The 40985-nt window shown below is 59.6% G+C and carries 37 protein-coding genes; 23 read left to right on the plus strand and 14 right to left on the minus strand.

What is annotated here, in order from left to right; all coding sequences use genetic code 11:
* Nucleotides 1-14 precede the first annotated feature (14 nt).
* Nucleotides 15-2045 carry a choline transporter gene (locus QMM04_RS03860; RefSeq protein ID WP_021509525.1) on the plus strand — a complete coding sequence of 677 codons (2031 nt, stop codon included), beginning with the start codon at nucleotides 15-17 and terminating at the stop codon, nucleotides 2043-2045.
* A gap of 105 nt (nucleotides 2046-2150) precedes the next feature.
* Nucleotides 2151-3107: a UV damage endonuclease UvsE gene (locus tag QMM04_RS03865; protein ID WP_282995670.1), complete on the plus strand. Its 957-nt coding sequence runs from the start codon at nucleotides 2151-2153 to the stop codon at nucleotides 3105-3107.
* Between the two features lie 8 nt (nucleotides 3108-3115).
* On the opposite strand, the gene QMM04_RS03870 is transcribed toward QMM04_RS03865, so the two are convergent.
* From QMM04_RS03870 to ascF, 5 genes are all read right to left on the minus strand, one after another.
* Nucleotides 3116-3589, minus strand: a complete 474-nt coding sequence (locus QMM04_RS03870; RefSeq protein ID WP_282995671.1) for an OmpA family protein — start codon at nucleotides 3587-3589, stop codon at nucleotides 3116-3118.
* Nucleotides 3586-4800 carry a diguanylate cyclase gene (locus QMM04_RS03875; RefSeq protein ID WP_282995672.1) on the minus strand — a complete coding sequence of 405 codons (1215 nt, stop codon included), beginning with the start codon at nucleotides 4798-4800 and terminating at the stop codon, nucleotides 3586-3588. Before QMM04_RS03875 ends, QMM04_RS03870 begins: the two co-directional genes overlap by 4 nt.
* Before the next feature lies 1 nt (nucleotide 4801).
* Nucleotides 4802-5365 carry a YfiR family protein gene (locus QMM04_RS03880; protein WP_282995673.1) on the minus strand — a complete coding sequence of 188 codons (564 nt, stop codon included), beginning with the start codon at nucleotides 5363-5365 and terminating at the stop codon, nucleotides 4802-4804.
* 326 nt (nucleotides 5366-5691) lie between these two features.
* Nucleotides 5692-7125 carry a 6-phospho-beta-glucosidase gene (locus QMM04_RS03885; protein ID WP_282995674.1) on the minus strand — a complete coding sequence of 478 codons (1434 nt, stop codon included), beginning with the start codon at nucleotides 7123-7125 and terminating at the stop codon, nucleotides 5692-5694.
* 25 nt (nucleotides 7126-7150) lie between these two features.
* Nucleotides 7151-8590, minus strand: a complete 1440-nt coding sequence (ascF, locus tag QMM04_RS03890; protein ID WP_282995675.1) for a PTS cellobiose/arbutin/salicin transporter subunit IIBC — start codon at nucleotides 8588-8590, stop codon at nucleotides 7151-7153.
* Nucleotides 8591-8853: 263 nt separating this feature from the next.
* Between ascF and QMM04_RS03895 the strand changes: the two genes are divergently transcribed.
* Nucleotides 8854-9873: a LacI family DNA-binding transcriptional regulator gene (locus tag QMM04_RS03895; protein WP_282995676.1), complete on the plus strand. Its 1020-nt coding sequence runs from the start codon at nucleotides 8854-8856 to the stop codon at nucleotides 9871-9873.
* Nucleotides 9874-9875: 2 nt separating this feature from the next.
* Here QMM04_RS03895 and QMM04_RS03900 read toward each other — a convergent pair whose 3' ends face one another.
* Nucleotides 9876-10550, minus strand: coding sequence for a GntR family transcriptional regulator (locus QMM04_RS03900; protein ID WP_282995677.1), 675 nt, complete (start codon nucleotides 10548-10550; stop codon nucleotides 9876-9878).
* Nucleotides 10551-10664: 114 nt separating this feature from the next.
* Between QMM04_RS03900 and QMM04_RS03905 the strand changes: the two genes are divergently transcribed.
* From QMM04_RS03905 to QMM04_RS03920, 4 genes are read left to right on the plus strand one after another with little or no spacing between them, the layout of a single operon-like run.
* Complete coding sequence (locus tag QMM04_RS03905; RefSeq protein WP_282995678.1) at nucleotides 10665-11345, plus strand: DUF2848 domain-containing protein; 681 nt, start codon at nucleotides 10665-10667, stop codon at nucleotides 11343-11345.
* A 10-nt stretch (nucleotides 11346-11355) separates the two neighbouring features.
* On the plus strand, nucleotides 11356-12711 hold the full coding sequence (locus QMM04_RS03910; RefSeq protein WP_282995679.1) for an amidase: 1356 nt from the start codon (nucleotides 11356-11358) through the stop codon (nucleotides 12709-12711).
* A gap of 2 nt (nucleotides 12712-12713) precedes the next feature.
* Nucleotides 12714-13355: a DUF4286 family protein gene (locus QMM04_RS03915; protein WP_282995680.1), complete on the plus strand. Its 642-nt coding sequence runs from the start codon at nucleotides 12714-12716 to the stop codon at nucleotides 13353-13355.
* A complete protein-coding gene (locus tag QMM04_RS03920; protein WP_238562286.1) occupies nucleotides 13342-14655 on the plus strand; it encodes an MFS transporter in 1314 nt (437 codons plus the stop codon). Before QMM04_RS03915 ends, QMM04_RS03920 begins: the two co-directional genes overlap by 14 nt.
* Nucleotides 14656-14685: 30 nt before the next feature.
* Here the strand turns inward: QMM04_RS03920 and QMM04_RS03925 are convergent, their stop codons facing one another.
* Nucleotides 14686-17280, minus strand: coding sequence for an EAL domain-containing protein (locus tag QMM04_RS03925; RefSeq protein ID WP_282995681.1), 2595 nt, complete (start codon nucleotides 17278-17280; stop codon nucleotides 14686-14688).
* Nucleotides 17281-17730: 450 nt separating this feature from the next.
* Here QMM04_RS03925 and QMM04_RS03930 point away from each other — a divergent pair, with 450 nt between their 5' ends.
* Nucleotides 17731-18798, plus strand: coding sequence for an acyltransferase (locus QMM04_RS03930; protein ID WP_282995682.1), 1068 nt, complete (start codon nucleotides 17731-17733; stop codon nucleotides 18796-18798).
* A gap of 32 nt (nucleotides 18799-18830) precedes the next feature.
* On the opposite strand, the gene QMM04_RS03935 is transcribed toward QMM04_RS03930, so the two are convergent.
* The gene (locus QMM04_RS03935) at nucleotides 18831-20117 is read right to left on the minus strand and encodes a PAS domain-containing methyl-accepting chemotaxis protein (protein WP_058770549.1); all 1287 of its coding nucleotides are present in this window, start codon (nucleotides 20115-20117) and stop codon (nucleotides 18831-18833) included.
* Nucleotides 20118-20526: 409 nt separating this feature from the next.
* On the opposite strand from QMM04_RS03935, the gene QMM04_RS03940 reads away from it, so the two are divergent.
* Nucleotides 20527-21585 (plus strand): nitronate monooxygenase, encoded by a 1059-nt coding sequence (locus tag QMM04_RS03940; RefSeq protein ID WP_282995690.1) that lies wholly within the window; start codon nucleotides 20527-20529, stop codon nucleotides 21583-21585.
* 29 nt (nucleotides 21586-21614) lie between these two features.
* On the opposite strand, the gene QMM04_RS03945 is transcribed toward QMM04_RS03940, so the two are convergent.
* Nucleotides 21615-22001 carry a thioesterase family protein gene (locus QMM04_RS03945; RefSeq protein ID WP_021509508.1) on the minus strand — a complete coding sequence of 129 codons (387 nt, stop codon included), beginning with the start codon at nucleotides 21999-22001 and terminating at the stop codon, nucleotides 21615-21617.
* A 335-nt stretch (nucleotides 22002-22336) separates the two neighbouring features.
* Between QMM04_RS03945 and QMM04_RS03950 the strand changes: the two genes are divergently transcribed.
* Complete coding sequence (locus QMM04_RS03950; RefSeq protein ID WP_021509507.1) at nucleotides 22337-23677, plus strand: MFS transporter; 1341 nt, start codon at nucleotides 22337-22339, stop codon at nucleotides 23675-23677.
* Between the two features lie 123 nt (nucleotides 23678-23800).
* Here the strand turns inward: QMM04_RS03950 and QMM04_RS03955 are convergent, their stop codons facing one another.
* Genes QMM04_RS03955 through QMM04_RS03970 form a run of 4 tightly spaced genes read right to left on the minus strand, consistent with a single transcriptional unit; the run spans nucleotide 23801 to nucleotide 27766 of the window.
* Nucleotides 23801-25168, minus strand: a complete 1368-nt coding sequence (locus QMM04_RS03955) for an MFS transporter (RefSeq protein ID WP_058775064.1) — start codon at nucleotides 25166-25168, stop codon at nucleotides 23801-23803.
* 38 nt (nucleotides 25169-25206) lie between these two features.
* Nucleotides 25207-26139: an SMP-30/gluconolactonase/LRE family protein gene (locus QMM04_RS03960; protein WP_021509505.1), complete on the minus strand. Its 933-nt coding sequence runs from the start codon at nucleotides 26137-26139 to the stop codon at nucleotides 25207-25209.
* Nucleotides 26136-27074, minus strand: coding sequence for a hydroxyacid dehydrogenase (locus QMM04_RS03965; RefSeq protein ID WP_104187238.1), 939 nt, complete (start codon nucleotides 27072-27074; stop codon nucleotides 26136-26138). The genes QMM04_RS03960 and QMM04_RS03965 overlap by 4 nt, the downstream gene beginning before the upstream one ends.
* Nucleotides 27074-27766, minus strand: coding sequence for a diguanylate cyclase (locus QMM04_RS03970; protein WP_021509503.1), 693 nt, complete (start codon nucleotides 27764-27766; stop codon nucleotides 27074-27076). Before QMM04_RS03970 ends, QMM04_RS03965 begins: the two co-directional genes overlap by 1 nt.
* Before the next feature lie 170 nt (nucleotides 27767-27936).
* On the opposite strand from QMM04_RS03970, the gene QMM04_RS03975 reads away from it, so the two are divergent.
* The 9 genes from QMM04_RS03975 to QMM04_RS04015 all read left to right on the plus strand — a co-directional run bounded on the left by QMM04_RS03975 (nucleotide 27937) and on the right by QMM04_RS04015 (nucleotide 35264).
* Complete coding sequence (locus QMM04_RS03975; RefSeq protein ID WP_021509502.1) at nucleotides 27937-28650, plus strand: IclR family transcriptional regulator; 714 nt, start codon at nucleotides 27937-27939, stop codon at nucleotides 28648-28650.
* Between the two features lie 147 nt (nucleotides 28651-28797).
* A complete protein-coding gene (locus QMM04_RS03980; RefSeq protein WP_021509501.1) occupies nucleotides 28798-29223 on the plus strand; it encodes a RidA family protein in 426 nt (141 codons plus the stop codon).
* A gap of 13 nt (nucleotides 29224-29236) precedes the next feature.
* Nucleotides 29237-29911 carry a DUF1028 domain-containing protein gene (locus QMM04_RS03985; RefSeq protein WP_282995683.1) on the plus strand — a complete coding sequence of 225 codons (675 nt, stop codon included), beginning with the start codon at nucleotides 29237-29239 and terminating at the stop codon, nucleotides 29909-29911.
* Nucleotides 29912-29926: 15 nt separating this feature from the next.
* Nucleotides 29927-31078 carry an acetylornithine deacetylase gene (gene argE / locus QMM04_RS03990; protein WP_282995684.1) on the plus strand — a complete coding sequence of 384 codons (1152 nt, stop codon included), beginning with the start codon at nucleotides 29927-29929 and terminating at the stop codon, nucleotides 31076-31078.
* Nucleotides 31079-31116: 38 nt separating this feature from the next.
* Nucleotides 31117-32259: an ABC transporter ATP-binding protein gene (locus QMM04_RS03995; protein WP_058758803.1), complete on the plus strand. Its 1143-nt coding sequence runs from the start codon at nucleotides 31117-31119 to the stop codon at nucleotides 32257-32259.
* Nucleotides 32260-32262: 3 nt separating this feature from the next.
* A complete protein-coding gene (locus QMM04_RS04000; protein WP_282995685.1) occupies nucleotides 32263-33270 on the plus strand; it encodes an NAD(P)H-quinone oxidoreductase in 1008 nt (335 codons plus the stop codon).
* A complete protein-coding gene (locus tag QMM04_RS04005; RefSeq protein ID WP_282995686.1) occupies nucleotides 33267-33881 on the plus strand; it encodes a glutathione S-transferase N-terminal domain-containing protein in 615 nt (204 codons plus the stop codon). Before QMM04_RS04000 ends, QMM04_RS04005 begins: the two co-directional genes overlap by 4 nt.
* A gap of 10 nt (nucleotides 33882-33891) precedes the next feature.
* Complete coding sequence (locus QMM04_RS04010) at nucleotides 33892-34338, plus strand: type II 3-dehydroquinate dehydratase (protein ID WP_088517647.1); 447 nt, start codon at nucleotides 33892-33894, stop codon at nucleotides 34336-34338.
* Nucleotides 34335-35264 (plus strand): glyoxylate/hydroxypyruvate reductase A, encoded by a 930-nt coding sequence (locus tag QMM04_RS04015; RefSeq protein ID WP_282995687.1) that lies wholly within the window; start codon nucleotides 34335-34337, stop codon nucleotides 35262-35264. The genes QMM04_RS04010 and QMM04_RS04015 overlap by 4 nt, the downstream gene beginning before the upstream one ends.
* Before the next feature lie 5 nt (nucleotides 35265-35269).
* Here QMM04_RS04015 and QMM04_RS04020 read toward each other — a convergent pair whose 3' ends face one another.
* Nucleotides 35270-36232, minus strand: a complete 963-nt coding sequence (locus QMM04_RS04020; RefSeq protein WP_021509493.1) for a LysR family transcriptional regulator — start codon at nucleotides 36230-36232, stop codon at nucleotides 35270-35272.
* A 364-nt stretch (nucleotides 36233-36596) separates the two neighbouring features.
* Between QMM04_RS04020 and QMM04_RS04025 the strand changes: the two genes are divergently transcribed.
* The 4 genes from QMM04_RS04025 to QMM04_RS04040 all read left to right on the plus strand — a co-directional run bounded on the left by QMM04_RS04025 (nucleotide 36597) and on the right by QMM04_RS04040 (nucleotide 40731).
* Complete coding sequence (locus QMM04_RS04025; protein WP_031280105.1) at nucleotides 36597-37628, plus strand: ABC transporter substrate-binding protein; 1032 nt, start codon at nucleotides 36597-36599, stop codon at nucleotides 37626-37628.
* A gap of 69 nt (nucleotides 37629-37697) precedes the next feature.
* The gene (locus QMM04_RS04030) at nucleotides 37698-38552 is read left to right on the plus strand and encodes an ABC transporter permease (protein ID WP_021509491.1); all 855 of its coding nucleotides are present in this window, start codon (nucleotides 37698-37700) and stop codon (nucleotides 38550-38552) included.
* A gap of 1 nt (nucleotide 38553) precedes the next feature.
* Nucleotides 38554-39372 carry an ABC transporter permease gene (locus QMM04_RS04035; RefSeq protein ID WP_059012396.1) on the plus strand — a complete coding sequence of 273 codons (819 nt, stop codon included), beginning with the start codon at nucleotides 38554-38556 and terminating at the stop codon, nucleotides 39370-39372.
* Nucleotides 39373-39480: 108 nt separating this feature from the next.
* Entirely contained in the window at nucleotides 39481-40731 is a 1251-nt protein-coding gene (locus QMM04_RS04040) for an NAD(P)/FAD-dependent oxidoreductase (RefSeq protein ID WP_282995689.1), read from the plus strand.
* Nucleotides 40732-40985: the final 254 nt, after the last annotated feature.

Consider the following 40985-nt stretch of genomic DNA (forward strand, 5'->3'; position numbering starts at 1 on the left):
ACCAGAGGTAACCGATGATTAATCCACCTGCCAGTGAAAAAGACAGAATCAATCCCGTGGTGTTTTACACCTCTGCCGGACTGATTCTGACATTTTCACTTGTCACCATTTTGTACAGCGATCTCGCTGCCGGCTGGATCCAGAGCGCCGTCAACTGGGTATCGTCCACTTTTGGCTGGTACTACATGCTGGCCGCCACGCTGTATATCGTCTTCGTCATCTATATGGCCTGTTCACGCTACGGCGCCATCAAGCTGGGCCCGGAGCAGTCCAAACCCGAATTCAGTCTGCTGAGCTGGTCGGCGATGCTGTTTGCCGCCGGCATCGGCATCGATTTGATGTTCTTCTCGGTGGCGGAACCGGTCACGCAGTATATGCAGCCGCCGGAAGGGGCCGGGCAAACTCTGGAAGCGGCGCGACAGGCGATGGTGTGGACGCTGTTTCACTACGGTCTGACCGGCTGGTCGATGTATGCGCTGATGGGCATCGCGCTCGGCTACTTCAGCTACCGCTATAATCTGCCGCTCACCATTCGCTCGGCGCTCTATCCGATCTTCGGCAAGCGCATTAACGGCCCGATTGGCCACACGGTGGATATCGCGGCGGTGATCGGTACCATTTTTGGTATCGCCACCACGCTGGGTATCGGCGTGGTACAGCTCAACTACGGGCTGAAAGTGTTATTTGATGTGCCGGAAGGGCTGACGGCGCAGATGGCGCTGATTGTACTGTCGGTGGTGATTGCCACCATTTCGGTGACCTCGGGCGTGGATAAAGGCATCCGCATTCTGTCGGAGCTGAATGTCGCGCTGGCGCTTGGTCTGATTCTGTTTGTGCTGTTTATGGGCAAGACGGATTTCCTGCTCAACGCGCTGGTGCTGAACGTCGGTGATTACATCAACCGCTTTATGGGCATGACGCTCAACACCTTTGCGTTTGATCGTCCGACGCAGTGGATGAACAGCTGGACGCTGTTTTTCTGGGCGTGGTGGGTGGCGTGGTCGCCGTTTGTCGGCCTGTTCCTCGCCCGTATTTCCCGTGGCCGCACCATCCGTGAGTTTGTGCTCGGCACGCTGATTATCCCGTTCACCTTCACGCTGCTGTGGCTGTCGGTGTTCGGTAACGCGGCGCTGTACGAGATCATCCACGGCGATGCCGGTTTTGCCCAGGAAGTGATGGCGCATGCCGAGCGCGGGTTCTACAGCCTGCTGGCGCAGTATCCGGCGTTTAAGTTCAGCGCCTCGGTCGCCACCATTACCGGCATGCTGTTTTATGTTACCTCGGCGGATTCCGGCTCGCTGGTGCTGGGGAACTTCACCTCGAAGCTGAAAGATATCAATAGCGATGCGCCAAACTGGCTGCGCATTTTCTGGTCGGTGGCGATTGGCGTGCTGACCATGGGCATGCTGATGACCAACGGCATCTCTGCGCTGCAAAACACCACGGTGATCATGGGTCTGCCGTTCAGCTTCGTGATCTTCTTTGTGATGGCCGGGCTGTATAAATCACTCAAAGTGGAAGATCACCGCCGCGCCAGCGCCAGCCGTGATACCGCGCCCTATATTCCGGCGAGCAATGATCGTCTGAGCTGGAAAAAGCGGCTGTCGCGCCTGATGAACTACCCGGGCACGCGCTATACCCAGCAGATGATGGAAACGGTGATCTATCCGGCGATGCAGGATGTCGCCAAAGAGCTGGAGCTGCGCGGCGGTCGCGTATCGCTGGAGAGCGTTGCGCCGGAAGAGGGCCAGCCGCTGGGCTACCTTGATCTGCGCGTGCACCTCGGCGAGGAGCAGGATTTCGTCTATCAGGTGTGGCCGCAGCAGTACTCGGTGCCGGGCTTTACCTATCGCGCCCGCAGCGGTAAGTCGCACTATTACCGGCTGGAAACCTTCCTGCTGGAGGGCAGCCAGGGCAACGATCTGATGGACTACAACAAGGAGCAGGTGATCATCGACATTCTCGATCAGTACGAGCGTCACCTGAACTTTATCCATCTGCATCGTGAAGCGCCGGGCAGCAATATCACTTACCCGAGCGTGTAACAGTGCGGGCAGCCGTGCAAGGCGGCTGCCCGTTTAATCACGCGGCGTTCCTCGCATAATTGCCAGCGGCAGCTAGACTCACTAGCTGACCTGAAGGGGAACATAATGAAATTGGGTTTTGCGTGTAAGTACTTTGATTCTGAGGCTAAACAGCCATTTCCATTTAAAACCACCACCCGCACACGCTTTCTCGCTATGGAGCGTAACGCGGCGGCCACGCTGCTGCTGGCACTGGCACAAAATAACCTGCAGAACCTCTCTCTGACGCTGGAACAGCTGGCGCAGCAGCCGGATGCGTTGCGCATGATGCGCATCGGCAGCGATCTGCTGCCGCTGTACACCGTGCCGCTGGCCACTGAACTGTATGGCGATATTCTGCCCGAATTGCAGCCACTGTTTAGCCGCTGCGGCGAATTTGCCCGCGCGCATAACATTCGCCTGTCATTCCATCCCGGTCAGTATACGGTGCTGGCTTCGGATAATGATGACGTGGTGGATCGGGCGCTGGAAGATGTCGAGTATCACACGCTGTGCGCGGTGTTGATGGGCTACGGCAGGCAGTTCCAGGATTTTAAAATCAACATCCACATGAACGGCAAGCGCGGTATTGAAGGCTTTCGCGCGGCATTTATGCGCCTCAGCCCGGAAGCCCGCAACATGCTGACGGTGGAAAATGACGAAATTTCCTGCTCGCTGGATGACGTATTGCAGGCGCGCGCGCTCTGCCCGGTGGTGCTGGATATTCACCATCACTGGGTGAAAGAGAACCAGTTTATTCAGGCCAGCGATGAACGCGTGGCGCTGATTCTGGAATCGTGGCGCGGCGTGCGACCGGTGCTGCACTATTCGATCGCCCAGGAAGGGCTGATCCCGGACAGCGGCTTCCCCGATCAGGATCAACTCGCCGCCTCAAAGCCGAAGCTGCGCGCCCATTCTGACTACTATTTCAATCAGACGCTGAATGACTGGGCGCTGTCGTTTGATCGCTTCGACATCATGTGCGAAGTGAAAATGAAGAACCTCGCGCGCGACCGCCTGTATCACTATGCGCAGACGCGCTGATTAACCGCTTACGGCGCGGTAATCACAATCGCGACGCGGCGATTTTGCGCCCGGCCCTGTGCACTGTTATTGCTGGCGACCGGCGCACTCATGCCCAGCCCGCGCGTCACAATATTGCCCCGTGGAATCGCCGCGCCCGCAGCCCACTGATCGGCCACCGCGTTGGCGCGCTTCAGCGACAGCTGCTGGTTGTAATCCGCTTTGCCGTAGTTGTCAGTGTGGCCGTCGACGCGCAGATGTTCGATGCCGGTGGCGGCCAGGCTTTTCGCCATTTGCGCAATGCTGGTTTTGCTGGCCGGCGTCAGGTCAGATTCATTGATGCCAAACAGAATCTTATCGGACAGGCCCAGCCCCCAACCTTCGGCATTTTCGCTAAAGCCGGCGTTGCGCATCGCCTGAATCTGCGCCTCACTGAAGCGCCCGGTAGACTGACAGCCGACACACGCCAGCACCATGACCAGCAAACATGATTTCAGTTTCATACGCGTACCTTACTCATTCCTTTGTTTTTATACATGTGCATATCGGCGCGCTCCAGAATCGACGCCACCGAATCCCCGTGCTGTGACCAGGCGTAGCCGATGGTCACCGATGTGGTGATCTGTGTGCCTTCCGAAATGACGATCGATTGCGCGATTGCGGTGCGAATATCTTCCGTCAGCTGCTGCAGATCGGCTTCGGAAGTGCGGCTGGTGATCAGCATGGCAAACTCGTCACCGCCGAGCCGCGCCACCAGATCATCCTGATACGCCAGCGCGCTCAGGCGCGCCGCGATGGCCTTCAATACTTCATCACCGGCGGCATGGCCCCAGTTGTCGTTAATGCTTTTGAAGCGGTCGCCGTCGAGAAACAGCAGCACAAAATTTTCATGCGCCAGCTGCTGATCCAGCAGCTGCGACAGGCGACCAACAAACGCCGAGCGATTGGCCAGTCCGGTTAAGGGATCCTCCAGTGCTTTCGCCGCCAGCGAACGGTTATCGCGCAGCAGCGAGGCTTTCAGCGTCTGCATTTCGCTCAGTAGCGAGTTCAGATCTTCCGAAAACAGCTGGAACTCTTTGGTCGGATTTTGCGGCACGCGCGTTGAGAAATCGCCGGAGCGAATCACGTAATGGATGGCGCTGGTGATGTTGCGCAGCGAGCGCAGAATGCCGCGATGCAGAAATTCACTCAGCAGGCAGGAAATCACCAGCACGCACAGCATGCCAATCGATAAAATCATCACCGAATAACGAATGAAATCGGCGGCGCCGCTGACGGTACCGGCCAGCATTAAGTGGCCGACTTTGGCTTCGGCGTGATTAATATCGATCGCCAGCGGCTGCTGATAGATCCAGCGTCGCAGCAGCGTTTCATACCAGCCGCTCTCTTGCTGGCGATCGTGCCAGTCCACCAGTACGGTGTTGCCCGCCGTGACCAGTTTGGCGGAGGCAAACATCCCTTCATTACCGAGCAGAGCAATTTTGTTACGCGCATCGTAACTGTCTTCAAATACCGTTGCGGCGGTCAGGCTGGTGCTGAGTGTGGCGGCAATAAGCTCGAGGTTTCTTTTCTCATAGCGTTTAATAAACAGCAAAGACGTCGACGTCAGCAGCAGCCAGCACAGCAGTAATATCACGGCGGCATTGACGGTGCTGATTCGACGCAACTTATTGCGAATCGATGATTTATCTTTTTTTATGCTATCAAACTTCATCTTATTTGCTTCCTTTGCGGGACAGCAACAACACGTCCGGGCTCACTCTGACACCGCTGCGCGCCAGTGAGTCAAGGTTGACCGAAAACGCGGTGTGATCGCGATTAAAGATCAGACAGAACGCCGCGCCCACCGTGCAGTCCGGGTTATTTTCCGCGATCGACAAAATGGCTTTACCCTGCAGCGTCGCCAGTAGCGCAGTTTGCTGCTGCGGCGTCTGATCGCCGAAATAGACGGCATCGCAGCGCTGGCGGCTGAGGTCGCTGGCTTGATCGATCCACACCACGCTGAACGGCGTCGGGCCCTGCGGTAGCGCAAGGTGTTGAGCTGAAGTGAATACGCACAGCTGTGGTGGCTGAGTTAACTGCGGCCAGTGGCTAAAACTGATAATGCCGCTGACGATACGGTTAGCCTGATCGTCACGCTGAACCGCACTGCCGGCCGCCTGGGCAGCAGGGAGACAGAGGAGATAAATAAGAGAACTAAGGGAAAGTAAGACGCGAGCACGCTGCAATAAACACAGCAACAGGCTGGCTCCCTTCATTTTTAATTGTAGTTGTAACATAGCGCTATCTCTGAACAGCAACCGGGAAATAGTACCATCGCCCTGTACAAAAGAGTATCGCCGTACGGACGCTGGCACCGCGAGCGGGCAGGGAAGAATAAATTCGTCAGGACCGGATTTAAATAGAGTATTAAAAGAAGAATGAATAAAAACTCAGCAGGATTGGCGTAATAACAACGGCCAGCACCGAATATTCGGTTAGCGTAATTTGTGCCGCAGCGGTTTTTTTCGCGAAATATAATGGCCGGTGCTGGCGAATTTCCGCTTGATGGCTGAATGGCCCTGAACTGAACGAACTTTCAGCGCCACTCGCCGCATTTTTTTAATTAAAAATCTAAATCCTGACCGTTGCTGGCAATCACTCGCTGATACCACCAGAAGGATTTTTTGCGCAGCCGGTTGAGCGTGCCATGGCCGTGGTCGTCGCGATCGACATAGACAAACCCGTAGCGTTTACTCATTTCCCCGGTCGACGCTGCGACCAGATCGATGCAGCCCCAGGTGGTATAGCCCATCACCGGCACGCCGTCTGCAATCGCTTCACCCATGGCGCGAATGTGCTGCTGCAGATAGCTGATGCGGTAATCGTCTTCGATTTCCCCGCTGGCGGTGATTTCATCGTGCGCACCGAGACCGTTTTCCACCAGAAACAGCGGCTTCTGATAGCGGTCGTACATCATGTTCATGGTGATGCGCAGGCCGAGGGGATCAATGCCCCAGCCCCAGGCGTTGCGCGTCAGATGCGGATTGGTCAACGACTTCACCACGTTGGCGGCGCTGCTGTTCTGTTCATTCATCTCTGCCGAGGCGCAACGTGAGGCGTAATAGCTGAAGGAGATGAAATCGACGGTGTGGTGCAGGAGTTCGTCATCGCCTTCCGCCATGACAATCTCTACGCCTTTCTCGCGAAATACCCGTGCGGCATACGCGGGGTAAGCGCCGCGCGCCTGGACATCGATGAAGAATAAATTCTCGCGATCTTTCTGTAACGCGGCCCACACATCTTCCGGCTTGCAGGACCACGGATAAAAGTTGCCGCCGGCCAGCATGCAGCCAATCTGGTTCTGCGGATTGATCTCATGGGCGATTTTGGTCACCAGCGCACTGGCAACCAGTTCATGATGCGCTGCCTGATACTTCACTTGCTCGTGATGCTCATCTGGTGCAAACACCAGACCGGCACCGGAGAACGGGCTGTGCAGCAGAATGTTGATCTCGTTAAAGGTCAGCCAGTACTTCACCAGACCATCAAACGCTTCGAAGCAGGTGCGGGCGTAGCGGGCGAAGAAATCGATCATTTTACGGTTGCGCCACGAGCCGTATTCGGTGACCAGATGCATTGGCACATCGAAGTGACACAGCGTCACCAGCGGTTCTATGCCGTATTTACGGCACTCCTCAAATACGCTGCGATAGAAGGCGATACCTTCCGCGTTCGGCGTCAGCTCATCGCCGTTGGGATAAATACGGCTCCAGGCGATGGAAGTGCGAAATACCGTGAAGCCCATCTCGGCCATCAGGGCGATATCTTCTTTATAGCGGTGATAAAAATCGATGGCGTCGTGGCTCGGGTAGAACTCATCGTCGCGCAGCGTCAGGCGCGGTTCCAGCCCCAGCTTAACCGCCATGCGGTGCTCGCCGTGTGGAATCATGTCCACCGTGGTTAAGCCTTTACCGCCAGCGCGATAACTCCCCTCTGACTGGTTGGCGGCTAACGCGCCGCCCCATAAAAATCCCGCAGGAAATGTCACTTCAGACATCACTCACCTCAATCACAGTCCATTATTAATTTGCGCTAACCGGCTTTGCCGCTTCTGACTTACTGCTGCGCGGCGCGCTGTCCGTCACCGGAATATCTTCAAAGCCAAGCATCAGCGTCAGAACAAACGACAGCACCACTGACAGCACCATCACGCCAGCCACCCAGACGATACTCATCGGGTTAGTGGGATCGAAAAACTGTACGCTGGTAAACAGGCCCGGTGAGGCCATTGAGTGGCTGGCGAGGCCGCCAATGCCGGCCACCGCGCCACAGATAAAGCCGCTGATCAGGCTGGCAATCAGCGGACGCTTCAGCCGCACCGCCACGCCGTACAGCGCCGGTTCGGAAATGCCCGCGACAATAGCGGAAGCCGCCGCTGCGAAGGCCGTCTGCCGCAGTTCCGGATTTTTGGTTTTGAACGCCACCGCCAGCGATGAGCCGCCCAGCGACAGGTTGGCACCAATTTCTGACGGCATCACCATGCCTTCTTTGCCGGTTTCAGCGATGGTCTGAATGATGGTCGGGGTAAACACGCGATGCATGCCGGTCATCACCAGCAGCGGCCACAGCCCGCCCATGATCGCCACCGACAGCCAGCCGAGATACCCATGTATGGTGTACACCAGCGCGGAGATACCGCTGCCGATCCAGATACCGAGCGGGCCAATCAGGACGATGGCGATAGGCGCGGCAATCAGCACAATCAGCATCGGTTTAAGGAAGTTTTTGGTCACCGCCGGGGTAAAGCGATCAACCCAGTATTCGATGTGCGACAGAATCCACGTCATCACCAGCGCAGGGATCACCGTGTAGGTGTATTTCACCGCGGTGACCGGCACCGAAGCAAACTCCACCACCTGGCCCTGCGCCGCTTTGGCCATCAGATCGATAAAATTGGGATGCACCAGCACGCCGGCGATGGCAATCGCCAGCGACATGTTGGTTTTGAATTTCAGCGCCGCCGAGGCCGCCACCATCACCGGCAGGAAGAAGAAGGCGCCGTCACCGATCACATTCAGGATGATTAGCGTCGACGAGCCTTTGGTCAGCACGCCGCCCATTTCCAGCATCATCGCCAGCAGTTTGACCATCGATCCGCCAATGATCGCCGGGATCAGCGGTGACATGGTGCCGACCAGCGCATCAAGAATGCCCGCGCCGATGCTGCGCAGCGTGATTTTCCGTTTCACCGGCGCGCTGCCGCTGTTGTCTGGCGTGCCAAGTTTCATCACTTCCTGAAAGGCGAGATTGACGTTGTTGCCAATGATCACCTGACACTGGCTGTCGGTGTGCACCACGCCCATTACGCCGGGAATGGCTTTCAGCGTGGCGTTGTCGACGCGCGCGCTGTCTTTCACCACGAAGCGCAGGCGCGTCATGCAGTGGGTAACGGCTTCAATATTCTCTAATCCGCCGAGCGAAGCCACAATGGCTCGCGCGGCGTCAGCGTAGTTGGTCGCCATGAATGTTTGTCTCTGATTGTAGGGTAGAGGAAACGTCGGTTTCGTCTGGCTGTTATGTGTTCATGAGAAACCGGTTTCACAAAATCATGAACAGGCGCATTCATTCAGACAAGAAAAATCGCCATTCTCGTTTTAATTTTGTGATGTTGATCGGCTGGCGTGCGGCGGGATCTTCACCCGCATGCGCAGGGCGGCAAGAAAATTCCCCGTCTTATTCATCGCTTAGGTACACTGAGGCGATGAGCAGCGAAGCAGAGTGAAGCATGGCAACCATACTTGAGGTGGCAAAACAGGCCGGCGTGTCAAAAGCGACGGTGTCGCGCGTGTTGTCCGGCAACGGCTACGTCAGCCAGGAGAAGCGCGATCGGGTGTACCAGGCGATTGCCGAGACCGGCTTCCGGCCGAATTTGCTGGCGCGCAATCTGGCGACTAAATCCAGCCAGACCATCGGCCTGGTGATCACCAACACGCTGTATACCGGCAGCTATTTCAGCGAAATGATGCAGCATTCGGCGCGTATTCTTGAGCAGCAGGGCCGTCAGCTACTGCTGGTGGATGGCAAACACAGCGCCGAAGAGGAGCGTGCGGCGATTCAGTTTCTGCTCGATCTGCGCTGCGATGGCGTGATCATCTATCCGCGTTTTCTTACCATCGATGAGATGGACAGTATTATTGCCCAGCACCGCCACCCGATTCTGGTGATCAACCGCCGGCTGCGTCAGCACGACAGTTACTGTATCTACTCCGATCAGCAGCGCACCAGCGCCGAGGCGGTGGCGCAACTGATTGCGCTCGGCCATCGCGATATTGCTTTTATCACCGGATCGCTTGACTCGCCGACCGGGCGCGAGCGGCTGGCCGGTTATCACGCGGCACTGGCGCAGCATCAGCTGGTGGCGGATGACGCGCTGGTAGTGGAGGGCAAATGGCAGGCGCAGCACGGGGCGGCGGCGGTGGAAACGTTGCTGGCGCGCGGTAAACCGTTTAGCGCGCTGGTCGCCAGTAATGATGAGATGGCGGTGGGCGCGCTGAAAGCGCTGGCGGCGCATAACATTCGCGTGCCGCAGCAGGTGGCGGTGCTGGGTTTCGATGATATTCCGCTGGCGCCCTATACCATCCCGGCGCTGACCAGCGTGCGTATGCCGGTGACCGGCATGATCGAGGAAACCATTGAACGGCTGGTGTCGATGCTGGACGGCGGCGAAATGCGCAATCGCAAAACCTTTGCCGGCGAACTGATTCTGCGCGAATCCGTCGGTCCCGGCCCGTTTTATTCTGGCTGAAATCAGGCGTTGAGCAGCGCCTGCTTGAACGAATAGATGTGCACGCGCGCGGCCTCTTCTGCCCGTGCCACGTCACCCTGCGCCAGCGCCGCAATGATCGCGTCGTGCTCGGCAATCACCTCCTGCATGTGCTGCGCGCTCGACAGGGTGGTTGCCCAGAAGCGCTGCGCCTGGGCGTGGATGATGCTGAGAATATCTGACAGACGACCGTTGCCGGCGATGTCAGCCAGCACCTGATGAAATTCGCGGTCCAGCAGCATCATCTGCTCGCGGTCACGCGCCACGCTGGCGGCGGCGATGCGCTGATTCAGTGCCTGTAGCTGGGCAATCTGCGCCGGATTGACGCGCTGCGTCGCCAGTCGCAGGCACAGCGCTTCATTCACCAGCCGCACTTCAATCAGCTCCAGCGCATCGTCAATTGACAGCGGTGCCACCATCACGCCCTTGCGCGGAATAATCTGCAGTAACCCTTCGGTCGCCAGCCGGTGTACCGCCTGATTAACCGGCGTGCGGCCCATTGCCAGATCCTCCATCACCTGCGCGGTATTGAGATATTCACCCGGCTTATAGCGCAGCGTAATCAGGCGATGCCTGAACGCCAGATAGGCCTGTTCATTCAATGAAACGCTTTTATGTCCGGCCTGTGACTTCACATTTTCAGCAACTGAATCACTCATCACGCAGATCCTTATTGGGGTACTGAGACATCTTACACAAAAACCTGGCATGAAAATGGCTATCTTGAAATTGCAGTGAAATTTCACACGCATTTTTCATCAGGAGATCATCGCATGCATTTACGCTTTACAACCGACGCAACAGGCGCCTCCGTACTGGATGTCGACATCAACCAGCTGGTGATTGCCGGTTGGGTAGGACGCGACCAGGCGGCGGTGCTGCACCATATCAGGGAGCTGGAGGCGCTGGGCGTGCCCGCACCTGGTGCAGTCCCGCTGTTTTATCGCGTAGCCACCCAGCAGCTGGCGCAGCACAGCCCGCTGGAAGTGGTGGGCGAGCAAACCTCCGGCGAAGCCGAGCCGTTTGTGTTTTTCCATCGCGGCGAATACTGGGTGTCGCTGATTTCCGATCACACTGACCGTCACCTGGAAACCTTCAGCGTGGCACTGTCGAAGCAGGCCTGCGTTAAGCCGGTCGCCGGTCATGCGTGGCGTATGGCAGAGGTTGAGCCGCACTGGGATCGGCTGGAGCTGCGCGCGTGGATCAAAGTCAACGGCGACTGGGTGACTTATCAGCAGGGCACGCTCGACTCTCTGCTCACGCCGAGGGATCTGCTGGCGCGCTACTTTGGCGATCGCCCGGTCAGCGAAGGCTTTGCGATGTCATGCGGCACGTTGAGCGCGATTGGTGGCATCCGTCCGGCCAGCGAGTTCCGCATGGCGCTGCACGATCCGCTGCTGAATCGCACGCTGGAACACCACTATGTCACCGGCACGCTGCCGGTGATTGCCTGAGGAGACGCGTATGACCACCTTATGGCAGGCGAGCCAGCAACTGCGCGCCGGAGACCTCACCGCAAGCGCCGCGACGCAACAGGCACTACGCGCCGCTGAGCACCCGTCGGGCGAAGGCGCACGCGTGTTTACGCGGACCTACGCCAACAGCGCCGTTCAGCAGGCGCAGCAGGCTGATACGCGCTGGCAACAGCAACAGCCGCGCAGCCCGATTGATGGACTGCCAATCAGCATCAAAGACCTGTTTGATGTGGCGGACGAACCCACCTGCGCCGGCTCGCGCGTGCTGGCGGATGCACCGCCCGCTGCGCGCGACGCGCATATCGTGCAGCAGCTGAAACAGGCCGGTGCCGCTATCGTCGGCAAAACCAACATGACCGAGTTCGCTTTTTCCGGGCTCGGTATCAATCCGCACTACGGCACGCCAGCTAACCCATGGCAGCGCGGCGAAAAACGCATTCCCGGCGGTTCTTCATCCGGCGCGGCGGTGGCGGTGGCCGACGGCATGTGCCTCGCGGCGGTCGGCACGGACACCGGCGGCTCGGTGCGGATACCGGCGGCGCTGTGCGGGCTGACCGGCTTCAAACCCAGTGCCAGCCGCATCAATCAGGCCGGCACGCTACCGCTATCGGTGGCACTTGACAGTATTGGCGTAATCGCCCATGACGTGCGCAGTTGCTGGCTGCTCGACAGCGTCATCGCCGATCGGCCTTTGCAGCTGGCAGAGCGTGATATCACGCGGGCGCACTTTGCGATTCCACAGACCCGGGTGCTGGACGGGCTGGATCTCGCGGTCAGCCAGGCGTGGCACCACGCGCTGGCACAGCTGCGCGCGCAGGGTGCCACGCTCACCGAGCTGCCGCTGTCTGAACTGGCGGAACTGGAAACCATGAACGCCCGTGGTGGCATCACCGCCTGGGAAGCCTGGCAGTGGCATCAGTCGCTGCTGCAGTCGCTGCTGCAGTCGCACGCGACGGGTTATGACCCGCAGGTACGGATGCGCATTGAGCGCGGCGCGTTGCTGAACGAGGCCGACGCACAACTGTTGTATCAGCAGCGCGCCGACTGGCGGCAGCGGGTGGAGCAGGCGGTGGCACCGTACGATGGTCTGCTGCTGCCCACCGTGCCGCTGATTGCGCCGACCATCGCCGAACTCGACGACCCGGAGCGCTATCGTCAGGTCAACCTGCTGATGCTGCGCAACACCAGCGTGATCAACATGCTGGACGGCTGCGCCATCTCCCTGCCTTGTCATCAGCCCGGCAGTGCGCCGGTGGGTCTGATGCTGGCCGCCACCCATGGCCACGATGCCGCGCTGCTCAGCTGGGCGCTGGCGCTTGAATCCATCCTGCAACGGAGTCTCTGAAAATGACACATCCTCACGGCATGCTGTTTGTCGCCACCAACGTCGCCGCTGAAAACGAAGCTGATTTCAATCAATGGTATGACCATGAACATGTCGCCGAGCGCGTCGCCATTGACGGCTTTCTCAGCGGCACGCGCTATCAGGCGCTGGATGCTGAACGCAAGTACCTCGGACTGTATGAAACCCGCTCGCTGGAAACCTTTACCAGTGCCGATTACTACGCCGCCTTTACGCGCCAGACGCCGTGGTCGGTTAAAAACCTGGAGCGGATGATCGAACCGATGCGCCGCGTGTGCGCCATCACTCAGCAGCACGGTCAGGGCAGCGGCAGCCACCTTGCGGTGCTGACGCTACAGGCTGGCATTGAAAATGCAACGCTCAACGCCTGGCAGCAGCAGGTTGCCACGGTGCCGGGCTATATCGCCTCGCGCTTACTCACGCCGGACACCACGCTGAGCACGCCGCTGCCGCAGGAAGATCGGGTGCAGCGCGCCATGCAGCCGATGCTGCTGCTCAGCTGTTCGTGCGCCGATGCCTGCCAGACACTGGCGGCCGCCGCGGCACAGGCGCTCAATGCCCGCGCTGAATTTTATGCGCTCAGCTGGCAGCTCACTAAACAGGAGATGGCTCATGGCGAATACTGATTCAACTCTGCCGCACGCCGCGCGTGCCGCAGCAGGGAAAACCCACACCGGACGTCTTGCCGCGGCCAGCTCCATCGGCACCGCGCTGGAGTGGTACGACTTTACCGTTTACAACATCATGGCGGCGCTGGTGTTTAACCATGTGTTTTTCCCCAGCTTCGACCCGCTGGTCGGGACCATTCTGGCGTTTTCAACTTACGCCGTGGGTTATGTGTCGCGTCCGGTGGGCGGTTTTATCTTTGGCCATCTCGGGGATGTCGCCGGACGCAAGGCGGTCTTGATCACCACGCTGGTGATCATGGGCGTGACCACGGCGCTGATGGGCATGCTGCCCGGTTATGCGCTATGGGGCATCTGGAGCCCGATTCTGCTGGTGACGCTGCGCTTTGTGCAGGGCATCGCGCTGGGCGGCGAATGGGCCGGCGCGGTGTTGCTCTCCATGGAGCACGGCGAAGCCAGTAAGCGCGGGCGTAACGCCTCGTTCGCCCAGGTCGGGCCTTCCTGCGGCACGCTGATTGGCACCGGTTTTATTACTTTAGTGACGGTGTCACTTAGCGGCGAGCAGTTTCAGGAGTGGGGCTGGCGTATCCCGTTCCTGCTCAGTCTGTTGCTGGTGATGTTTGGCCTGTGGCTGCGGCGTGGCGTGGAAGAAACCCCGACTTTCGTGGCGATGCAGCAGGCGGAGAAAACCAGCCACACGCCGCTGAAAGAGGTGTTCCTGCGCTATCCACGTGAACTGCTGATCGCCGGCGGCTCGCGCATCGGCTCTGACGTGCTGTACGCGCTGGTGGTGGTGTTCACCCTGACATACGTCACCACCGTGTTACAGCTGCCGCGTCCGCTGGCGCTGATGGCGACGATGGTCGGCGCGATTGGCAACGCGTTGACGGTGCCGCTGTTTGGCGCCCTGTCCGACCGCCTTGGCCGCCGTCCGGTGTACATTGCCGGCGCGCTGCTGGCTATTGTCTGGTCGTTTGTGTTTTTTGTCCTGCTCGACAGCACTCAGCCGTGGCTGATTGTGCTGGCGGTGGTGATTGGCCTGCTGATTCACGCCATGATGTACGGTCCGCAGGCGGCGTTTGTCACCGAGCAGTTCCCGAGTCACGTGCGCTATGCCGGTTCGTCACTGGCCTATACGCTGGCCGGCATCATCGGCGGCGGTTTTGCCCCGCTGATCATTACCTCGCTGTATAAAGAGCTGGGCAGCACGCTGTGGGTGTCGCTATATGTGACGCTGGCGCTGGCGATCACCCTGTTTGCCTTATGGAAAGCCAAAGAAACCGCGCACCAGTCGCTGTAATCACCTCTGGCGAAGGATCGCCACCTTTTATCAAATATTCATGTGCAGCGCCGGTTCACTCTGCGGCGGCTCGGTCGAGATTTGCGGCAGCGGCAGCGGTCGTCCGATGTAGTAACCCTGAATGGCATCGCACGCCAGCTCCTGCAGCTGCGACATTTGCACCGGCGTTTCCACGCCTTCCGCAGTTACCGACAGGGAATAGGCTTTGCCGAGTCCAATCATGTTTTCCACCACCTGGCGCGCCTGGGGCGAATCGGCCAGCGGAAAAATAAAGGATTTATCGATTTTGATGCCGTCGAACGGGAAGGCGCGCAGGTAGCACAGCGACGCATAGCCGGTGCCAAAATCATCAATCAGAAATCTCACCCCCAGCGCTTTCACCGCCTGCATCACCGCCAGGGTTTTGTCCGGATCGCTCAGCAGCGCGTTTTCCGTAACTTCAATTTCCAGCCGCTGGCTCGGCAGACCGCTGAGCTGCAGCACCCGGGTGATGCGTTCGGCTAAGGCGCTATCCTGCAATTCGCTGGCGGAAATATTCACTGAAACCGCCATTTCCGGCCGGTAGCGGGCGATGTCCTCGCAGGCATTGAGCAGCACCCAGTCGCTCAGCGCGCTGATCAGGCCGGTCTCTTCGGCCAGCGGAATAAACTGATCGGGCATCAGTAAGCCCAGCCGCGGATGCTGCCAGCGTACCAGCGCCTCGACCGCGCTGATGCGCTGCGCGATCAGGTCATAGCGCGTCTGATACACCAGCCGCAGCTGGTTCTCCTGCAGCGCTGCGCGCAGCTCATGCTCCATTTCGCGCCGCTGCACAATTTTCTCTTCCATGTCACGGTCGAAAAATATCCACTGGTTGCGGCCGCTGTTTTTCGCTTTATACAGGGCGATGTCGGCGAAGCGCAGCAGATCGCTGGCGTTGTCGGCATCCTGCGGGGCCAGCGCGATGCCGAGACTGCCGCCGATGTGGATGTCGTTGTCGTACACCGGGAACGGCAGATTGAGCTGGGCGATGAGCTGCTGACACAGCGCGTCGACCTGCTCGCGGCTGCCCGCCTCCGGCAGAATCACCACAAACTCATCGCCGCCGAGCCGCGCCACCAGGCCGTTGCCGTTGAGCGTGCGCCGGATACGATCTGATACCGCATGCAGCACCTGATCGCCCGCCGCATGACCGTAGAGATCATTGACCGGTTTGAATTTATCCAGGTCAATCATAATCATCGCCAGCAGCGGCTGCGCCGGCAGCGGCAGGCTCAGCTGCCCCGTGAGGAATTCGCGCATCTGCACGCGGTTGGCCAGTCCGGTCAGTTCATCGAAGTGCGACAGATAGTGCGCGCGCGCCTGCGCTTCAACTTCCAGCGTTACGTCGCTGGCGCTGCCGCGAAAACCGCTGACGCCGTGCGCCAGGCTGACGCGCTTGAGGGTCAGATTGCAGTAGCGCGGCTGATGCTGAGCAGAGAGATAGCGGCAGCCGTTCAGCGTAAGCTGACCGCCCGAGTCTGCCAGCTGCAAAAGCCGGGCGCGCTGGTGCTCATCGCACAGCAGGAAATCCAGTAGCGTGCGCTGCAGCCACTCCTCGCTGGTAAATCCGGTCACTACCGGGAAGCGGCCGGAAACCCAGCTGAAGCGCAGCTGGTCGTCCATCTCCCAAATCCAGTCGGTGGTAATTTCGGCGATATCACGGAAGCGGCGTTCGCTGGCGCTGAGCGCCCGCTGGCTTTGCGCCAGCAGCAGCGTATTTTCATCATTGAGCTGCGCCTTACGCAGCGCGTTGCGCATCAGCATGATGGCACCATACAGGGTGATCAGCATGGCGATCACCAGCAGCGGCAGCAGGGCGGTCAGCAATTTACCGCCGGGGTTGCTGCTGGTCCAGCGCAGCGTGGCGTCATGGCCGTCGGCGGCGAGGCGCAGGCTTTCCGCCACTGGCGCGCGGGGTGCAGCGAATTCCACCCGCAGCGCGTTGATGCCGTACTCGTGCCCCAGCTGCTGTAATTTTTGCGGCGTCAGGCGATCGGCAAAGATCATCAGCGATGGCGCACCGGGCACCTGCGGCACGCTGTTATCGCCACCGGTGGTGATCCATGCCGCGCACAGCAGCACTAACTGCTGATTTACCACCACAAAGCGCGACAGCGCCTTACCGTCATTGTGCTGTAATTGCTGACGCAGCGCGGGCAGTTGCTGGCGACCGAGCCAGCCGGTGAAATCGCGTTGCTGCAGCTGACCCTCGATCACGCTGTAGACCGTGTCGCCGCGCGGCGCGATGACAAACACGCCCTCATAAGCAAAGGTCTGGAACAGCGACTCACCCAGATTCTGCCGCGTCCACGCCCAGTCAGTATTCAACGTGCGGTGCAGGTTTTGGTAGGCTTCGCCCCATTCTGCATTATCGGAGAGGTGAAACTGCATCACTTCCTGACGCGTCTGCAACGCCTTCTCCAGCAGCAGGCGGTTTTGCCGCGCCTCCTGCTGGTTGAGATCGCTGGCGATAAAGCACAGCGTCACCAGCGCCACCATAAAGGAGAGAAAAATCAGCAGCACCATCAGCAGCATCGGCTGGCGCATCAGTCCGCGCATCCGACCATCGGTCGGGAAATCCATCAGTGAACGTTTCGCCATCATAGACTTATCACAAACCAGTAAAATGATATTTCATAAGTACGTTATGAGTATCGGCATGACTGCGCCGAACCTGGGCGAAAAAGTAAAAAAAGCGTGAGCGGAGCGGCAAAAACAGATCGCATATTCGTTCAGGTGCCCGACGATGCCGTGGTGTAATCAGATCTGCATAAAGTGTGTTAATAAAAGGCCCTGCCGCTGCGTTTGCGCCAGTGCAATACGGCGAATGCCGGTAAACTTTCCCCGTTGCGTTAATAGCTTAGTGTTTATTTCATGCTGATGACGATAAATATATTACAGCCATAATTTATCAGAGCGTGATTTAACGTTCAGGACCTGAAGAATTTCCTGATTAAATGATGATGCGTTATCCAGGACTATTCTTGTTGAGTGTAAATCGTTGTCAGTGCTAATTTGCTGAAACTCATCTGCTCCTCTTTCCAGAGACCACTTATGCAACCACGTATCACGCATCTTGATGGCATGCGCGGATTAGCGATCCTGCTGGTGATTGCTTATCACGCCTATGCCCGCTGGCCCGAACTGTTGCCGTATGCCGCCACTACCCAGCATATTCCGCTGCTGGCATTTGGCTGGGTCGGCGTGCAGTTGTTTTTTATGATCTCCGGCTTTGTCATATTTATGACGCTGGATAAATCATCCGGCTACCTCAGCTTTCTCAAAAAACGCTGGCTGCGCCTGTTTCCGGCGATGCTGATAGCCAGTCTGCTGCTGTACGTTGCCGGCGGCTTTTTTCCGGAGTGGTCGCTGATGACAGCGGAAAGCCGCAACCTGCTGCCCGGTCTGATATTTATTAATCCTGAGACGCTGACGCAGCTCACCGGCATTGAATTCCGCTCCATGGCCGGATCGTTCTGGTCTCTCTATGTTGAAGCGCTGTTTTATCTGATTATTGGCGCGGTTTATTTCACCCTCGGACGTAAATATTGTCTGCCGGCGCTGATTGTGCCGATGTTATTACTTTCCGCCTCATCGGTATTGAAATCACTCGGCCATCCATTATTAATCGATGTCATTTCAAAATTCGGTTTTATTCACTACGCCTGGTTTATGGTCGGCTGTCTGGTTTATGAACGTCTGCACGGGCGCGATAAACGTTATCACTACGCGCTGACCGCGCTGGCCTTGCTGATTAATTTCAGCTACTACGTTAAAAACAGCGGCGTGGTCGCCGTGATACCGCTGCTACTGGTAATGCTGTTTTTTATCGCCAGCTTTTATTCCAGACAGATTGAGCGCTGGCTTTCCCTGCGCTTTTTCACCGCCATCGGATTTGTCAGTTACGCCCTGTATCTGATTCATGAAAATTTAATGATCGCGATATTGATTAAGCTTAATGGCTATATCAAAAATGAGGCGGTGATGACGATGCTGCCGGTGGTGGTGGCCAGCGTACTGTATTACGTTGCCTGGCTGATCAGTAAATATGCCGAACCGGCGCTGCGTAATGCGCTGAAGTGGAAGCGGCAGCCCGCGCCGCAGGCGGGCAGTGGGCTGTAAACGCGCGGGAGCCAGCGCTCCCGCGTACGCTGTCACACATCCAGCCGGTGAATGACGTTCACAAACTCGTGTACGCCACTGTTGATTTCCCGCAGGCTGCGCGACAGCACGCTGATCTTCTCCTGTTCGGTCACCACAAATTGCCTGACCTCATCCAGCTGCTGATACATCTGCTGGATCAGGTCGGCATTTTGCTCCACGACCACGGAAATCTGTTTGGTGGCGCTGGCGGTCGAGGCCGCCAGGCGGCGTACTTCACCTGCCACCACGCTGAAGCCACGTCCGGCCTCGCCGGCACGCGCGGATTCGATGGCGGCATTCAGTGCCAGAATGTTGGTCTGCGAGGCAATCAGGTTGATGGTTTCCACCACGTCGCTGATGCTCCTGGCCGAGGCGGTGAGCTGCGCGCCAATTTCGGCGGCGGCATTCACCTGCTGCGCCACCAGTCCGGAGTTACGCACCGTTTCATCCAGCACTTCATTGGCGTTATCGGTAATTTGTGAGGTCTGCTCAGAGGTGGTCAGTGCGATATCCGCCACGCGCTTCGCCGCCTCGACGCGCGCGGTGATATCCGAGGCGATCTTAATCACTTTGTAGACCTTACCGTCGCCGTCAAATACCGGGTTGTAGCTCGCCTCCAGCCAGATGCGCTCGCCGCTGGCAGTCTTACGTTCAAAACGACCGACAAAATGCTGACCGTTGCCGATTTTGCGCCAGAAGTCCGGATTCTCGCGGTAAAAATTGTCGAAGCAGAACAGGCGATGATGCTGGCCGGCGATGGCTGGCAGGGTATAGCCCATGTGGGTGAGGAAGTTGGTGTTGGCGGTAATGATGTGACCGTCCGGCGTGAATTCAATCACCGCCATCGATCGATCCAGCGCCGTTATCACCGCCTCTTTATGCTCCAGCTCCTGATGGCGCGCAGTGATGTCGCTCGCGACCTTGATCACTTTGTACACTTTGCCGCGCTCATCGCTCACCGGAAAATAGGTCGCGCTGAGCCAGAAGCGCTGATGCTGCTTGTTAAAACGCTCAAAAATGCCGTTCACCGATTCGCCGGCGGCCAGCGTTTGCCAGAAGGCGTAATAGTCGGAAGACTGGCTGTAAGCAGGGCTGCAGAAAATCCGGTGATGCTGTCCCTGAATTTCATGCAGCTGATAGCCGGTGACCTGTAAAAATTGTGCATTGGCGCTGAGGATTTCACCGGCCGGTGAAAACTCAATCCACGCAACATGCTGCTTTATCGCTTCAATATCCTTAGCAATGTCGCCACTTTTGGCAAATGGCAGAGAAAGGCTCGATTTTTTCACCCCGAACATGAGAGACCTCAGGCGCTTGGTATGCTGTTGAACGAAATGCAGGCGCAGATGCGCGCGTGCTAACGCATTCGGCGCGTCCAGTGGACGGCACCGCATGATTTCCCCGGTTGTCCATTACAGCCGTGCCACAGGCACAGGCTGCTGTCTCGCTGCGCACCGATGTGCGCAGGTGGGGTGTGTAATGGTGTTACCTGCCTGATGTTGTTACAGCGCAAGCTGAAAGCTGATTTTGCTATGCAACTTTTATTATCGACCGTGGCGTTAAAAATGTGAGAAAAAAGTGATCAACACCGCGCGTGCGGGTAAGAAAAGTGCCTAGCGGACTTGTTACAAGATGCATGTTAAATGTATGTTAATGCCCGAGACGTGACGCAATCAACGCCCGATGACGGGTTGGAGAAAAACCACCATGACGACCGCGCTGTGCCAGCTGTTAAAACTGCAGTATCCGCTGATTCAGGCACCGATGGCCGGTGTCGCCACGCCGCAGCTGGCCGCAGCGGTATCCAATGCCGGGGCGCTGGGATCGATTAGCGTTGGCGCGGTGACACCGCAGCAGGCGGCAGAAATGATTGCCCACACCCAGGCGCTGACGCGTGGCCCGATCAACGTCAACGTATTTTGCCACGCGCCGGCAAGGCGGGATGCCGCGCGCGAGGCGGCGTGGATCAGCCGGTTCAGCCCGCAGTTTGCGCAGTACCAGACGGCGCTGCCGCCGGCACTAACGGAGATCTATCAGAGCTTTTTGCACAATGAGGCGATGCTGACGGTGCTGGAGCAGGCGCGGCCGGCGGCGGTCAGTTTCCATTTCGGCATTCCCGATGCCACGGCCATCACCCGGCTAAAGCAACGTGACATTGTCACGCTGGCGACCGCCACCAGTCCGCAGGAAGCACGGGCAATTGCAGGCAGTGGTATCGATATCATTGTGGCGCAGGGTTATGAAGCCGGTGGTCATCGCGGCCATTTTGATCCGGGCGCGCCAGACCAGCAGCTTTCGACCGTTGCGCTGGTGCAGGCGATTCGTCAGCACACCGCGCTGCCGGTGGTGGCAGCGGGCGGCGTGATGGACGGTGCCGGCATCGCGACGATGATGAAACTGGGTGCCAGCGGTGTACAGCTCGGTACGGCGTTTGTGCTGTGTCCCGAATCGGCGGCCAGTGCGGCCTATCGTCGCGCGCTGCTGGCAGCTGGCGCGCGTGGCACGGTAATGACGGCGGCGATCTCCGGGCGTCAGGCGCGCTGCGTGCGCAACGCATTTTGTGAATTATGCCATGACGTAACGCCGGAGGAGATTCCTGACTATCCGCTGACCTATGCGCTGGGAAAAGCCCTGGCAGCAGCGGCTGCTGCACACGGCGAGGACGGCTTCGGTGCGCAGTGGGCGGGTCAGGGGGTGGCGCGGGTGCGCGCGCTGCCGGCGGCACAGCTGGTGGAGACGCTGGTTGCAGAGTGGCAGCAGGCATAGAGCAGGCTGCTGCCACATAGTGTGTAACGTTACAGGCCGAGCGCGCGCGTTACCGCTTCCGGCATTGACGGACGCCCATTGGCGAGACAGGTGGCAACAAACGTGGCCTCGGCATACACCACGCCGTCGACCTTGATTTGCTGCACGAAGTTCACGCGATTGCGCTTCTCGTTCTGCTCCAGCGCGCAGGTGACTTCCACCTTATCGCCTTTCACCAGGCTCTTGCGGAAGCGCAGCGTGTACTCCAGCACCATGTAAATCTTGCCCTGACTGAACTCTTCTTCAATGTCGATACCCAGCGCCTCGCGCATGTAAGCGTGGCGCGTCCACTCCATGTAAAACGGGTAGTACAGCCCGTCGACCACGCCCTGAAAATCGATATGGCTTTCATCTACGTCATAGTGCTTTACGAACATTTTTGCATCCTGATAAGCGCGTTACGCGGTGAGGCAATGGGTATACCGCAGAATGACGCCGCGGGTAAACGGCAAGATGTTGCAAAGTAATTCCACTGTCGCCTGGCAGAATGAATGCTGGTATTTTCCCGTGCTGCAGCAGAAACTGACAGCTGCATCACATATCCATAATCAACTGGCTACCTTTTTGTGACAAATCACGCAGCCCGGACACATTTTTCTGCGCAGGGTCGCGCGGCCAAACATAATGGTTTTACTATGTACACGCATGTTGTACAGAGTAAAACAACAACACTGGCCGATTTGCGTTAAGCCATGACTCTGTGAGGAACTCTATGTCTGACAAGATAACCCGCGCGGCCGCTGTGCCCGATATTGAGCAGCAGACCGTAAAACGCGTCATCTGGCGCATTCTGCCGTTCCTGATCGTCTGCTATCTGATCGCCATTATCGATCGCGGCAACATCGGCATGGCTTCCCTGCAAATGAATGAAGATCTCGGGCTGAGCAAAGCGGTGTTTGGCCTGGCAAGCAGCCTGTTTTTTGTTGGCTATTTTCTGTTTGAGGTGCCAAGCAACCTCGCGATGCAGAAGATTGGCGCCAAAATCTGGATTTCGCGCATCATGGTGACCTGGGGCATTGTCTCGGTGTGCACCGCGTTCGTCAGCAGTGCGGAAATGCTCTACGTGCTGCGCTTTCTGCTGGGCGCCGCCGAAGCCGGCTTCTTTCCCGGCGTGATCCTATATCTGACTTACTGGATTCCGGCGAAATATCGCGCGCGCGTGATTGCGACCTTTATGGTGGCGATCCCGGCAGCCAACTTTATTGGCTCGCCGATCTCGGGCGCAATCCTGACGATGGACGGCTGGTTCGGCCTGCGCGGCTGGCACTGGCTGTTTATCATCGAAGGGTTCCCGGCGATTGTGCTGGGGGTGCTGGCATTCTTCCTGCTCAGCAATCGTCCGGAAAATGCCCACTGGCTGACCAGCGAACAGCGCAACTGGCTGAGCGGCAAACTGGCTGAAGAGAATGCACAGCGTAAAGCGATTGGTCATATCACGCTGTGGCAGCTGCTGCGCCACAAGCATATCTGGGTGATGGCGCTGATTTACGCCGGCGCGTCGGCAGCGGGTTCGACGCTGAGCGTCTGGTCACCGCAGCTGCTGAAATCATTTGGTCTGGATAACTTCACCACCGGTTTGATGAATGCGATTCCGTACGGTCTGGCATCGATTCTGATGATTGTCTGGGGCCGCAGCTCTGACCGCAGCGGTGAGCGTCGCTGGCACACCGCGCTGACGCTGTTCCTGATTGCCGGTGGACTGCTGGCGGCGTTCCTGACCGATACGCTGGCGGGCAGCGTGGTGATTCTGTCACTGGTGCTGATTGGTGCCTACTCGATGAAAGGGCCATTCTGGGCGCTGGCCTCGGGCTGGATGTCCTCAACCACCGCTGCGGCCGGTCTGGCTGCTATCGGCGCGATGGCCAACCTGATTGGTGGTGGGCTGATGGTGAACGTTTACGGCATCATCAATGAGAAAACCGGCAGCCATGCGATGGCGATGATTCCTCTGGCGCTGCTGTGCGCGGCGGGCGGCATTGCGGTATTGCTGATGGGACGCAGCAAAAAGCTGCACGTTGAAGCGGAACAGCCGGTGGCCAGCACCGGGAAATAATCTCATGAGCCTGTGCCAGGGAGGGCACGCATCTGGCTCATCACGTCTGACGTTATCCTGCTTTCATCCTTTAAAACAGCCGTTTCCCGATGCGCCACAGGCACACCGGGAAACGCGGCGTTATTATCTCTGCTCAGCGCTGCGCTGGCGCCACGGATCTTTCACCATGGCGACCGCCAGTGCGCCAATCATCAGGACTGCCGCCACCGCCAGCAGCGCCCACATAAAGCCGCCGGTAGACTGACGCACATAGCCGATCAGCGACGGGCCGAAGAAGCCGCCGAGATTACCAATCGAGACAATCATAGCTAAGCCGCCTGCCGCGGCATTGCCGGTCAAAAAGCCGGAAGGCAGCGCCCAGAACGAGGCCTGAAACGCCAGAATACCGCTGACGGTGCAGCACAGTGCCAGCATTTTGATCACCGGCGCATCGCTCAGCGCGCTGCACATCAGGGCTAAGGCGGCGATCACCAGCGCGCCGCTGATCCAGCGAATACGGTGCGCTGATGCATTAGCGCGGCGCGCCCACAACAGCATGCTCACGGCACCGCAGACATAGGGCAGCGCGGCAAGAAAGCCGGTTGCCGTATGGCTCACGCCGAGCTGTTTAATGATCTGCGGCATCCACAGTCCCACGCCGATCGAACCCACAATGCCGCAAAAGTTAATAAACGCCAGCAGATACAGCAGTGGATTGCGCAGCGCGTCGCGCATCTGGGAACCGTGCGTTGCCGCGATTTGCTGCTGCTCATCGGCCAGTCGCCGGCTCAGCAACTGCTGTTCACGCGGCGCCAGCCAGCGCGCTTTCTCCGGCCGGTCGCTCAGCACAAACAGGCACATAACACCGAGGATCACCGCCGGTAAGCCCTCAATCAACAGCAGCCACTGCCAGTTACGGATATGCTCATGGCCGGTGATCTGCATCAGCGCGCCGGAAATCGGTGAGCCGATGATATTGGCCACCGGAATGCCGACCAGGAACGCGGCGGTGATTTTGGCGCGCCAGCTGCCGGGGAACCAGTAGGTAAAGAACAGATAGATGCCGGGGGTAAAGCCGGCCTCTGCTACGCCGAGACAGAAGCGCGCAACGGCAAAGCTGACGGGGCCGCTGATGAACGCGGTCGCCATCGAAATCAACCCCCACGAAATCATGATGCGCGCGATCCAGATGCGCGCGCCCACTTTTTGCATGATCAGGTTGCTGGGAATTTCAAACAGGAAATAGCCGATAAAAAACATGCCTGCGCCGAAGCCAAACTGTTCGGCGGTGATGCCGAGATCGGCGTTCATGCCCAGCGCGGCAAAGCTGACGTTGGTGCGGTCAAGGTAGCTGACCACGTAACAGATAAAGATAAACGGCAGAATGCGACGAAAGGCTTTGGCGGCCGCCTGCTCACTGTCCTGGAAATCCTGTTCGCTGAGCGTTTCATGGCGGGGTGGCACCGCAGCCGGCTGAGCCGGCGCAGGGCTGGATGTTGAGTGCAGGGTCATAGTAATCTCCGGTGCGTTCGGATGACGCAGAGTTGTAGTCAGAGAAACGAGGTATCAATGGCCGGCAACGCGCGGCCTGGCGTGTTCTGAGTGCAGGTCAGGATGCTGCCGCTGACCGATTCGGTGATAAACAGCTGATTAAGGTCGGCCCCGCCGAAGCACAGGTTGGTGGTGGAGCGACCCAGCGGACTGAGCAGAATCTCTTCCGGTTCAGCCAGATCGTTAAGACGCCAGACGCGCCCGAGGCCGGGATTGGCGATCAGCAGTTCACCGCGCTGATTGATGGTCAGCCCGTCCGGCCCGCTGGGTCCGTGCGAGGTAAAGAACAGTCCAACTTTGCTCACCGAACCATCCGCCAGCAGCGGCACGCGCCACACGCAGTTGCCGCGCGTCATCGCCACGTAGAGGATTTTCTCATCCGGCGACAGAACCAGGCCGTTCGGGCTCGGGCAGTTATCCAGCAGCAGATCCAGCCGGCCATCCGGGCTGAGCCGATAGACGCGTCCGCTGGCATCGTGCAGCCCGGTCTGGCCCTGATCGGTAAAATAGAGATTGCCGCGACTGTCAGGCGTTAAATCGTTGACGCCGCGAAAGCTTTCGCTGTTACGCCGCGTCAGCCACGGCGTGATAGTGGCGCTGCTGATTGACAGCTTCATCAGGCCGTTACGGTAATCGGTGATGATCAGCGTGTCCGGATCGGTCAGCTTCATGCCGTTGGGCTCACCGTCATACTGCACCACCAGCTCCCAGTTGCCGCTCATATCGACGCGAAAGATGCGGCCATAGGGAATGTCGGTGACATACAGACAGCCGGAGGGATGCCACACCGGGCCTTCGAGAAAGGAGTCGGTAAGCTGGCCGCCGCGATTGGCGGCAGCCCAGACATTGCCGGCGTCCGGCCGGCGAAACGCTTCCGGCAGGCGCGAAAACAGCGTTAACTCGCGCACCTCCGGTACGGTGAGCACGGTCATGATACCGCCTCCTGCTCCTGCAGAACCTGCAACGCGTTGCGCGCGGCACCGGTGCCCATGCGCACGTAAGCATTGTCGCTCACGCCACCAATGTGCGGCGTGATAATCACATTGTTGAGCGACTGCCACAGATGCGGTGCAGTCAGCGGCTCGCTGGTGAAGCTGTCCAGTCCGGCGGCACGCAGCGTGCCGTTTTGCAGCGCGGTCGCCACCGCCTGATCGTCAATCAGTCCGCCGCGCGCGGTATTGACCAGAATAGCGCCAGGCTTAAAACGGGCGAGGGCGGCCGCGTTGATCATCTGGTGATTGCTGTCCGTCAGCGGACAGTGCAGCGACACCACATCGGCACGGCTGTACAGTTCATCCAGTGATTCAACCGCTTCACAGCCAGCCGGCAAGGTTTGCGCATAAGGATCGTAGGCCAGCACCTGCATACCGAAGGCCTGGCCGATGCGCGCCACGCGGCTGCCGATGGCGCCCAGACCGACCAGGCCGAGTGTGCGTCCTTCCAGCTCCAGCGATTTATGCTGCGCTTTATCCCAGTGTCCGTCGCGCATCCGGCGGTCCAGCTGCGGCACCGATTTAGCACAGGCGAGGATCAGCGCCCACGCATGCTCCGACACGGCAGCGGCATTGGCACCCACTGCCGCGCGGACCGCAATCTGGCGTTCCGCCGCTGCCTGCTGATCGATAACGTCAATACCGCTGCCGTGCTTGGAGATCACGCGCAGCGCCGGCGCGGCGTCCATGATGCGCCCGTTGATTTTGCCGTAGCGCACAATGATCGCCTGAGGATTATGGCGCTCGCACAGCGCGATCAAATCGGCTTCCTGCGGCTGGCGTCCGGCATAAATCAGCTGATAGTCCTGCAGCAGCTCGACGGCTTCAGCAGCCAGGTCACTGCCGGTGATGAGGATAGTTTTTACGTTGCTCATTACAGCGATTCTCCTTCTGCTAACATACCCGCCGCGCGCAGGGCACCTTCCAGCCAGCCCGGACGCAAATCGCCCTGCTTAATACCCGCGATGCGGCGCGTTTCGGCGTCCAGCTTCTTCGCCGCCAGGGCAATGATGCGTTCCACATCCTGTTTAGCGATCACCACCACGCCATCGGCATCGCCGACCACCAGGTCGCCCGGCTCAATCGACGCACCGGCCACCGACACCGGATGGTTAACGCGTCCGGGAATACTTTTGGTGGGGCCGCTTGGGTTGAGGCCGGCAGCAAACACCGGATAGCTGCCCTGCGCGAGGGCGTCAGCATCACGCACCGCGCCATCAATGATGATGCCGGCGATGCCGGACGCTTCGGCCTGGGTTGCCATGATTTCACCCAGCAGCGCGCAACTGATGTCGCCTTTGCCGTCTACCACCAGCACATCACCCGGCTGGGCGATAGCCAGCGCCGCGTGAATCGCCAGGTTATCGCCCGGACGGACTTCCACCGTGATGGCCGGCCCGGCGACTTTCATCTGCGGCGACAGCGGCTTAACGCGGCCATGCAGGGTGCCGCGACGACCGGCGACATCGGCCAGAATCGCCGCCTGGAATGCGGCGGCCTGGCTGACGGACAGGGCGCTGACGCGCTCGATGTTGCGGTTGATCAGGTTATTTGCAGAGACAGACATAATTCACCTCGTGGTTTGTTTTACCTGGTACAACAATGTTGTACAATATAAAACAACTATATCGACGATCTGACGCCGCATGCCAGTGTTACGAAGGTGTTTGTGATGTAAACACGATGTGACTCACAGTTTTCAGGTACACTCAGGGCGGCACAAATCAGGAGGAAAAAATGGGAAATGAAGGCGTTAATGCGGTGGAGAAGGCGTTGTCCCTGCTGGATTGTTTTAAGCCCGGCGAAGAGAGCCTGTCGCTGACTGCGCTGTCGCAGCTTTCCGGCTATCACAAAACCACTGTCTATCGTCTGATGAACTCGCTGGAAAGGATGGGCTATGTGGTGCGCAGTGACAGCGGTGTCTACACGCTCGGCCCGCGTCTGTTATACCTCGGCAAGCTTTATGAGCAATCATTCCATCTGGCCAGCGTGGTGCAGCCGGAATTGCAGGCGCTGGCAACGGCGACCAACGAGAGCGCCAGCTGGTACGTACTGGATAACGGCCAGCGTCTGTGCCTGTTTCGTGCTGAATCGTCTGATGGCCTGCGTCATACGCGCCTGCCGGGGACGATTTTTCCGCTCGATAACTCCGCCATCAGTAAGGTGCTGCGTTTCTGGGGCATGAATGAAAATCTCTTCGATGCGCTGCCGTCGCTGCCGATATTCAGTTCGGGCGCGCGCGATCCGCACATCGCGGCCTTTGCCGTACCGGTATTCGCCGAAAATGACCGGCTAACCGCTGCGCTGGCGCTGACCGGCCCGGTTTCGCGTCTGACGCTGAATCGTAAAGATGAAGAGTTAGGCGTGTTGATGCGCGAAGCGGCTGCACGCCTGTCAGCCAAACTGGGCGCGCGCAAAGCATTTTGTGATGCGGTTTATGCGGCTAAATAAGGCTGCGCATTAATCGCTCACCGGCGGGCCAGCAGGCCTGCCGCACTCCTTCGGATTTTTCAAAGCAACACCTCAGTTAATGCTGTTTTCCCTGCTGCGCTAAGCCCGGTATACCTTGCGGAAACCAATTAAACGCTGGCAGGCATCATGAGCACCCATACCCGCATCCGCAAATTCAACACCAAAGATACCTATCCTAATCAGTCGCTGGACAACGACCTGTGTCAGGCCGTGCGCGCCGGCAACACCGTTTACGTGCGTGGCCAGATTGGCACCGACTTCGAAGGCAACCTGGTGGGGCTGGGCGATCCGGCAGCGCAGGCCGAGCAGGCGATGAAAAACGTGAAGCAACTGCTCGAAGAAGCGGGCAGCGACCTGTCGCACATCGTGAAAACCACCACCTACATCATCGACCCGCGCTATCGCGAGCCGGTGTATCAGGTGGTCGGCAAGTGGCTGAAAGGCGTGTTTCCCATCTCCACCGGCCTGGTGATCTCGGGACTGGGCCAGCCGCAGTGGCTGATGGAGATCGACGTGATTGCGGTGATCCCCGACGACTGGCAGCCGCAATAAGGAGCGCCGCATCATGACGTTATCGATTGTTGGACGCTGCGCGCAAACCGGCCAGCTGGGCATCGCGGTCAGCTCGTCGAGTATTGCGGTCGGCGCACGCTGTCCGTGGTTGCGCGCCGGCGTCGGCGCGGTCTCCACGCAGAACATCACGCTGCCGGCGCTGGGCCCGCGCATCCTTGATCGGCTGAGTCAGGGCGAGACGGCGCAGCAGGCGCTGCAGAGCGGCCTTGCCAGCGATGACTTTTTTGATTATCGCCAGCTTACGGTGCTGGCGGCCGACGGCAGCAGTGCCTGCTTCAGCGGAACGCACACGCTGGGGGTGAATCACGCGCTGTGCGGCAGCGACTGCGTAGCGGCCGGTAATTTGCTGGCGAATCCCGAGGTGATTGCGGCGATGGTCAGCGCGTTTGCGCAGCAGCCGGGCGAACTGGCCGCACGGTTAATCGCGGCCATGCAGGCCGGGATGGCCGCCGGAGGCGAAGCCGGGCCGGTTCATTCGGCGGCGCTGGCAGTGGTGGGCGAACCGTCGTGGCCGCTGGTTGATCTGCGCGTTGACTGGACGGAGGGCGATCCCATCGCGGAACTTCATCAGCTGTGGCTGGCCTATCAGCCGCAGATGCAGGATTACCTGACGCGCGCGCTCAATCCCACGCTGGCACCCCGTTACGGCGTGCCGGGTGATGAATAAGCGTGAGGAGACGCGATGCTGACCAGCCGTAACCTGCTCGAACATCTGGTGGCTTTCGACACCACCAGCCGCGAATCCAACCTGGCGCTGATCGATTTCTGCTGGCGCTACCTCAGCGGGCTGGGCGTGACCTGTGAACTGATGCACAACGCAGAACGCAGCAAGGCCAATCTCTATGCGCGGCTCGGGCCAGCCGGCAGCGGCGGGGTGATGCTATCGGGCCACAGCGATGTGGTGCCGGTTGATGGCCAGACGTGGACGGTGCCGCCGTTTGCGCTCACCGAACGTGACGGCAAGCTGTACGGACGCGGCACGGCAGACATGAAAGGCTTCCTCGCCTGCATGCTGGCTGCGGTGCCGCATTTTCTCGCCCAGCCGCTGCGTCAGCCGCTGCATCTGGCTATCTCCTATGACGAAGAGGTGGGTTGCCTCGGCGTGCGCTCGCTGGTGGATTCGCTGGCGCAGCGCAGCGATCGACCGGCGATCTGCCTGATTGGCGAGCCGACAGAACTGCGTCCGGTGCTGGGCCACAAAGGCAAGCTGGCAATGCGCTGCGAAGTGCAGGGCGCGGCCTGCCACTCGGCGTACGCGCCGCAGGGCGTCAATGCGATTGAATACGCCGCGAAGCTGATCCAGCGCTTAACCGTCATCGGTGAACGTCTGGCGGCGCCGGAACGACAGGATGCGCGCTTCGATCCGCCATTTACCACCGTGCAAACCGGGGTGATCCACGGCGGACGCGCGCTGAATATCGTGCCAGACGCCTGCAGTTTTGATTTCGAAGTGCGCACGCTGCCGCAGGAGAATGCGCAGCAGGTGGCAGAGGAGCTGGTGGCGTATGCGCAGCAGACGCTGGAGCCGCAGATGCGCGCGGTGCAGCCCGCCAGCGCCATCCGCTTCTCGCCGCTCAGCGCCTATCCCGGACTGGATACCGCCGCGCACAGTGCCGCGGCACAGCTGATTGCCCGGTTGAGCGGCAGCGACAGCTTCGGCACCGTGGCGTTTGGCACTGAAGGCGGACTGTTTGCCGCCGCCGGCATCCCCTGTGTGGTGTGCGGTCCCGGCAGTATGGAGCAGGGCCATAAGCCCGACGAATTTATCACCCTCGCACAGCTGGACGCCTGTGACAGCCTGTTATGCCGGCTGGCGACCTGGATGTGCGAATGAACCCGCGACGAGCCACCCCGTCCGAATCCGGAGATTGTATGGTCAGTGCAGAAGTAACCCCGTTTCCGCAGCCGCTGTCATCGGCACCGCATAAGGCCAACGTGGCGGTGCAGCTGGATGGCGTCCTGAAGCGCTTTGGTGATGCCATCGCGCTGCATAAAATTTCTCTCACCATCCATGAAGGTGAGTTCATTACGCTGCTCGGCCCGTCCGGCTGCGGTAAAACCACGCTGCTGAACCTGATGGCCGGCTTTGCCGAAGCCGACGGCGGTGAGATTTTTATCGATGGCGACCTGGTAACGGAAATCCCGCCCTATCAGCGCGAGATCGGCATCGTGTTTCAGAACTACGCGCTGTTTCCGCACATGACGGTGGAGAAAAACGTCGGCTACGGCCTGCGTATGCGCGGCGTGCCGAAAGCGGAAATCGCCGAGCGGGTCGGGCAGGCGCTGGCGCTGGTGAAGCTGGCGGGTTACGGCCAGCGCAAGCCGCGTGAGCTGTCCGGCGGGCAGCAGCAGCGCGTGGCGCTGGCACGCGCGCTGGTGATTCGTCCCAAAGTGTTGCTGCTGGATGAGCCGTTCTCCGCGCTGGACAAAAATTTGCGTTTATCCATGCAGGTCGAGCTGAAGGCGATTCAGCGCAAACTCGGCGTGACCACGGTCTTCGTCACCCACGATCAGGGCGAAGCGCTGAGCATGAGCGACCGCGTGGTAGTGATGTCGGCCGGTCACGTGCGCCAGATTGGGCCGCCGGATGAGATTTATCGCCGCCCGCAGGATCCGTTTGTCGCCAGCTTCGTCGGTGACGTGAATATTCTGCCGGGCCGCTACGCCGGCCGTGACACCAGCGCGCTGCTGGAGCTGGGCGGCAACACGCTGCGCCTGCCGGCCAAACGGGTGCAGGCCAGCGTCGGCGACCGGCTGGATGTGTATGTGCGTCCGGAAAATGTGCAGCTGGCGCCGCTCGGTCCACAGGCGCTGCTCAGCGCCACGGTGCTGACGCACGTGTTTCAGGGCGATCACGTTGACGTGCACCTCGATATCCCGGCGCTCGGCAGTGCCTCACTGTTTGCCCGGCAGTCCGGACTGGAGGCGCTGACGCGCTGGCCGGTCGGCAGCGTGGTGGGGCTGACTTTTGATGACGAGGGCGTTTGTGCCTTCGCCAGCGACGCACAGGGTTAACGCATGACAACGGAAACCATGACGGCGATCATCGCCGCGCAGCCGGGTGGTGCAGAGGTGTTGACTGCGGTGCAGCGCCCGGTGCCGCAGCCGGGACCGGGCGAAGTGCTGCTGCGCGTCGTCAGCGCAGGGGTTAACCGGCCCGATATTCTGCAGCGCAACGGCATGCCACCGCCGCCAGGCTGCAGCGATATTCTCGGGCTGGAAGCGGCGGGCGTCATCGTTGCGCTCGGCGCAGGCGTCAGCGAACTGCAGCCTGGCATGGCGGTGATGGCGCTGCTGAGCGGCGGCGGTTATGCGCAATACTGCGTGGCGCGCGCCGAACTGTGCCTGCCGGTGCCGGACACGCTGCCGCTCAGCCACGCGGCGGGCTTTCCCGAAGCCGCGTTTACCGTCTGGCACAACCTGTTTGAGCTGGGCCGTCTGATGCCGGGCGACAGCGTGCTGATTCACGGCGCGGCCAGTGGCGTGGGCACGCTGGCGATCCAGTGCGCCCAGGCTTGTGGCGCGCGGGTGATTGCCACCGCCGGCGGTGCGGAAAAAATTGCCGCGCTGCAGCAGCTGGGCGTGTGGCGCGCCATCGATCGCCATAGCGAAGATTTTGTGGCGGTGATCCAGACGCTGACCCGGGAACGCGGCGTGGATGTGGTGCTGGATAACGTCGGCGGCGACTACATTGCGCGCAACCTCAGCGTGCTGGCAGCGGGCGGGCGGCACGTCAGCCTCGCCTTTATGCAGCGGGCCACGGTGGAGATCGATTTACAGCTGATCATGCGCAAGGGCTTAAGCCTGACCTCTTCCACGCTGCGACCGAAAAGCGCGGCGGAAAAAGCGCGTCTGGCGCAGTGCGTGCGCGCCCATCTGCTGCCTTTACTGGCCGCCGGGCGCATCACGCCGCAGGTGCACCAGCGATTGCCGCTGACGGCCGCCGCGCAGGCGCACCGCATCCTCGAAGCCAATGCCAATATCGGCAAAGTGCTGCTGCTGCCAGATGCGGAGGCTATGCCATGATGGAACTCTATTACGCCTCTACCTCGGCTTACGTGCGAAAAGTGATGGTGTGCGCCCGGCTGCTGGGTCTGGCGCCGGAGATCACCCTGCTGGCGTCGGCGGCGCACCCCATCGAGCGCGATGCGCGCATTGCCGCGTTTAATCCGCTGTCTAAAGTGCCGGCGCTGCGCACCGAACAGGGACTATGTTTATACGACAGCCGGGTGATCTGCGAATACCTTAACCACCGCGCCGCGGGCCAGCTGCTGCCGGCAGACGGCGAGGCACGTTGGCTGTGCCTTACGCGCCAGGCGCTGGGTGATGGGCTGCTGGACGCCGCGCTGCTGGCGCGCTATGAAACCAGCGCCCGCCCGCTGGAAAAGCAGTGGTCAGCGTGGCGCGACGCACAGCTGACCAAAGTGGCGGCTGCGCTGGCGGCCATTGAGCAGCAGGCGGAGGCGTTCAGCCGCACGCCCGACGATCTCGGGTTGATCGCCATCGGCTGCGGATTGGGCTACCTCGACTTCCGTTTTGCTGAACTCAACTGGCGCGCCACGCATCCGCAGAGCGCCGCCTGGTTTGCCCTTTTTGACGCGCATCCGGCGATGGCCGCGACGCGCCCGCACCTGTAACGGAGCCGCCATGTCTCAGATTTTCTTTCTCAATGGGCCGAATGCCAATCTGTACGGCATGGATCGCCACGGTACTTACGGCAGCGACAGTTTCGCCAGCATCGGTGAGCGCTGTCAGCGGCGCGCCGACGCGCACGGCCTCAGGCTGCAGTTTCGTCAGAGCAACCATGAAGGGGTGCTGGTGGACTGGATTCAGGAAGCGCGCCAGCAGGCAAACGGGCTGATCATCAATGCCGCCGGGTTGTCGTATCGCTCGGTGCCGATTCTGGATGCGCTGCTGATGTTTGATGGCCCGATCATCGAAGCGCACATGAGCAATATCTGGCAGCGCGAGCCGTTTCGTCATCAGTCGCTGGTGTCGAAAGCCGCCACCGGCGTGATCGCCGGGCTGGGCGCGCTGGGTTATGAACTGGCTATCGATGCGCTGGCGACGCTGCTACAGGAGCCCAGCGCATGACGACTCTGGTGTTTTACAGCGAGTTCGACAGCTTCGAGGCGTGGTCGGCGCTGCTGGCACCGCAGTTACCGGATGTCGCTATCTGCCGTGCCGATCAGGTTGAGGATGCCGATAGCGTGCAGTTTGCGCTGGCGTGGAAGCCGCCGCGCGGCTTTTTTGCCCCGTATCGCCAGCTGAAATTGCTGGTGAATCTGGGCGCGGGCGTCGACTCGCTGGTAGGGCGCGACGACCTGCCTGACATCCCGATCGTCCGGCTATCGGACCCGGATATGGCGCGCATGATGGCCGGTTACGTGCTGTTTGCCGTGCTGCGTTACGCGCGTGACATACCGGCATTTGAGCGCGCACAGCGTGAACATCGCTGGCACTATCTGCATCCGCGCGAGCCGGCGTCGATTCGCGTGGGCGTGCTGGGGCTGGGCGAACTGGGTGCGTATGCGGCGCGCGAACTGGCGCGTCAGGGCTTCGACGTGCGCGGCTGGTCGCGGTCGCCCAAAGCGCTGGACGGCATTCACTGCGTCAGCGGTGCGCAGGCGCTGGATGCGTTTCTGGCCAGCAGCGACATTCTGGTGGTGATGCTGCCGCTCACGCCGCAAACCCACGGATTGCTGGATGCGCAGCGCCTGGCGCGGTTGCCGCCGGGCTGTGCGCTGATCAACGTGTCGCGCGGCGCGATTGTCGATCAGCCCGCGCTGACCGCGGCGCTGCAGAGCGGACAGATCGGGCACGCCACATTAGACGTGTTCGATCGTGAGCCGCTGCCGCCCGACGATGCGCTGTGGAGCATGGAAAATGTGCTGATCACGCCGCATCTGGCGTCGGTAGCGATCCCGGCCAGCGCCGCACGTCAGGTGGCTGATAACATCCAGCGGATGATGCGCGGTGAGCCGGTGCTCAACCAGGTGTTTCCCGCGCGGGGTTACTGAGCGCGTCAGGCGACGCGCACCACCTGCGGGTCGAAGTAGCTTGGCGCGGCCATGCCGGGAATGTATTGATCGGAGATGAACATGCGGCAGCGTTCGGCGAAGGCGTTGACCACCATCGACTGCTGCACGTGGGCCACCGTGGCGTATCCCAGCAACATCGGCCGGTTCACGCCGGCAAGGCGCACGCGGATCACCCGTTTGCCATCCTGCGACAGATTGGCTTTGGGCCGCACATTGGCGATGCCAAATCCCACGCCGTTGGCCACCATCGCGCGTACCACTTCCATATTGCCGGAGCGCATCACAATGTTGGGCGTAACGCCTGCTTCGCTAAACAGGCTGAGAAAATATTCGCGGCTCCACGGCATATCCAGCAGCACCATCGGCACCGTAGCGAGATCCTGAATGGTCACCGCAGACTGACTGGCAAACGGGTGATGTTCGCCGACCATCACATACGGCGGCAGCTGCGCCAGCGACTGAAACGCGATGTCGCTGGCCGGCACCAGATCGTAGGTCAGCGCGATATCGATATCGGCGGCGCGCAGTTGTTTCAGCAGCTGTTCATGATTGCCCTCCACCAGCGTGATGCGCACGCCGGGGAAGGCGCGGCCAAAGCCAAACACCAGCTCCGGCGTCAGCATCGGGGCCAGCGTGTCGAGACAGCCGACGCGCAGCGGGCCGCGCACGTTGTTCAGCGACTCTGAGGCGATGGTATACAGATTCGACATCTGTTCCAGGATCAGCTTCGCCTCTTTTAATACCTGATGGCCAATGGCGGTGAGCGACACGCCCTGCGCGTGGTGGCGCACAAACAGCTGCACCCCCAGCTCGGATTCGATGTGGGTAATGGCGGCAGAGATCGACGGTGACGACACGTGAATACGTTCGGATGCGCCAATAATGCTGCCGGCTTCGCCGGACGCGACGAAGTATTCCAGCTGGCGCTGGGTGATGCGACTGAGCATGCAGATTCTCCTGGTGTCGCCAGCGCGATCTTGTCGCGCCGGCTTTTCTATTTACCCCTGTTTCCATGCATTTATCATGCCGGACAGCGAATAGCAGCATAATCCCCTGCCTGACCCTTCACGCCCATTCGCTTCTGCCTCACTAAGGCTTAAGAAAATCCATTGCAAAGCAGCGACTTTTTTAGCGTCAGAAATTCCGATGCAACGGCGAGGAAAAGGCTGTTTTACCGCAGCAGCGGCCAGCGGCAGAATCGCTGTGACACCTGCTTTTCACTTTCGCACTGTTTTGGCGCAGCGCGCCGTGGCGAATCAACGGTGGTTCAGAGCAGCGATAACAGCCTTTTCATTCACTGGGGACAAAAATATGTTGCGTAAGATGTGTGCCTTAACGTTGTTAACCACGGGAATTCTGAGCGCAGGGAATGCCATGGCCGCCGACAAGCTGATTGTCAGCACCTGGGGCGGCAGCTTTAAAGATCTGATCGATCAAACCATCGCCAAAGAGTTCACCAAAGAGACCGGCGTCGAAGTGCAGTTCGTCACCGGCGGCACCATCGATCGCCTCAACAAAGCCAAACTGGCGGGCGGGTCGCCGGAAACTGACGTGACCTTCACCACCGCGCACGTCGGCTATCTGTATGCCAACAGCGGCCTGTTCGAGAAGCTCGACATGAGCAAAATTCCTAACGCGGTCAACCTGGTGCAGCAGGCGAAAGTCAGCCCGTATCATCTGGGCGTGTGGGGCTACGTCTACACCATTGGCTACCGTCCGGATCTGGTGCCGAAAGGGGAAACCTTCACCAGCTGGAACGACCTGTGGAAGCCGGAGCTGAAAGGCACGCTGGCGCTGCCCGACTGGGATCCGAGCCACATCATCGCCGTGGCCGCCAAACTCTCCGGCAGCGATGCGGCGCACTGGCAGCAGGGCCAGGCGAAGCTGAAAGCGCTGATTCCTAACATCAAATCGTTCTACACCGATGATGCCAACAGCCAGCAGCTGATCTCCACCGGAGAAACGCCGGTGCAGGTGATGCTGTCGATGAACGCCTACAGCATGATTGCGGAAGGGGTCAACATCAAGCTGGCGATACCGAAAGAGGGCGCGATCCTCGGCGTGGATACCGTCGGCATCAATAAAGGCAGCAAACATACCGATCTGGCGTACAAGTTCATCAACATCGCGCTGAAACCGGAAATACAGCAGCAGGTGGCGAAGATCTATCGCGGTAGCCCCACGGTGACCAACGCGCATATCGATCCGGAGCTGGCGAAGCTGCCAGGCATGCTGACCACGCCGGCGCAGTGGAATGCCACCATCAATACCGATCCCCAACTGCGTGCGGAGAAAACTGCCGAGTGGCGTCAGTGGTTCTCTGAAAACATCATGTCTCACTGATTGTCCTGGTGCTGCGGCGGGGCGGGTGCCTCGCCGTAGCCGGTAACACCTATGCAGGCAGTAACGTCCATGACGAAAAAACCGACATTTTTACCCTGGTTCATTCTTCCCGCCACGCTGACCGCGATGGGGCTGGTCGTCGCGATGTTTGCGGTGATGCAGTTTAGCGTGCGCGCGTACATCCCCGGCTCGCTGGATGTCGGCGGCTTTACGCTGGCCAATTTCAGTGGCCTGTTCAAACGCATCTACGGCGACGCGTTTCTCAATACTGTGCTGCTCAGCGCCAAAACGGCCTTATTTGGTTTGCTGATGAGTTACCCACTGGCCTATGCGCTGGTGCGCACCCGCACTGCGTGGATCAAATCCACCATTCTGATCATCGCGATTACTCCGCTGTTTCTGGGGGAAGTGGTGCGCACCTATTCGTGGATTATCGTGCTGGGTAACAGCGGCTTTCTTAATAGCCTGCTGCTGGCGCTGGGCATCATCAGCCAGCCGATCCAGTTTATGTTTACCCAGACCGGCGTGGTGGTCGCGCTGGTGCATGTCACCATGCCGATCATGGTGCTGATGCTGGCGACGGCGCTGTCACACATCAATCCGGACTACGAAAAAGCCGCCACCAGCCTTGGCGCCGGGCCGGTACGCGCGCTGCTAACGGTGACCATTCCGCTGTCGATTCCCGGCATCATCGCCAGCCTGACCACCGCGTTTGCCTGGACCTTTAGCGCTTTCGCGACGCCGCAACTGATTGGCGGCGGGCGCGTCAGTACCGTGGCTACGCTGGTGTATCAGCTGGGCTTCTCCTCGATGAACTTCCCGTTTGCCGCAGCGCTGAGCATTGCTGGGCTGCTGCTGACCATTCTGCTGCTGCTGGCGCTGAAGCGCATGACGCGCTTCCTGCACGCCATGGGAGGGCACTGATATGACCCGTTCTCACAACGACAAACTGATCGCGCTGCTGGGTAAACTGCTGGTGATCGCCATTCTGACGTTTGTCATGTTGCCCACCGTCGTGGTGTTTATCTCGTCGTTCAGCAGCACCTCCGTGCTGTTTTTCCCGCCGAAAGGCTGGTCGCTGCGCTGGTTTGAGCGGGCGCTGAGCTACGACGATTTTCGTCACGGCTTCTGGTCCGGACTGATTGTCACAGCATGGGCGTCAACGCTGGCGGTGGTCATCGGCGCCACGCTGGCGATTGCCATCGAGCGCTATCGCTTTCCCTGCAAACAGGTGCTGGAGAGTATTCTGCTGTCGCCGCTGTTTATTCCGCATTTCACCATTGGCCTCGGCCTGCTGATGCTGGTGTCGCAGCTCAATCTGGGACGCGGCTACGCACTGGTGATTTTCTGCCACGTGGTATTAGTGCTGCCGTTCGTGCTGCGCAGCGTCTATGTATCGCTGAAAAATCTCGAGCAGCGGATAGAACTGGCGGCGGCCAGCCTCGGCGCATCGCCGTTACGCGTAGTATGGACCATTACCGTGCCGCTGATTCTGCCGGGCCTGTTTGGTGGCTGGCTGTTCGCGGCGATTCTCTCTTTCAATGAATTTACCGCCTCGCTGTTTATTACCACCCAGGCGACGCAGACGCTGCCGGTGGCGATGTACAACTACGTGCGCGAATTTGCCGACCCGACGCTGGCGGCGCTGTCGGTTATTTATATTGTGGTGACCGCCGGAATGTTAATTATCGCCAATAAATTTTTCGGGCTGGGAAAAATATTAAACGTTGAGGCCGGGCATTAATTTCGCTGTGCCATCGGGCCGCCGTTAAACATGACAACCTAGTGTTAATCGCCAGCGGCGCAATATTTGCGCCGCGCTGGTGGCATGCCAACTATTCGGGGATGACCTATGTCAGTAGAAAAAATCAATACCGTGATCGTCGGAGCGGGCCAGGCGGGTATCGCCATGAGCGAACATCTGGCGCAGATGCAGATCCCGCACGTGGTGCTGGAGCGCAGCCGCATTGCCGAGCGCTGGCGCTCCGAACGCTGGGACTCGCTGGTGGCTAACGGTCCGGCGTGGCACGACCGCTTTCCTTCGCTGAAGTTTGATAACATTTCGCCGGAGGCGTTTCCGCCGAAAGAGCGCATGGCGCAGTATTTCGAGGATTACGCAAAGATGCTCAACGCGCCGGTGCGCACCGGGGTTGAGGTACAGCAGGTAACGCGGCTGCCCGGACGCAGCGGCTTCCGGGTGGTGACGTCAGTGGGAGTATTCGACGCGGACAATGTGGTGGCTGCCACCGGGCCGTTTCAGAAGCCCGCGTTCCCGGCCATCGTGCCTGAAGGCGCGGTGCCGCAGCAGATCCACTCATCGGCGTACAAGAATCCACAGCAGCTGGCGCCCGGTGCGGTGCTGGTGGTTGGTGCGGGTGCGTCCGGCACCCAGATTGCCGAGGAGCTGCGTCAGGCCGGCCGCGAGGTGTTTCTGTCGGTCGGTGAGCACTACCGCCCGCCACGCGCCTATCGCGACCGTGATTACTGCTGGTGGCTTGGCGCGCTGGGGCTGTGGGACGAAGTGAAAATCAAGCCGAAGAAACAGCACGTGGCCTTTGCCGTCAGCGGCTATGAAGGCGGTAAAACCGTGGATTTCCGCCGGCTGGCCCATATGGGCATTACGCTGGTCGGCATCACCGAGCGCTGGGATAACGGCGTGCTGCGCTTTGAGCCGGGGCTGGCAGAGAATATCGCCGAAGGTGACAGAGCCTATTTCGAGGTGCTGCGCGATGCGGATGCGTACATTGAGCGCAACGGGCTGGATTTACCGGCCGAGCCGCAGGCGTGGGAGCTGTTGCCGGATCCGGACTGCCTGTTAAATCCGCTGATGCAGCTGGACGTGCAGGCGGCGGGCATCAGCACCATTATCTGGGCTACCGGGTTTAAATTTGATTTCAGCTGGCTGCAGGTGGATGCGTTTGATGAACAGGGCATGCCATTCCACAAGCGCGGTATTTCTGCCGAGCGCGGTATTTATTTCCTTGGCCTGCCCAATCTGGTTAACCGGGCGTCGTCGTTTATTTACGGCGTGTGGCACGATGCGAAATATATTGCCGACCACATCGCGCTGCAAAATGCCTATTCGGATTACGTAAAGTCGTAATTATTTTCCAGGTGCGCATGAATGCGCACCCTACGGAAGATTCAAAAAGCCCGCACGTACTGTTGTCTTGCAACCTTTGAATTAGCACGATAAATCGTGCCGTTACACCAGGTGCGGTTGGAAGGTGCAGTAATCACAGCGCGCACAAACCGTAGCGGCGCAATTTATTGCGCATTGGGCAGCAGCGCGGCGGACAACCAGCACGATAAATCGTGCCGCTACACCAGGTGCGGCTGGAAGGTGCAGTAATCACA

This window comes from Pantoea sp. Pa-EAmG, assembly GCF_030024295.1.
GTDB lineage: Bacteria > Pseudomonadota > Gammaproteobacteria > Enterobacterales > Enterobacteriaceae > Pantoea > Pantoea dispersa.

Bases quoted from the DNA above. Each gene is read 5' to 3' on its own strand.
- argE (WP_282995684.1), top strand. From the start codon at position 29,927: ATGCTGACCAGCCGTAACCTGCTCGAACATCTGGTGGCTTTCGACACC.
- QMM04_RS03930 (WP_282995682.1), top strand. From the start codon at position 17,731: ATGCAACCACGTATCACGCATCTTGATGGCATGCGCGGATTAGCGATC.
- QMM04_RS03865 (WP_282995670.1), top strand. From the start codon at position 2,151: ATGAAATTGGGTTTTGCGTGTAAGTACTTTGATTCTGAGGCTAAACAG.
- QMM04_RS03895 (WP_282995676.1), top strand. From the start codon at position 8,854: ATGGCAACCATACTTGAGGTGGCAAAACAGGCCGGCGTGTCAAAAGCG.
- QMM04_RS03985 (WP_282995683.1), top strand. From the start codon at position 29,237: ATGACGTTATCGATTGTTGGACGCTGCGCGCAAACCGGCCAGCTGGGC.
- QMM04_RS03940 (WP_282995690.1), top strand. From the start codon at position 20,527: ATGACGACCGCGCTGTGCCAGCTGTTAAAACTGCAGTATCCGCTGATT.
- QMM04_RS03880 (WP_282995673.1), bottom strand. From the start codon at position 5,365: ATGTTACAACTACAATTAAAAATGAAGGGAGCCAGCCTGTTGCTGTGT.
- QMM04_RS03955 (WP_058775064.1), bottom strand. From the start codon at position 25,168: ATGACCCTGCACTCAACATCCAGCCCTGCGCCGGCTCAGCCGGCTGCG.
- QMM04_RS04030 (WP_021509491.1), top strand. From the start codon at position 37,698: ATGACGAAAAAACCGACATTTTTACCCTGGTTCATTCTTCCCGCCACG.
- QMM04_RS03960 (WP_021509505.1), bottom strand. From the start codon at position 26,139: ATGACCGTGCTCACCGTACCGGAGGTGCGCGAGTTAACGCTGTTTTCG.
- QMM04_RS04000 (WP_282995685.1), top strand. From the start codon at position 32,263: ATGACAACGGAAACCATGACGGCGATCATCGCCGCGCAGCCGGGTGGT.
- QMM04_RS04025 (WP_031280105.1), top strand. From the start codon at position 36,597: ATGTTGCGTAAGATGTGTGCCTTAACGTTGTTAACCACGGGAATTCTG.
- QMM04_RS03925 (WP_282995681.1), bottom strand. From the start codon at position 17,280: ATGATGGCGAAACGTTCACTGATGGATTTCCCGACCGATGGTCGGATG.
- QMM04_RS03980 (WP_021509501.1), top strand. From the start codon at position 28,798: ATGAGCACCCATACCCGCATCCGCAAATTCAACACCAAAGATACCTAT.
- QMM04_RS03870 (WP_282995671.1), bottom strand. From the start codon at position 3,589: ATGAAACTGAAATCATGTTTGCTGGTCATGGTGCTGGCGTGTGTCGGC.
- QMM04_RS03885 (WP_282995674.1), bottom strand. From the start codon at position 7,125: ATGTCTGAAGTGACATTTCCTGCGGGATTTTTATGGGGCGGCGCGTTA.
- QMM04_RS04020 (WP_021509493.1), bottom strand. From the start codon at position 36,232: ATGCTCAGTCGCATCACCCAGCGCCAGCTGGAATACTTCGTCGCGTCC.
- ascF (WP_282995675.1), bottom strand. From the start codon at position 8,590: ATGGCGACCAACTACGCTGACGCCGCGCGAGCCATTGTGGCTTCGCTC.
- QMM04_RS03875 (WP_282995672.1), bottom strand. From the start codon at position 4,800: ATGAAGTTTGATAGCATAAAAAAAGATAAATCATCGATTCGCAATAAG.
- QMM04_RS04040 (WP_282995689.1), top strand. From the start codon at position 39,481: ATGTCAGTAGAAAAAATCAATACCGTGATCGTCGGAGCGGGCCAGGCG.
- QMM04_RS03950 (WP_021509507.1), top strand. From the start codon at position 22,337: ATGTCTGACAAGATAACCCGCGCGGCCGCTGTGCCCGATATTGAGCAG.
- QMM04_RS03995 (WP_058758803.1), top strand. From the start codon at position 31,117: ATGGTCAGTGCAGAAGTAACCCCGTTTCCGCAGCCGCTGTCATCGGCA.
- QMM04_RS04005 (WP_282995686.1), top strand. From the start codon at position 33,267: ATGATGGAACTCTATTACGCCTCTACCTCGGCTTACGTGCGAAAAGTG.
- QMM04_RS03915 (WP_282995680.1), top strand. From the start codon at position 12,714: ATGACACATCCTCACGGCATGCTGTTTGTCGCCACCAACGTCGCCGCT.
- QMM04_RS03905 (WP_282995678.1), top strand. From the start codon at position 10,665: ATGCATTTACGCTTTACAACCGACGCAACAGGCGCCTCCGTACTGGAT.
- QMM04_RS03935 (WP_058770549.1), bottom strand. From the start codon at position 20,117: ATGTTCGGGGTGAAAAAATCGAGCCTTTCTCTGCCATTTGCCAAAAGT.
- QMM04_RS03965 (WP_104187238.1), bottom strand. From the start codon at position 27,074: ATGAGCAACGTAAAAACTATCCTCATCACCGGCAGTGACCTGGCTGCT.
- QMM04_RS04035 (WP_059012396.1), top strand. From the start codon at position 38,554: ATGACCCGTTCTCACAACGACAAACTGATCGCGCTGCTGGGTAAACTG.
- QMM04_RS03900 (WP_282995677.1), bottom strand. From the start codon at position 10,550: ATGAGTGATTCAGTTGCTGAAAATGTGAAGTCACAGGCCGGACATAAA.
- QMM04_RS03860 (WP_021509525.1), top strand. From the start codon at position 15: ATGATTAATCCACCTGCCAGTGAAAAAGACAGAATCAATCCCGTGGTG.
- QMM04_RS04010 (WP_088517647.1), top strand. From the start codon at position 33,892: ATGTCTCAGATTTTCTTTCTCAATGGGCCGAATGCCAATCTGTACGGC.
- QMM04_RS03975 (WP_021509502.1), top strand. From the start codon at position 27,937: ATGGGAAATGAAGGCGTTAATGCGGTGGAGAAGGCGTTGTCCCTGCTG.
- QMM04_RS03920 (WP_238562286.1), top strand. From the start codon at position 13,342: ATGGCGAATACTGATTCAACTCTGCCGCACGCCGCGCGTGCCGCAGCA.
- QMM04_RS03945 (WP_021509508.1), bottom strand. From the start codon at position 22,001: ATGTTCGTAAAGCACTATGACGTAGATGAAAGCCATATCGATTTTCAG.
- QMM04_RS03910 (WP_282995679.1), top strand. From the start codon at position 11,356: ATGACCACCTTATGGCAGGCGAGCCAGCAACTGCGCGCCGGAGACCTC.
- QMM04_RS03970 (WP_021509503.1), bottom strand. From the start codon at position 27,766: ATGTCTGTCTCTGCAAATAACCTGATCAACCGCAACATCGAGCGCGTC.
- QMM04_RS04015 (WP_282995687.1), top strand. From the start codon at position 34,335: ATGACGACTCTGGTGTTTTACAGCGAGTTCGACAGCTTCGAGGCGTGG.